At 44.7% G+C, this 57671-nt stretch carries 47 protein-coding genes, 4 tRNA genes, 1 pseudogene and 1 other annotated feature (2 of these 53 cut by a window edge); of the genes and pseudogenes, 25 read left to right on the top strand and 27 right to left on the bottom strand.

Going from position 1 to position 57671, the window contains the following annotated elements:
- The 3 genes from nrdA to yfaE form a co-directional block, all read left to right on the top strand.
- Positions 1–2272: the 3' portion of a class 1a ribonucleoside-diphosphate reductase subunit alpha gene (gene nrdA / locus L1D55_RS04500; RefSeq protein ID WP_239916649.1), read on the top strand. Its footprint begins 11 nt before the window's first position; the window shows 2272 of its 2283 coding nt (coding positions 12–2283); its start codon lies off the left edge, out of view; it ends in the stop codon at positions 2270–2272.
- 103 nt (positions 2273–2375) lie between these two features.
- Positions 2376–3509 (top strand): class Ia ribonucleoside-diphosphate reductase subunit beta, encoded by a 1134-nt coding sequence (gene nrdB, locus L1D55_RS04495; protein ID WP_239916648.1) that lies wholly within the window; start codon positions 2376–2378, stop codon positions 3507–3509.
- Complete coding sequence (gene yfaE, locus L1D55_RS04490; RefSeq protein WP_008222053.1) at positions 3509–3787, top strand: class I ribonucleotide reductase maintenance protein YfaE; 279 nt, start codon at positions 3509–3511, stop codon at positions 3785–3787. Before nrdB ends, yfaE begins: the two co-directional genes overlap by 1 nt.
- A gap of 205 nt (positions 3788–3992) precedes the next feature.
- Here yfaE and napF read toward each other — a convergent pair whose 3' ends face one another.
- A complete protein-coding gene (napF, locus tag L1D55_RS04485) occupies positions 3993–4505 on the bottom strand; it encodes a ferredoxin-type protein NapF (protein ID WP_239916647.1) in 513 nt (170 codons plus the stop codon).
- Entirely contained in the window at positions 4505–5071 is a 567-nt protein-coding gene (locus tag L1D55_RS04480; protein WP_239916646.1) for a molecular chaperone, read from the bottom strand. The genes napF and L1D55_RS04480 overlap by 1 nt, the downstream gene beginning before the upstream one ends.
- A gap of 199 nt (positions 5072–5270) precedes the next feature.
- On the opposite strand from L1D55_RS04480, the gene L1D55_RS04475 reads away from it, so the two are divergent.
- The 3 genes from L1D55_RS04475 to L1D55_RS04465 are packed head-to-tail and all read left to right on the top strand — an operon-like array spanning position 5271 to position 9188.
- Positions 5271–7709, top strand: a complete 2439-nt coding sequence (locus tag L1D55_RS04475; protein ID WP_239916645.1) for a DmsA/YnfE/YnfF family dimethyl sulfoxide reductase — start codon at positions 5271–5273, stop codon at positions 7707–7709.
- 11 nt (positions 7710–7720) lie between these two features.
- Positions 7721–8341, top strand: coding sequence for a DMSO/selenate family reductase complex B subunit (locus L1D55_RS04470; RefSeq protein WP_004733360.1), 621 nt, complete (start codon positions 7721–7723; stop codon positions 8339–8341).
- 1 nt (position 8342) lies between these two features.
- The gene (locus tag L1D55_RS04465; protein ID WP_239916644.1) at positions 8343–9188 is read left to right on the top strand and encodes a DmsC/YnfH family molybdoenzyme membrane anchor subunit; all 846 of its coding nucleotides are present in this window, start codon (positions 8343–8345) and stop codon (positions 9186–9188) included.
- Between the two features lie 147 nt (positions 9189–9335).
- On the opposite strand, the gene L1D55_RS04460 is transcribed toward L1D55_RS04465, so the two are convergent.
- Positions 9336–10574, bottom strand: coding sequence for a CinA family nicotinamide mononucleotide deamidase-related protein (locus tag L1D55_RS04460; RefSeq protein ID WP_239916643.1), 1239 nt, complete (start codon positions 10572–10574; stop codon positions 9336–9338).
- Between the two features lie 210 nt (positions 10575–10784).
- On the opposite strand from L1D55_RS04460, the gene L1D55_RS04455 reads away from it, so the two are divergent.
- Together L1D55_RS04455 and L1D55_RS04450 are read left to right on the top strand one after the other, a co-directional pair.
- Complete coding sequence (locus tag L1D55_RS04455) at positions 10785–11693, top strand: DUF3943 domain-containing protein (RefSeq protein ID WP_128160093.1); 909 nt, start codon at positions 10785–10787, stop codon at positions 11691–11693.
- Between the two features lie 234 nt (positions 11694–11927).
- Positions 11928–12440 (top strand): ACT domain-containing protein, encoded by a 513-nt coding sequence (locus tag L1D55_RS04450; RefSeq protein ID WP_239916642.1) that lies wholly within the window; start codon positions 11928–11930, stop codon positions 12438–12440.
- Between the two features lie 96 nt (positions 12441–12536).
- Here L1D55_RS04450 and nspC read toward each other — a convergent pair whose 3' ends face one another.
- The 11 genes from nspC to uvrY form a co-directional block, all read right to left on the bottom strand.
- Positions 12537–13670 (bottom strand): carboxynorspermidine decarboxylase, encoded by a 1134-nt coding sequence (gene nspC, locus L1D55_RS04445; protein WP_239916641.1) that lies wholly within the window; start codon positions 13668–13670, stop codon positions 12537–12539.
- A gap of 210 nt (positions 13671–13880) precedes the next feature.
- Entirely contained in the window at positions 13881–15131 is a 1251-nt protein-coding gene (locus L1D55_RS04440; RefSeq protein ID WP_239916640.1) for a carboxynorspermidine synthase, read from the bottom strand.
- Between the two features lie 8 nt (positions 15132–15139).
- Positions 15140–18091: a pyridoxal phosphate-dependent class III aminotransferase gene (locus tag L1D55_RS04435; RefSeq protein WP_239916639.1), complete on the bottom strand. Its 2952-nt coding sequence runs from the start codon at positions 18089–18091 to the stop codon at positions 15140–15142.
- Between the two features lie 669 nt (positions 18092–18760).
- Complete coding sequence (locus L1D55_RS27560; RefSeq protein ID WP_275665243.1) at positions 18761–18895, bottom strand: hypothetical protein; 135 nt, start codon at positions 18893–18895, stop codon at positions 18761–18763.
- A 902-nt stretch (positions 18896–19797) separates the two neighbouring features.
- Positions 19798–19873, bottom strand: a tRNA-Gly gene (locus L1D55_RS04430).
- A 30-nt stretch (positions 19874–19903) separates the two neighbouring features.
- Positions 19904–19990: transfer RNA gene (locus tag L1D55_RS04425), tRNA-Leu, on the bottom strand.
- 78 nt (positions 19991–20068) lie between these two features.
- Positions 20069–20144, bottom strand: a tRNA-Gly gene (locus L1D55_RS04420).
- Positions 20145–20178: 34 nt separating this feature from the next.
- Positions 20179–20252 (bottom strand) — tRNA-Cys (locus L1D55_RS04415).
- A 266-nt stretch (positions 20253–20518) separates the two neighbouring features.
- The gene (pgsA, locus tag L1D55_RS04410; protein WP_004741263.1) at positions 20519–21076 is read right to left on the bottom strand and encodes a CDP-diacylglycerol--glycerol-3-phosphate 3-phosphatidyltransferase; all 558 of its coding nucleotides are present in this window, start codon (positions 21074–21076) and stop codon (positions 20519–20521) included.
- A gap of 46 nt (positions 21077–21122) precedes the next feature.
- Entirely contained in the window at positions 21123–22955 is a 1833-nt protein-coding gene (uvrC, locus tag L1D55_RS04405) for an excinuclease ABC subunit UvrC (protein ID WP_345772775.1), read from the bottom strand.
- 15 nt (positions 22956–22970) lie between these two features.
- Complete coding sequence (gene uvrY, locus L1D55_RS04400; protein WP_004729778.1) at positions 22971–23615, bottom strand: UvrY/SirA/GacA family response regulator transcription factor; 645 nt, start codon at positions 23613–23615, stop codon at positions 22971–22973.
- Positions 23616–24041: 426 nt separating this feature from the next.
- Between uvrY and L1D55_RS04395 the strand changes: the two genes are divergently transcribed.
- Entirely contained in the window at positions 24042–26405 is a 2364-nt protein-coding gene (locus L1D55_RS04395; RefSeq protein WP_239916638.1) for a DNA polymerase II, read from the top strand.
- Positions 26406–26490: 85 nt separating this feature from the next.
- Here the strand turns inward: L1D55_RS04395 and L1D55_RS04390 are convergent, their stop codons facing one another.
- Positions 26491–27258 carry a nucleotidyltransferase domain-containing protein gene (locus L1D55_RS04390; RefSeq protein ID WP_239916637.1) on the bottom strand — a complete coding sequence of 256 codons (768 nt, stop codon included), beginning with the start codon at positions 27256–27258 and terminating at the stop codon, positions 26491–26493.
- Between the two features lie 137 nt (positions 27259–27395).
- On the opposite strand from L1D55_RS04390, the gene yeiP reads away from it, so the two are divergent.
- The 3 genes from yeiP (at position 27396) to L1D55_RS04375 (ending at position 28935) form a co-directional block, all read left to right on the top strand.
- Positions 27396–27965: an elongation factor P-like protein YeiP gene (gene yeiP / locus L1D55_RS04385; protein ID WP_004741259.1), complete on the top strand. Its 570-nt coding sequence runs from the start codon at positions 27396–27398 to the stop codon at positions 27963–27965.
- A gap of 10 nt (positions 27966–27975) precedes the next feature.
- A complete protein-coding gene (locus L1D55_RS04380; RefSeq protein WP_004741258.1) occupies positions 27976–28305 on the top strand; it encodes an HI1450 family dsDNA-mimic protein in 330 nt (109 codons plus the stop codon).
- Positions 28306–28452: 147 nt separating this feature from the next.
- The gene (locus tag L1D55_RS04375; RefSeq protein ID WP_004741257.1) at positions 28453–28935 is read left to right on the top strand and encodes an RNA methyltransferase; all 483 of its coding nucleotides are present in this window, start codon (positions 28453–28455) and stop codon (positions 28933–28935) included.
- 227 nt (positions 28936–29162) lie between these two features.
- Here the strand turns inward: L1D55_RS04375 and rluB are convergent, their stop codons facing one another.
- From rluB to L1D55_RS04360, 3 genes are all read right to left on the bottom strand, one after another.
- Positions 29163–30194: a 23S rRNA pseudouridine(2605) synthase RluB gene (rluB, locus tag L1D55_RS04370; protein WP_239916636.1), complete on the bottom strand. Its 1032-nt coding sequence runs from the start codon at positions 30192–30194 to the stop codon at positions 29163–29165.
- Positions 30195–30354: 160 nt separating this feature from the next.
- Positions 30355–30975 carry an L-threonylcarbamoyladenylate synthase gene (locus tag L1D55_RS04365; RefSeq protein ID WP_004741255.1) on the bottom strand — a complete coding sequence of 207 codons (621 nt, stop codon included), beginning with the start codon at positions 30973–30975 and terminating at the stop codon, positions 30355–30357.
- Between the two features lie 55 nt (positions 30976–31030).
- Positions 31031–31900, bottom strand: a complete 870-nt coding sequence (locus L1D55_RS04360) for a PHP domain-containing protein (RefSeq protein WP_239916635.1) — start codon at positions 31898–31900, stop codon at positions 31031–31033.
- 120 nt (positions 31901–32020) lie between these two features.
- Here L1D55_RS04360 and L1D55_RS04355 point away from each other — a divergent pair, with 120 nt between their 5' ends.
- From L1D55_RS04355 to trpA, 7 genes are all read left to right on the top strand, one after another.
- On the top strand, positions 32021–32146 hold the full coding sequence (locus L1D55_RS04355; RefSeq protein WP_004741253.1) for a hypothetical protein: 126 nt from the start codon (positions 32021–32023) through the stop codon (positions 32144–32146).
- Positions 32093–32207 (top strand) — a sequence feature (Trp leader region). (Overlaps the previous gene by 54 nt.)
- A 125-nt stretch (positions 32208–32332) precedes the next feature.
- Positions 32333–33922: an anthranilate synthase component 1 gene (locus L1D55_RS04350; RefSeq protein WP_239916634.1), complete on the top strand. Its 1590-nt coding sequence runs from the start codon at positions 32333–32335 to the stop codon at positions 33920–33922.
- 2 nt (positions 33923–33924) lie between these two features.
- The gene (locus L1D55_RS04345; RefSeq protein ID WP_102424840.1) at positions 33925–34551 is read left to right on the top strand and encodes an aminodeoxychorismate/anthranilate synthase component II; all 627 of its coding nucleotides are present in this window, start codon (positions 33925–33927) and stop codon (positions 34549–34551) included.
- A 9-nt stretch (positions 34552–34560) separates the two neighbouring features.
- Complete coding sequence (trpD, locus tag L1D55_RS04340) at positions 34561–35556, top strand: anthranilate phosphoribosyltransferase (RefSeq protein ID WP_239916633.1); 996 nt, start codon at positions 34561–34563, stop codon at positions 35554–35556.
- Positions 35557–35581: 25 nt separating this feature from the next.
- The gene (trpCF, locus tag L1D55_RS04335) at positions 35582–37021 is read left to right on the top strand and encodes a bifunctional indole-3-glycerol-phosphate synthase TrpC/phosphoribosylanthranilate isomerase TrpF (RefSeq protein WP_239916632.1); all 1440 of its coding nucleotides are present in this window, start codon (positions 35582–35584) and stop codon (positions 37019–37021) included.
- 136 nt (positions 37022–37157) lie between these two features.
- On the top strand, positions 37158–38348 hold the full coding sequence (gene trpB, locus L1D55_RS04330; protein WP_008224417.1) for a tryptophan synthase subunit beta: 1191 nt from the start codon (positions 37158–37160) through the stop codon (positions 38346–38348).
- Positions 38348–39154, top strand: coding sequence for a tryptophan synthase subunit alpha (trpA, locus tag L1D55_RS04325; protein ID WP_239916631.1), 807 nt, complete (start codon positions 38348–38350; stop codon positions 39152–39154). The genes trpB and trpA overlap by 1 nt, the downstream gene beginning before the upstream one ends.
- Positions 39155–39237: 83 nt before the next feature.
- On the opposite strand, the gene L1D55_RS04320 is transcribed toward trpA, so the two are convergent.
- Both L1D55_RS04320 and L1D55_RS04315 read right to left on the bottom strand, forming a co-directional pair.
- Positions 39238–40035 carry a slipin family protein gene (locus tag L1D55_RS04320; protein ID WP_239916630.1) on the bottom strand — a complete coding sequence of 266 codons (798 nt, stop codon included), beginning with the start codon at positions 40033–40035 and terminating at the stop codon, positions 39238–39240.
- A 69-nt stretch (positions 40036–40104) separates the two neighbouring features.
- Positions 40105–41511, bottom strand: a pseudogene (locus L1D55_RS04315) (nodulation protein NfeD).
- 409 nt (positions 41512–41920) lie between these two features.
- Between L1D55_RS04315 and L1D55_RS04310 the strand changes: the two are divergent.
- Positions 41921–43240 (top strand): dicarboxylate/amino acid:cation symporter, encoded by a 1320-nt coding sequence (locus tag L1D55_RS04310; protein ID WP_345772774.1) that lies wholly within the window; start codon positions 41921–41923, stop codon positions 43238–43240.
- Positions 43241–43359: 119 nt separating this feature from the next.
- Here the strand turns inward: L1D55_RS04310 and L1D55_RS04305 are convergent, their stop codons facing one another.
- The 6 genes from L1D55_RS04305 to L1D55_RS04280 form a co-directional block, all read right to left on the bottom strand.
- Positions 43360–43941, bottom strand: coding sequence for a TetR/AcrR family transcriptional regulator (locus L1D55_RS04305; RefSeq protein ID WP_004741243.1), 582 nt, complete (start codon positions 43939–43941; stop codon positions 43360–43362).
- Positions 43942–44248: 307 nt separating this feature from the next.
- Complete coding sequence (locus L1D55_RS04300; protein ID WP_004741242.1) at positions 44249–44644, bottom strand: hypothetical protein; 396 nt, start codon at positions 44642–44644, stop codon at positions 44249–44251.
- A gap of 11 nt (positions 44645–44655) precedes the next feature.
- Positions 44656–45906 carry a hypothetical protein gene (locus L1D55_RS04295; RefSeq protein ID WP_239916629.1) on the bottom strand — a complete coding sequence of 417 codons (1251 nt, stop codon included), beginning with the start codon at positions 45904–45906 and terminating at the stop codon, positions 44656–44658.
- 12 nt (positions 45907–45918) lie between these two features.
- Positions 45919–47538: a methyl-accepting chemotaxis protein gene (locus L1D55_RS04290; protein WP_239916628.1), complete on the bottom strand. Its 1620-nt coding sequence runs from the start codon at positions 47536–47538 to the stop codon at positions 45919–45921.
- 116 nt (positions 47539–47654) lie between these two features.
- Entirely contained in the window at positions 47655–48851 is a 1197-nt protein-coding gene (locus L1D55_RS04285; RefSeq protein WP_239916627.1) for an EAL domain-containing response regulator, read from the bottom strand.
- 14 nt (positions 48852–48865) lie between these two features.
- Positions 48866–53140, bottom strand: coding sequence for a transporter substrate-binding domain-containing protein (locus tag L1D55_RS04280; protein ID WP_239916626.1), 4275 nt, complete (start codon positions 53138–53140; stop codon positions 48866–48868).
- Positions 53141–53685: 545 nt separating this feature from the next.
- Between L1D55_RS04280 and L1D55_RS04275 the strand changes: the two genes are divergently transcribed.
- The 5 genes from L1D55_RS04275 to gspS2 all read left to right on the top strand — a co-directional run bounded on the left by L1D55_RS04275 (position 53686) and on the right by gspS2 (position 56161).
- Complete coding sequence (locus tag L1D55_RS04275; protein ID WP_105025240.1) at positions 53686–53934, top strand: hypothetical protein; 249 nt, start codon at positions 53686–53688, stop codon at positions 53932–53934.
- Between the two features lie 109 nt (positions 53935–54043).
- Entirely contained in the window at positions 54044–54622 is a 579-nt protein-coding gene (locus tag L1D55_RS04270) for a septation protein A (RefSeq protein WP_239916625.1), read from the top strand.
- A gap of 260 nt (positions 54623–54882) precedes the next feature.
- On the top strand, positions 54883–55281 hold the full coding sequence (yciA, locus tag L1D55_RS04265; protein WP_004741235.1) for an acyl-CoA thioester hydrolase YciA: 399 nt from the start codon (positions 54883–54885) through the stop codon (positions 55279–55281).
- 186 nt (positions 55282–55467) lie between these two features.
- Positions 55468–55764, top strand: coding sequence for a YciI family protein (locus L1D55_RS04260; protein WP_239916624.1), 297 nt, complete (start codon positions 55468–55470; stop codon positions 55762–55764).
- A gap of 1 nt (position 55765) precedes the next feature.
- On the top strand, positions 55766–56161 hold the full coding sequence (gene gspS2, locus L1D55_RS04255; protein ID WP_239916623.1) for a GspS/AspS pilotin family protein: 396 nt from the start codon (positions 55766–55768) through the stop codon (positions 56159–56161).
- Between the two features lie 86 nt (positions 56162–56247).
- On the opposite strand, the gene metE is transcribed toward gspS2, so the two are convergent.
- Positions 56248–57671, bottom strand: partial view of a 5-methyltetrahydropteroyltriglutamate--homocysteine S-methyltransferase gene (gene metE, locus L1D55_RS04250; protein WP_239916622.1) — the 3' portion only. The gene runs 922 nt beyond the window's last position; 1424 of the gene's 2346 nt are visible here — the last part of the coding sequence; the start codon falls outside the window, past its right edge; the stop codon is at positions 56248–56250.

The raw sequence follows: 57671 nt of genomic DNA, 5'->3' as shown, positions 1-57671 counted from the left end.
ACTTACTGTTACTAAGCGTAACGGGCGCAAAGAAACGATCGATTTAGAAAAAATCCATCGCGTGATCACATGGGCAGCTGAAGGCTTGCACAATGTTTCTGTATCACAAGTAGAATTGAAAGCTCACATTCAGTTTTACGATGGCATTACCACTACTGATATCCATGAGACAATCATCAAGTCAGCAGCGGATCTAATCTCTGAAGAGACTCCAGATTACCAATATCTTGCAGCACGTCTTGCAGTATTCCACCTACGTAAGAAAGCGTACGGCGAATACGAGCCACCTGCTCTTTACGACCACGTTGCAAAACTGGTTGATATGGGTAAATACGATAGCCACCTAATGGAAGACTACACGAAGGCTGAGTTCGATGAACTTGACTCGTACATCGACCACAAACGTGACTTAGATTTTTCTTACGCAGCGGTTAAACAGCTTGAAGGTAAATACTTCGTGCAAAACCGTGTAACGAAAGAAATCTACGAGAGTGCTCAGTTCCTTTACATTCTAGTTGCTGCGTGTCTATTCGCTAAATACCCGAAATCGACTCGTCTTGACTACATCAAACGTTTTTACGACGCATCATCTACGTTTAAGATTTCTCTACCTACACCGATCATGTCTGGTGTACGTACGCCTACTCGTCAATTCAGTTCTTGTGTACTGATCGAGTGTGGTGACAGCCTTGATTCTATCAACGCAACTGCAAGCTCAATTGTTCGTTACGTATCTCAACGTGCTGGTATCGGTATCAACGCAGGTCGTATCCGTGCACTTGGTTCTGAGATTCGCGGTGGTGAAGCGTTCCACACAGGCTGTATCCCTTTCTACAAATACTTCCAAACAGCAGTAAAATGTTGTTCTCAAGGTGGTGTTCGTGGTGGTGCGGCAACGGTATTCTACCCACTATGGCACGGTGAAGTTCAGTCTCTATTAGTACTGAAGAACAACCGTGGTGTTGAAGAGAACCGTGTTCGTCACATGGATTACGGCGTACAGCTGAACAAGCTTATGTACTCTCGCCTAGTTCAAGGTGGCAACATCAGCCTGTTCTCACCATCTGACGTACCTGGCCTATACGACGCGTTCTTCGAAAACCAAGAGCGTTTTGAAGAGCTGTACGTTAAGTACGAAAACGATCCGTCAATCAAGCGTGAAACAGTAAAAGCAGTAGAGCTATTCTCTCTATTAATGCAAGAGCGTGCTTCTACTGGTCGTATCTACATTCAGAACGTTGACCACTGTAATACACACAGCCCGTTTGATTCTGAAGTTGCACCTGTTCGTCAATCTAACCTATGTCTAGAAATCGCGCTGCCAACTAAGCCGCTTTCTAACGTAGAAGATGACGAAGGCGAAATTGCACTATGTACGCTTTCAGCATTTAACCTTGGCGCAATCAACGAACTGGATGACCTAGCAGAGCTTTCTGAGCTGGTTGTTCGTGCTCTAGACGCACTTCTTGATTACCAAGATTACCCGCTTCCAGCAGCATACAAGTCGACAATGAACCGTCGTACTCTAGGTGTAGGTGTTATCAACTACGCATACTACCTAGCGAAGAATGGTGTTAAGTACTCTGACGGCAGTGCAAATGGCCTGACTCACCGTACTTTTGAAGCGATTCAATACCACCTACTAAAAGCGTCTGTTGAACTAGCGAAAGAGCAAGGCCGTTGCCCATCTTTCCACGAGACTAACTACGCGAAAGGCCTACTGCCAATCGATACTTACAAGAAAGATATCGACTTAGTATGTGATGAGCCTCTGCACTACGATTGGGATGCGCTACGTGAAGAGATCATGGAGCACGGTCTGCGTAACTCTACGCTAACTGCGCTTATGCCTTCAGAGACTTCGTCTCAAATCTCGAACGCGACTAACGGTATCGAGCCACCACGTGGTTACGTATCAGTGAAAGCATCGAAAGACGGCATCCTGAAGCAAGTGGTTCCAGATTTCCTAAATCTTAAAGAGAACTACGAGCTACTTTGGAACATTGGTTCTAACGACGGTTACCTGCACCTAGTGGGTATCATGCAAAAATTCGTTGACCAAGCTATCTCTGCAAACACTAACTATGATCCAAGTGTTTACGATAGCGGTAAAGTACCAATGAAGAAGCTGCTTCAAGACCTACTGACTGCATACAAGTTTGGTGTTAAGACGCTTTACTACCATAACACTCGTGATGGTGCTAAAGACGACCAAGGCGACGCAGTAACAGTGCCGGAAGAAGGTTGTGAAGGCGGCGGTTGTAAGATCTAAACCGCAGTAAAAATATTAAGACCCCAGAGAAGTTATCTTCTCTGGGTTTAAAGCATTAACAGGGTTCGTTTTATAACGAGTCTTTAAAGGATTTGAGGCATTTATGGCTTACAGTACTTTTTCTCAGAATAAAAATGACCAACTAAAAGAACCAATGTTCTTAGGTCAGTCGGTTAACGTTGCACGTTACGACCAACAAAAATTCGAAATCTTCGAGAAGCTTATCGAGAAGCAGCTTTCTTTCTTCTGGCGTCCAGAAGAAGTAGACGTGTCTAGCGACCGTATCGACTACAACAAGCTTCCTGAGCATGAAAAGCACATCTTCATCTCTAACTTGAAGTACCAAACACTGCTTGATTCTATCCAAGGCCGTAGCCCGAACGTTGCCCTACTTCCATTGGTATCACTACCAGAAGTTGAAACTTGGATTGAGACTTGGTCTTTCTCTGAAACGATTCACTCTCGCTCTTACACGCACATCATCCGTAACATTGTGAATGATCCAGGCCTAGTATTCGACGACATCGTTGAAAACGAAGAGATCCTAAAGCGCGCTAAAGACATCGCGTTTTACTACGACGACCTTATCCAGCTAACTGCGGATTACCACCGCTACGGTGAAGGCAACCACAACATCAACGACGAAGACGTTAAAATTTCACTTCACGACCTGAAGAAGAAGCTTTACCTATGTCTAATGTCGGTAAACGCACTAGAAGCAATTCGTTTCTACGTAAGTTTTGCATGTTCATTTGCATTCGCTGAGCGTGAGCTTATGGAAGGTAACGCGAAAATCATCAAGCTAATCGCTCGTGATGAAGCACTTCACCTGACTGGTACTCAGCACATGATCAACTTGCTACGTAACGGTCAAGATGACTTCACATTCATGCAAATCGCAGAAGAGTGTAAGCAAGAGTGTTTCGACCTATTCAAACAAGCGGCTGAACAAGAAAAAGAGTGGGCAGAATACCTATTCAAAGATGGTTCTATGATTGGTCTAAACAAAGATATTCTTTGCCAATACGTTGAGTACATCACTAACATCCGTATGCAAGCTGTTGGTCTTGGTACTGCTTACCCAGAAGCAACATCGAACCCAATTCCATGGATCAACGCTTGGTTATCTTCTGATAACGTACAAGTTGCTCCACAAGAAGCTGAAATCAGTTCTTACCTAGTTGGTCAGATCGACAACGAAGTGAAAGCTGACGACTTTGAAGGATTTGAGCTGTAATGCCAACAATCAAAATCAACAAGCTAACTTCAATTGAATCTAACCCTTCAAATACGCTATTGGAAACAATGGAACAGGCAGGGTTAGAGCCAGAATACAACTGCCGTGATGGCCACTGTGGTGCTTGTCGCTGTACATTGGATTCTGGTGAGGTTGAGTACGTTGGTTTTGCAATGGCTTACACACAAGGCAACGAGATTTTGCCTTGTATCTGCAAAGCGAAATCCGATCTGTCGTTGAGTAACGTGATTCATCGAAACAAGCAAAAACGCGCTTAATTCGTTCGACTTGTTTCGAATCGCATGAATTACACGGCAATTCGAAAGCTTGAAGAAGTACAGCGAAATAGGGTTCGCCTCCTCTGGGAGTACGGACCCTTTTTTATTTTAATACATTGCTATTTGAATACCTTGCTTTCTCAATACTCACTCTACCGCTGATTACTAAGACTTCCTGTCGGCTGCGACAACACTCCGGCCTTTCTTAATGAGTGAGGCTCAACGTCACTGAACCGATGTAACAAGCGCTTCTACACTCCCCACAGCCATTACACCTATCTAAAGCGACGCTAGGCAGTTCACCAGCTTCAATCTTTATGGCGCCCGCTGAACAAGCAGTCTGACAGGCATGACAATCCATTTGCATGTAGTTATTGCAGCTATCAGCAAAGTTAGGTTTCAAATCAATGTAAGGCGCTACCGTAGGGTGAAGTGCACCAGTCGGACACGCTTCACTGCATTTGTTGCACATTGAACAGCTGTTGTAATCCAAATTGAGCAGCGCACTGCCCTCTTGTATCTCAATGACACTATTTGGGCACGCTTGCTCACACAAGCCACAGCCGTCACACAGACGCTCAAACAGCACCTCATCAACGGCTCGTGGTGGCCTAGAATGTAAGCGCTGTGATTTCTCTTCATAACTGGCTGCGGCTTTAACAGGTTTAGACAACCGAGTTAAAAAACCACGCCTATTTGAATTTATTTGCTCAGACATTAATCAATATATAACTTTTCATTAGAAACGATTAATTTATATTCAGATGTTAGGTAATTAAGCCAATCAATTACACTAACTGATAGCTTCTTATAAAAAGATAGTTCTGAGTTTTTATTTAGAAGTTCTAGATATACAAAAGACCAAGTTAATAAATGAGATTCAAGCAATTCACGAGCTGAATTTATATTATTATTTTCTAACAAATAGGCGTGAGCGAATAACATTAAACCAAACTGATCTTCGGGCTCTCTTAAGCCGGTATCTAATTCAATTTGATTTAATTCTAAAAACTGTCGGTACGCGACCGTTGACTCGCCAAACACAACGCGGTCTTTATCGAGGTAAACCGAGCCCCAAGGTGGTGCTGGCATCTCTCCAACCCCTTCAAACAGGCGACTAAACTCGGCTGTTAACTCATCCTCCTGTTCATTTTGAAGTGCTAATAAACAATCTTCTGATAATACTTGGTTCTCAACGAGAGCTTGAACAATCTCTATTAACTGCTCTTTACTTTTTGCTTGATAGAATATTGAACCAAGTAATTTATTCGTATCGATAATCATTATTATTTACATCGTGATAGGTTTTAAAACTAATTATATAAATTAAAACTTTTCATTCTTTGATCTAATTTATACATTCAATTCATAAACTTTAAATTTCATACTTATTTGACGCTTATCAACCAACATTTAAATATTAAAAGACAAAAATAAAACTACCTATAAAGTGCTACCCATCAATAACAATAGGCATCTTAGAATGACGAATAAGAAAGAATCTGGGGTAATGAATCTTACTCGAAGAGGCTTCATGAAAGCTTCTTCTGCGGTAGGTAGTGCAGCAGCACTTGCGGGCGGTATCGCTTTGCCTTTCAAATCCAAACCAGTAGCTGCTGCAGTTGCTGAAAATGTGGATGAGAAAATCGTATGGAGTGCATGTACAGTAAACTGTGGCTCACGCTGCCCGTTACGTATGCATGTACAAAACGGTGAAATCAAATACGTAGAAACAGACAACACGGGTACTGACGAATACGGTCATCACCAAGTACGTGCATGTCTACGTGGTCGCTCTATGCGTCGCCGTGTTTACAACCCAGATCGCCTTAAGTATCCAATGAAACGTGTCGGTAAACGTGGTGAAGGTAAGTTTAAGCGCATCACTTGGGAAGAGGCTTTTGATGAAGTCGCAGGCACCATGCAACGCCTTATTAAAGACTACGGTAACGACACCATCTATCTAAACTACGGTACAGGCACACTCGGTGGCACGGTCACTAAATCTTGGCCACCAGCACAAACGCTGATTGCTCGCCTTATGAACCTAAGTGGTGGTTACCTAAACCATTACGGTGACTACTCAACAGCGCAAATCGCGAAAGGCTTGAGTTACACCTACGGTGGTTGGGCAAACAACAACTCTTTCTCTGACTTAGAGAACACTAAGCTTAACATCCAATTTGGTAACAACCCTGCTGAGACTCGTATGTCTGGCGGCGGTCTGATCCACCACTACGTAGAAAGCAAAAACAAATCAAACGCAAGAACGATCATCATCGATCCACGTTACACCGATACTGCCGGTGGCCGTGAAGATCAGTGGATCCCAATTCGCCCATCTACCGATGCTGCATTGGTAGCGGGTCTTGCACACGTGATGATCACGGAAGACTTAGTCGACCAAGCGTTCCTAGACAAATACTGTGTCGGTTACGATGATAAGACTCTCCCTGCTTCAGCACCTAAAAACAGCGACTACAAATCTTACATCCTAGGTTTAGGTGAAGATGGCGTAGAAAAAACACCTGAATGGGCTTCTAAAATCACGGGTATCCCTGTCGATACCATCGTTAAATTTGCTCGTGAGATGGGTACAGCGAAACCGTGTGCTATCCACCAAGGTTGGGGCCTGCAACGTACTGCGAACGGTGAGTTAGCTTGTCGTGCAATCGCAATGCTATCACTACTAACCGGTTCTGTGGGTGTATCAGGCGGCTCTACAGGTGCTCGTGAAAGTGACATCAACATTCCGTTTGTGCGCTTCCCTACCGTACCAAACCCAATTGAAACCTCCATTTCAATGTTCATGTGGACAGACGCGATTCACCGTCACCACGAGATGACCGACATCACTGACGGTGTTCGTGGTGCAGAGCGCCTGAAAAACCCAATCAAGATGATCTGGAACTATGCTGGTAACTGCATCATCAACCAACACTCAGACATCAACAAGACACACGCGATTCTTCAAGACGAAGATGCCTGTGAAATGATTGTTGTTATTGATAACCACATGACCTCTTCAGCGAAGTACGCTGACATCATCCTGCCTGACTTAACCACATCAGAGCAAGACGACTGGTGTATGGATGGCAAAGCATCGAACATGCCTTACTTCATCTACGCACAGAAAGCGATTGAACCTCAGTTCGAAGCGAAATCGATCTACGAGATGTGTACTGAGCTTGCTAAACGCATGGGCGTTGAAAAAGAGTTCACTGAAGGCCGTACTCAAGAGCAATGGATTGAGCACCTTTACGCAGAAACTCGCAAGAACGACCCAACACTACCAACCTTCGAAGAGATGCAAGAACTGGGTATCTACAAGCGTAGCTATGACCACCACTACATCGCTTACGAAGATTTCCGTAAAGATCCTGAAGCGAACCCACTAACCACACCAAGTGGCAAGATCGAGATCTACTCAGAGCAACTGGCTGAGATTGCGAAGACTTGGAAGCTAAAAAAAGACGAAGTGATTCACCCACTTCCAATTTACGCGGACTCTTTCGAAGGCCATAACGATCCACTAGTAGAGAAGTACCCACTGCAACTAACGGGCTTCCACTACAAAGCTCGTACCCATTCCACTTACGGTAACGTTGCAGAGATCAAAGCTGCTGCACCACAAGAGTTGTGGATCAACCCAATCGATGCAAAAGAGCGCGGTATTGAAAACGGCGACATGGTCAGCATTTTTAACGACCGTGGTGAAGTTCATATTCCAGCGAAAGTGACACCAAGGATTCTTCCTCGAGTTGTCGCGCTAGGTGAAGGTGCATGGTATGCACCCGATGGTCAGAAGGTCGACCATGCTGGCTCTATCAACGTGCTGACTACTCAGCGCCCGAGCCCACTTGCTAAGGGTAACCCTCAGCATACAAACCTAGTTCAAATCAAAGCGCTAAAGAAAGCATAAGGTAGGTTGGAATGAAACAATACGGCTTTTACATTGATTCAAGTAAATGCACGGGTTGTAAAACCTGTCAGCTTGCTTGTAAAGATTATAACGATCTCGACATCAAAACGAACTACCGTCGCGTCTATGAATACGCGGGCGGTGGCTTCACTCAAGATGGCGACACCTGGGTTCAGAAAGATGTCTTTTCTTACTACCTGTCTATCGCTTGTAACCACTGTACTAACCCTGCGTGTGTGAAAGTGTGCCCTTCAGGCGCAATGCATAAGCGCGATGAAGACGGTTTGGTTGTGGTTGATGAAAGTGTGTGTATCGGTTGTCAGCACTGTAGCAATGCGTGCCCTTACGGCGCGCCACAATACAATGCTAAGAAAGGTCACATGACCAAATGCGATGGCTGCTACCAACGTGTTTCTGAAGGCAAACAACCTATCTGTGTTGAGTCTTGCCCACTTCGTGCATTGGAGTTTGGCGAAATCAATACACTTCGCGAGAAATACGGTTCTGGTGCTGATGTTGCGCCGCTTCCATCTTCTACCGAAACTTTACCAAACATCGTGATCAAGCTGAACAAAAACGCGAAGCCGACTGGCGATACCAGTGGTCACCTAGCAAACCCTAAGGAGGTGTAAGATGATTTTTCATGAGTGGTCTTTGATCTTCTTTACGGTATTAGCTCAAACGGCTGTCGGTGGCTACCTGCTTATTGGCGCCCGTGCACTGGTACTTGGCCATGACGAAGAGAAACTAAACAGCTACAAGGTTCCAATGTTCATTCTATGGGCATTAATGGGGCTTGGTTTCATGTTCTCGACAACGCACCTGGGTTCTCCACTGCGCGCGTTTAATGCCTTTAACCAACTAGGTTCGGCTTGGTTGTCTAACGAAGTGTTCTTCGGTGCGGCATTCTTCGCCGTAGGCGGCCTACAGTGGCTACTGTCTGTTGTTAAGAAAGGTGGCCTTGCTATCCAAAAAGCACTGATGGTTGGCGCTATGGTGCTGGGTGTCATCTTTATGTACGCGATGATCAACGTTTATATGATCAACACAGTACCTACATGGGACAACATCTACACACCACTGAGCTTCATCATGACCATGGTTGTGGGTGGCTTACTGCTGTCTCAATTCGTGATCGTATTTGCTAACGATAGTCGCTTTACGGTTGACCGTAACATCACGATGCTGGCTGTAATTGCGGTTGCGATCAGCTTGCTTGTGACAGTCGGAAAACTGAACTTAATCGGTGACATCCAAACTTCTGTAGAAAAAGCTTCAGAGTTGGTTGATGGTCTAGGCAGCTATGTGATTCTTCAAGTTGCATTGCTAATGGCAAGCTTACTGATTTGGATTCTACCTATGCTCAACAAAGCAAAAGTGAATCCAGTAAATCTAGGACTAGCATTAGTGCTGTTCTTAGCGTCAGAGTTAATCGGCCGTGGTTTGTTCTACAGCCTACATATGACAAGCGGTTTGTAATCACAGACTCGTTATTTGGTTATCTAGAAGGCTAGATAAACTAAAGGCCCAATACCTATTTAGATGTTGGGCCTTTTTATTTGCTCTGTCTTAACCATAGTTCAACAGGTCTTGGCTCAAGAGAACTTGGTTAACGACAAAAGCGGCTTACTTGATGATCGCTGAAGGGATAAACATATCCTTCACGCGTTTTACTGACGAGTAATCACCAAACATAGGTTTATTGTCTAGATGTCTTCTTAGCATGTCTGCAGCGACCGTTTTAATGATAGTGCGTGCATCTTCGCGCTTGTATTGGCGGTAAAACTCCAGCACTTGTCCCCACTCACCCGCTTCGCTCGATAAAGCAACACTAAAGGTATTGCCCTCTAACTTACCCGTGACTAAGGCTAATTCGGTGCCGCACTTTTCTCTTGTCGCGCCAGCCAGAGCAAACGTTGCTGCTAATGGGTCGCTCTTTTCAAGCTCGCTCTCTTTTGGCTCTGCCATTACCCAAGAGTGACCGAAGCAATCTTCAACTTGTTCATTCGATTGTAGCCAAGCCGAAAGTGCACCTTTGGTTGATACTTCCGATACCGACAAGGTTTTCTTTCTTTCCGCCATAATATGACCGATATGGTCGATCATAGGCTCATCAACACTGACAACGTTACTCTCTAACAGCTTGTACACCATTTGTAGTAGCTTAACGCGAGTTTCTAGGTCCGACTTAGGCCCAAACAGTTTCACTTCAATAAATGGTAGGTAAGAACGATAGCCCAGTTCATAACCTTCAGGCAGTTTCAATTGGTCCAAAACATCAGAAATACCAGACTCAGATAAACCAAAGGTAAACAAACGGCTGCATTCAGACGCGACTACTTGAGGGTAAGTGCGAGCAAGATCTGGGATGATTTCAAAGCTCACCATGCGCTTAAACTCACTCGGTACGCCCGGCGTGAAGTAGAAAGTCGCATCGTTAATCTTCAGCTTAAAGCCACATGCAGTGCCGACCGGATTATCGACGATTTCTGAGCTCGCTGGCAGCAAAGCTTGCTTTAGGTTGCTGTCTGGCATCGGCATGCCACGTCCAGAAAACATCTCATCCATACGCTTTAGCCATTCAGGAAACATGACTAGTTTCTGCTCTGACGCCGCCGCTGCAGCAGCCGCGCTCATATCATCGGTAGTCGGGCCTAATCCACCATTCACGATAACCACATCGTAGTTAAAGCTCAGCATCAACAACTCTTCGACTAAGGCATTCATTTGGTCACCAACCGTGGAGCGTTTAGCCAAAGCAAAACCATGTTGGTAAAACTCAGCTGACATCCAAGCCGCGTTCGTGTCTACAATGTCTCCGTGAAGAACTTCTTCACCTGTGCTTAACATTGCGATTTTCGTCATGTTTCTATCCCTTGTAGTCATAAAAAGACGCTGCATTATCTACAAACTGGTCTATGTTTGAGTTTGAGCTATTTTGCTTTTTAACAAATATTAATAATGTTAAATCTAAGGTTTTCTTAGGAAAAGCGATAAATTATTAGTTCCCTAAATCAGGCATTTAATGGATAATTGTGACCCTGATCAATTCTAAACTTTCTCATGGAGACCCTTGTGGCCAAATCACCGTTACTAGCAAAGGTTACTGCTGCATTTTCAATGCTAATGTCAGTTAACTCGGTTGCAAGCCAATACGACTTCGACCAGCCAATCAACCTTTCTTATTCGGATGAATGTGCTCAAGATTACTGTGTAAATGATAGCTTGTACACCTACAAGCCTAGTACCAATTACGCACTGAGCGAATCTAGCGAAGAGTATGATTTCTCAATCCAACAACCAAAGCACCTTTTGGTAAGTGAAGAGAAAGATTGGGATTACCTAATGGGTCAAACCTACACCATTCTTGGCTTAAGTGTGGCGACCGTTGGTTTAATGACCTTCTTACCTGAAAGTATCACTAAATGGGACGATGACCAACGTGACTTGAGTAAGCTAGGTCAAAAGTGGAAAGATAACGTATCTGAAGGCCCAGTGTGGGACCGTGACGAACACTTCCTAAACTATGTGATGCACCCGTATTTTGGTGGTGTTTACTACACAGCTGCACGTCACGCAGGTTACAACGAGTTTGAATCTTTCATGTACTCTTGGACGATGTCGACATTCTTCTGGGAATACGGTGTAGAAGCATTTGCTGAAGTACCTTCATGGCAAGACCTTTTCATCACACCTTTCTTCGGTGCGGTTGTGGGTGAAATAATGCTAGAAACCGAGCAAGACATCATTGCTTCAGGTGGTGAAGTGATGGGTTCTCAAACCATGGGTGACGTTTCTCTATTCTTCCTAAACCCTGTTGGTCATATCCACTACTGGGTTAGCGATGCATGGGGTGGTGACGCAGAAGTTAACCTGAACACTAACCCTTGGTGGGATAACCAAGATGCCGCGAAATTCGCTTACGATGCTGGCGCACCATACGATTCTCAGTTTGTTGGTATGAACTTTAAAGTAACCTTCTAATACAACGACCTGATTACTTTCGGTAATAACTAAAACTTTTCTAAAAAGCGGCTCTTAAGCCGCTTTTTTTGTGCCCTACTCTTCATTCTCTTTTTTTGCGACGCAGCTTAGTTTCAAAAATTGACGCAGGTCAAACATTGTTCGATGTAAACTTCTACACTGAAATTAAAGAACTTTATCGCTTAATATCAAACATTTAATTAGCAATGATTAATTGAGACTTTGGGGGCTGATATGAACACTACATTTATCGTAAACTTTATCGGAAAAGCATCACCTGCGACGATCAAGCAACTCGCTGCGGTGACTCATGAAAACGACGGCAAGTGGCTCATCAGTAAAGTGAATTTTATTGAAGACCAAGTAGCAGGTGTGCTCAAGGTTCAGCTTCCAGCTATCAATGAATCGATTGTTAAAGAGGCATTCAGTGCTAACCCAGACCTGATTGTTCAATTCGTTGATTCAGACCATGCACATAATGTTCAAGATACCATTCACCATCTGAGACTCGATTCTAACGATCGCGCCGGTATCGTTAATGAAGTCACTCATGTACTCGATAGACAAGGTATCAATATTCTCGATATGGATTGCCAACGTGTATTTATTGCCGGTGGTGGCGGTGTCAGTTCAAGTCTGTTTACTTCTAAGATCGCGGTGAAGCTACCAATTGAAGTGCAAATCGATGACGTGGTCAATGAGCTCGAAACTCTCAGTGAAGATACTCGAGTAATGGTTGAGAGCTAATCAATAGCAGTGAGTGGTTACTATTACTATTCATGACTCCCTAACAATAAAAAGAGCAGCACCTGGCTGCTCTTTTTTTCTAAACCTGCGACTCAATTACTTAACTGACCACTGTGATAATGAACGCTTAAAGTCTTGATAGCCAAACTCATTAAGCTTTTGTACTTCACCATTGCTGCGCTCGCAGTAGATTGAAGGCATTTTTAAGCCATTGAACCAGTTCAGTTTCACCATGGTGTAACCTGCGCTGTCCAACAAGTGAAGCTTTTGACCAATCTGCAGTGGCTCATCAAAGCTCGCCTCGCAGAACTGATCGCCCGCCAAGCATGAACATGATCCAATCACATAATCATGACTGCCGTTTTCAGAGGCTTCTAATACCGATGCAGGCTCATTGTAGATAAGCGTATCAAGGCGGTGTGCTTCGGTTGCCGAATCCACAATCGCCGTTTTCTTCACGTTCTCAACAATATCAACAACTGTCACAACCAAGTCTGTTGTTTTGGTGATGATGGCTTCACCCGGCTCGAGGTACATTTGCACGCCGTGTTTTTTAGAGAAGGCTTTTAGCGCAAGGCCCAGTTTCTCGATGTCATAACCCGGCCAAGTGAAGAATACGCCACCGCCCATGCTCACCCAATCTAACTTATCTAGGTGCTCACCAAATTGCTCAGAAATTGAATCAAGCAGACCGATGAAGGCATCAACGTCTTTATTCTCACAGTTCATGTGGAACATAACACCGTCAATATCTTCAAAAACCTCAGGCTTGATATGATCCGCTTGAACACCTAAACGAGAAAACTGACGCGCTGGGTTTGCCAGATCTTGCCCTGCATAGCTCACACCAGGGTTAAGGCGTAAGCCCAATGACGCCTTGCCTTCAACGATATGACGATAAGCGGCCAATTGGCTTTGTGAGTTGAAGATCATCTTGTCACAAATGTCAGCCACTTCTCTCACGTCTTCTTCGCTGTAACCCACACTGTATGCGTGCGTTTCACCACCAAAGGTTTCGTGACCAAGCTTTACTTCGTATGGTCCAGAGCTCGTCGTGCCGTCCAAATAAGGCTTGATGATGTCAAATACCCCCCATGTAGAGAAGCACTTGAGTGCCAGTACCAACTTCACACCTGAAATCTCTTTCAGCTGCTTAGCTTTCTCTAAGTTCGCAATCAACTTATCTTCGTTGATCATGAAGTAAGGCGTTTTTAGTTCGTTGTTTTGCATGTTAATACCTTGCGGCCCTCGAGTTCACGAAGGCACATGATAATCGAACAAAGCCGACGCAACAGCATCGGCTTGTAATTATACGTTCTCGTCAATCATATGACTTTGAATGGAATTCGCAGAACTTTGCCCTTGTAGCTAGGACATCGCGCGGAGTTTACGAATGTAAATGAGCACGATGGACAACGCAACGAGGGCAAAGAGCAAGAATTACTTCAAAGTATGGATTAGAGGTAGACCTTGCCCAGGCTCTAGCTCTTGAACGTGCCAATCTAGACCAATTTCTGGCATGGTTGCTAGGAACGGGTCTGGGTTCAGCTGTTCCATGTTGAATACACCTTTATCAGCCCATTCGCCACGGAAGAACTGAAGTGCAGCGGTAATTGCAGGAACACCTGTAGTGTAAGAAATCGCTTGGTGTTCTACGTCTGCGTAAGCCACTTCGTGGTCGGCATTATTGTAGATAAACACACTGCGCTCTTTACCATCTTTCTTACCTTGCACCCAAGTACCGATACACGTTAAACCAGTGTAACCCGGAGCAAGAGACGTTGGATCTGGCAGTAGCGCTTTAAGAACGTGCAGAGGCTGAACCACAGTACCGTCGTGCAACGTTAGCGGATCTGGGCTCAGTAGACCGATATCACGCATGCAGTTGAAGTAGTTTAGGTACTTATCACCAAATCCCATCCAGAACTCGATACGCTTAGCTGGGATGAACTCTTTCATTGAACGAACTTCATCGTGCGCCATTGAGTACACTTTGTGAGTGCCACAGTTAGGGAAATCAAACTCAAGCATACGAGAGTGACAAGGTACTTGCTTCCACTCTTCATTTTCCCAGTAGAAAGAGTCACCTTGGATCTCAAGCATGTTGGTTTCTGGGTCAAAGTTTGTCGCAAACTTCTTACCGTGGTCACCTGCGTTTACATCCATTACGTCGATCGTGTCGATCTCATCGAATAGGTGCTTAACCGCGTGCGCTGCAAATACTGAAACCACACCTGGATCGAAGCCCGCACCAAGAATGCCTGTGATGCCCGCTTCAGCGAACTTCTCACGGTAACCCCACTGCCAATCGTAAGCTTGTGGTACTTGTTGGCCTTCAGAACATAGGTCAACCGCTACCGATGTATCTAGGTAAGAGACTTTTGCTTGGTAACACGCTTCCATGATCGCCATGTTTACCCAGGGAGGACCTGCGTTGATGACTAGATCTGGTTTCACTTCGTTAATCAAAGCAACAAGTGCATCAACATCATCAGCGTCTACTGCGCGAGCTTCTAGCTTCTTAGTTGAATCTTTAAGGTTGTTCTTACCTTTTATTGATTCGATGATTTTTTCACACTTCGCAATAGTACGAGAAGCGATTGTGATATCACCCAATACTTCGTTATTTTGTGCTGCTTTGTGTGCAACAACCCAACCAACGCCGCCTGCACCAATTTGTAGAATAGCCATAGTATTAATTATCCTTGTTGTTCTGCTAGCTCTGTCGCTAGAGTTTGAATTTTGTTAATTAGAGATTGGAAATCTGAAGTCTTTAAGCACGGATTCAAGATGGTGAATTTAAGCGCGCTTTTACCATCCACTACCGTTTCACCAAGTACCGCAACGCCACGAGTCAGCGCTTCTAGTCTTAGTGTCTGATTGAGCTTATCTAAATCTAAATCACCGTTTGCTGACAGCTTGCTATTTGGAGTAGATCGGAACAGCACTGTTGATAATGACGGCTCCGCGAGCAGGTCCAAGTCAGCTTGGTTTTGAATAAGGTCAGCCACTTCTAGCGTTTGCTCAAGAAGATGATCGTACATGTCGCCTAATTGCTTTGGCCCCACGCTCTGCATTGTCATGAAGACTTTCAATGCATCAAAACGCTTAGTTGTCGCGATAGATTTATCGACAAGGTTCGGCAGCTCATCGTGTTCACGGTTTAGGTAGTCTGCGTGATGCAGTAGGTACTTAAAGTTCGTTTTGTCTTTCAACAACACGGCGCCGCAGCTGATTGTTTGATAGAAAAGCTTGTGGAAATCGACGCTCACTGAATCTGCTTTTTCAATGCCTTGTAAGCGAGCCTTGTGGCTACTCAAGATAAGCGCGCCACCGTAAGCACTGTCGACATGGAACCAAAGACCTTGTTGGCTCGCGATGTCTGCAATTGCATCAAGGTCGTCGATAGCACCGTGGTCGGTTGTACCTGCCGTGCCAACTACCGCAAAAGGAATCAGCCCTTGCGCTTTTAGCGCTTTCACTTCTGCATCTAATAAATCTGGTTTGATGGTGCCGTTTGCGTTTGTCTCAACACAGCACACCGCACTCTCGCCTAAGCCAAGTAGTGACGCAGACTTTTGAACCGTGAAGTGAGATTTGTTTGAACACAAGATACGAAGCTTGCTCGCATACTCCGGCAGACCTAACTTTTGAATTGAGTGACCATTGTGCTTATCAGCAACCCAGTCTCTCGCGAGCAACAAGCCCATTAGGTTACTTTGCGTGCCACCACTGGTGAAAACGCCGTCCGCTTGTTCACCTAATTGGTACTTATCACACATCCAATCGACCACGCGCTGTTCAACATACGTTGCAGCCGATGCTTGGTCCCATGAGTCCATTGATTGATTCAGAGCAGCGATGATCGATTCCGCTGCTACTGATGCCATGAGAGGAGGCGTATGAAGGTGTGCGATACAGTCAGGGTGTTGCACAAAGATAGAGTTAGCCGCAACTAGGTCAGCAGTGCTGTCAACAACATCAGCCAAAGCGTGCTGGTGGTTATCGAGATCAACAGCATTGATAGCCGCTTCTAGTACTTTTGGATCAAGTCCTGAATAAGGGGTTTCAACCTGCTCAAAAACCGCTTTCATCACGTGAGTAGTTTGGTTCATCACGTTGGCAAACTCGTCACTACCACGAGGGCCAGTGTGAATGAAATGCTTATTCCATTCTTGGTTTGGTTGTTCACCAGAAGCTTGCTGTTCTTGAACACCGCCACCAGCCGCAATGATGGCTTCTTCCATCACGCGCAGTGCAAAATCAATCTGTTCGAAAGAGATAATCATCGGTGGCAGAAAGCGAATCACTGAGCCGTCACGACCGCCTTTCTCAACCATTAAACCGCGCTCCAGAGCTGCACGTTGGATCGCCAGCGTCAGTTCGCCATCCGATTTGGGCTCACCAAATTTATTAAGTTCGCCGCTTGGTTGCTTGATCTCAGCGCCAAGCATCAGACCTTTACCACGAACTTCAGCAATACAGTTCACGCGAGATTGGATTTTTTCTAGACCTTGACGTAGATATTGGCCGGCAATCTTTGCATGCTCAACCAAGCTATCACGCTCAATGATTTCCAACGCTTTCGCACCAGATACCATTGCTAGTTGATTACCACGGAAAGTACCCGTGTGCTCGCCCGCTTTCCAAGTGTCGATACTCTTATCAAACACAAGCAGTGACATCGGGAGTCCACCACCGATCGCTTTAGACAGACACAAGATATCAGGGTTAACGCCCGACTCTTCAAACGCGAATCGATGACCTGTTTTACCGACACCACACTGAATTTCATCAAAAATCAGTAAGATACCGTGCTCGTCACAGATACGGCGCAAGCCTTGTAGCCAAGACGCAGGAGCTGGAATCACACCGCCCTCACCCTGTACGGGCTCAACGATCATTGCAGCTGGCTTCATGATACCAGACTCATCATCGTTCAACATGCGTTCGATGTAACGAATACTTGCGTTAGCCCCTGCTTCTCCGCCAATGCCAAACGGGCAACGTAGGTTGTATGGGAAAGGCATAAAGTGCACGTCAGACATCAAACCGCTGCGACGCTCTTTTGTACCTAGGTTACCCATCATGCCCATGGTGCCGTTGGTCATGCCATGGTAAGCACCACGGAAAGCAAACATGGTATTGCGACCTGTGGTTTGTTTGGCTAGCTTGATCGCTGCTTCAACAGCATCTGCACCGGATGGACCACAGAATTGAATCACTGAGTTGTTTGAAAACTCTTGGGGAAGAAAGGCTTTCACTCGCTTGATAAACGTCTCTTTTGCTTGAGTCGTGATATCAAGAGTTTGGTATGGCAAACCAGAATCGAGTTGGTCTTTGAGTGCTTGGTTAATCTCTGGGTGGTTATAACCCAAAGAAAGTGTACCCGCACCGGCTAAGCAATCTAAAAATAGTTGTCCACGAGTATCTTCAACCAAGGCACCGCATGCTCGCTTGATAGCAATTGGTAGACGTCTTGGGTATGAGCGAACATCTGATTCGTGCTGCTCTTGCTCAAGCAAAATAGCATCAGGTGTTAGGTCATAGGTACCCTCTACGATAGGAACCATAGTTGAAAATGAATTTGCGATAGTGTTGATATCGACTTCAAAGGCGGTAGTCATAAAAATTCCCTTGAATATGTTCATACTCACCTCCAGCAAACGCAAATACACACCAGCCCTCTCGATTAACAAGAGTTCTTAATGAAATACGCATATTGTCTAGAAATGAGATATAGCTGTACGCCCGCATAAGTCAAACGACGAATACGAAATTAAGCTGCCTTAAGACAGTGACAAATTGTTAGCGCGAGCTCAAGGTTCAGTAATGCTACTGTTTTGAAGAATTGGACATTTTTGCAGGATCGGGCAGCTATGAGGAGCTGGTCCCTTTGGAAATGCAGAGCTGATTAGCAATGTTGTAGTTAGTATGTTCAATGTTGGGTTTCCCATTAGCATGGCGAACTGCGCCATAAGTATCCCGTCTATCAGCTAAAGGACTAGCCGATACCTACCCTACGTAATGTCCCAATCAGCAAGAATGGTCATTACGCGTATCCCCCAGAAAGCAATCGCGGCTCTTTTTGAACATCGGCCGTTCCGAGATTGCGCGGGAAAGTAACATAAAGTGAAACGAACTATCAATAGTTTTTAATAATTGCTTAATTAATACACGCAGCGAGTTAGGGGTTGCTCTAAATATCACCAATATAGAGCATAAGAGCGAGATCCCCGGTTCGTTCGTCCCTCACGCCCGAGGATGACGGTGTGGGTATACAAATGTTACTAGTGGGAGTTCAAAGCTTAATGCTTGCATCATTCCTTAGAGCTGGAGGCGACCTCATAACGAACCTTACACTGCAACCAGAAAAGTTCAGTACACGATAAGGGAGTGAAAAGTGCATCACCTGCACGCATCACGTCATTCTCTAGTACGAGGAACGAGTTCATAGGGAATCTCTTCAAGCGAGTTTTTACATAGTTAGACTCAAACAACGATTTTCTTATAAGCCTACGATAAATAGCTCCAGAGCCATTCGTTCCTCACACGGATGTCAGCGAATGTAACACGCTCTGATAAAAGACTTTGAAGCTGCAACCTCCTTCGTCATTCCCTAGCGCGAGGGACGAGCTCATAGGGAATCTCGCTTTTAAAGGCTAAGTGATAGAAATGAAGTTTGATTACGGGTTCGAACAAGAAGAATGCTGATATGGATAAGCTGACGACAGAAACCAAAAAGCCCAAACATTTCGATTCGGGTTTCTCACTTTGGATCGACGCGGCTTGCTAGGTACACGGGGTCAACTCGTGACCTGATGTCTCAAATAGCTTTAGTGTGTTTCAGATGCGAAAAAGGCTCATCATTTCTGATGAGCATTTTTCAAATTGGAACGACGCGGCCGGCTAGGTACACGGGGTCAACTCGTGACCTAGAATCAGATTGGAACAAAACCGTAAAGCAGAAATAGAAAAAGCCCGAACATTCTGTTCGGGCTTTTCAATTTGGAGCGACGCGGCCGGCTAGGACACGGGGTCACTCGTGACCTGATGTCTCAAATAGCATTAGTGTGTTTCAGATGCGAAAAAGGCTCATCATTTCTGATGAGCCTTTTTCAAATTGGAACGACGCGGCCGGCTAGGACATGGGGTCAACTCGTGACCTGATGTCTCAAATTACTTTAGTATGTTTCAAAAGCAAAAAAGGCCCGTCATTTCTGACGAGCCTTTTTCAAATTGGAACGACGCGGCCGGCTAGGACACGGGGTCAACTCGTGACCTAGAATCAGATTGGAACAAAACCGTAAAGCAGAAATAGAAAAAGCCCGAACATTTCTGTTCGGGCTTTTCAAATTGGAGCGACACACGAGGTTCGAACTCGTGACCTCAACCTTGGCAAGGTTGCGCTCTACCAGCTGAGCTAGTGTCGCATTTGCTTTATCGAGATAAAGACTTGTAGATGGTGCCCCGGGCCGGACTTGAACCGGCACAACGCGAACGTCGAGGGATTTTAAATCCCTTGTGTCTACCAATTCCACCACCAGGGCACGCAATTCTTTATTGCGATGCCGATTACTGAAAAGTAAAACACCATCTTATGTTGACGCCAATCAACATACAAAATTTGGAGCGACACACGAGGTTCGAACTCGTGACCTCAACCTTGGCAAGGTTGCGCTCTACCAGCTGAGCTAGTGTCGCATTTCATTATTCTTCTCTTAAACAAGAGAGATAATGGAGGCGCCTCCCGGAGTCGAACCGAGGTCCACGGATTTGCAATCCGCTGCATAGCCACTCTGCCAAGGCGCCTTAGTAACTCCAATCGAATCGCTCATTGCCATCCTCTTGGGTACGGGATGCATTCTACGGATTCGAGCGGATGAGTCAATAATATTTTTGTATTTTTAATTCGTTTGAATAGATTTCATACTAAACGGGCTAAATAGCTGACTTTATGTGCAAAACACACCGTGTATCGGCTATTCAAAAGAGATCTATATCACATTAGATATCCAGTATTGATTATTTGACCTTAGGTTAAAGATCAAAAAAGCGAGCCTTAGCTCGCTTCTTCATCAATGGTGTTTTTCGTCTAACAAATCGTCTTTGGCAGCCATTAAGTATTGTGCCATCGACCAGTAGGTTAGAATCGTTGCAACGTAGAGAGCAATGTAGCCAACCCAAATCATCCAATCGTCATAGCGCCAGATAAGCACCCACAACGCAAACATCTGAGAAACCGTCTTAACTTTACCGACCCAAGAAACCGCTACGCTTGCACGTTTACCGATTTCAGCCATCCATTCACGAAGTGCAGAGATGATGATCTCGCGAGCTATCATGGTCACAGCTGGGATAGTGACCCAAATTGAGTGGTAATGCTCGGTAATTAAAATAAGAGCCGTCGCAACCAGTACTTTGTCTGCGACTGGGTCAATAAAGGCACCAAAACGAGATGTTTGCCCTAGCTTACGAGCAAGCATGCCATCTAACCAATCAGTAAAACCCGCTACCCAAAAAACCATCGCAGCAGCAAAAGGAGCCCATTGGTAAGGTAGGTAAAAAACAACAACGAATACTGGGATCAAAAATAGTCTCAGTAAGGACAAAATGTTAGGTATATTCAAACGCATATTATTGGGCTCTTATTAATTGCGCTTTAATGGTGCGGGATTTTTACTATTGTTTCAATGCTTGATAAATGTTTTCTGCCAAAGAATGACTAATGCCCGGCACTTTGGCTATTTCTTCAACAGTTGCACGCTTGAGTTCTTGTAAGCCACCCATGTATTTCAGCAAAGCTTGGCGACGCTTGGGTCCTATCCCTTCAATTCCTTCCAAGGCACTGGTTCGACGCGTTTTACCGCGCTTCGCTCTATGCCCTGCAATCGCATGATTATGGCTCTCATCACGAATATGCTGAATAAGGTGCAAGGCTGGTGCATCACTTGGCAAATTAAACTCTTCACCTTCAAGGGTAATGAGAGTTTCTAAACCAGGTTTACGCGTCACGCCTTTGGCGATACCCATCATTCTCGGTCTGAACGGCCAATCTCCCCAATATTGAGAGATAATCTCATGAGCGCGGTTGAGTTGACCTTTACCACCATCGATAAAGATAATGTCAGGGATCTTATCAACATCAAGCTGCTTCGAATAACGCCTCTCAAGCGCCTGAGCCATTGCTGCATAGTCATCACCACCGGTAATGCCTGTGATGTTGTAACGACGATACTCGGGCTTAACAGGGCCTTCTTGGTTGAACACCACACAAGATGCGATGGTGCTTTCACCCATGGTATGACTGATATCGAAACATTCCATGCGCTTAATCGCATCCATCGACAGCACTTCTTGAAGCTCTTTGAAACGCTGATTAATCGTCATCTTGTGGTTAATCTTGGTAGTAATCGCCGTTAACGCATTGGTATTCGATAGCTTAAGGTAGCGACCACGAACGCCAGAAGGATTAGTATTAAAATGGATCTTACGACCCGCCACTTCACATAAAGCTTCCTGAATAGGAGTGACGTCTTCCATCAAATCCGCATTCAGAATCAAACGAGTTGGAATGGTTCTAGCCTCATTATGGGCTAAGTAATACTGGCTTAAGAAGCTAGAGAAAACCTCTTCACGCACTGTATTGTTTGGGATCTTTGGAAAATGACTTCGGCTGCCCAAGACTTTACCTTGGCGAATCATCAAGATATGAATACACGCCACACCATTTTCTTGTGCAAAGCCAAGCACATCCATATCTTCCATGGAATCGTCAGATACATATTGCTGCTCTTGTACTCGTCGAATCGCTTGGATCTGATCTCGGAAAGTCGCAGCTTGCTCAAAGCGGAGCTCACGGCTTGCTGTGTCCATCTTCTCGATAAGCGTTTCAAGCACTAACTTATCTTTTCCTTGCAGGAACAAACGAACATAGTCGACCAGTTCGCTATACTCTTCATCAGAAATGATTGAGCTGACACATGGCGCAGCGCAACGACCAATCTGATACATCAAGCAAGGGCGAGTTCTGTTGGCATAAACCGTGTCTTCACATTGGCGAGCGGGGAAGATTTTTTGGATTAGGTGTAGCGTCTCACGCACAGCGCCGGAGTCAGGGTAAGGACCAAAGTATTCACCTTTTTTCTTTTTAGCTCCACGATGCATCGATAAACGAGGATGCTTGTGACCACTAATAAAAATATAAGGGTACGACTTATCATCACGCAGGAGCACGTTGTATTTTGGCAGGTACTGCTTGATGTAGTTATGCTCAAGGATAAGAGCTTCGGTTTCCGTGTGCGTTACAGTGACATCGATCTTGTCGATGTTGCTGACTAAAGCGCGTGTTTTTTCACTGTCGACTTTTTTACGGAAATAACTAGAAAGGCGTTTTTTGAGGTTCTTTGCTTTACCGACGTAAATAACGACAGCCTCAGCGTTATACATTCTATAAACGCCGGGCTGCGCGGTTACTGTCTTGAGGAATGAGACTGAGTCAAACAAGTTGGTCACTATACGATCTCAGTGTTAAAGGGTCTCAGTATCTAACATTCCATGTCTAATCGCTAAGTGCGTTAGCTCTACATCGCCACTGATATCCAGTTTGCTGAACAAACGGTAGCGGTAACTATTCACTGTCTTAGGACTTAGATTGAGTTGTTCTGAAATATCCGTCACTTTCTGACCTTTGGTAATCATCATCATGATTTGAAGTTCACGTTCAGATAAGTCTGCGAATGGATTTTCAGACGCAGGCGAGAATTGGCTCAAAGCCATCTGCTGCGCAATTTCTGGTGAAATGTATCGTTGGCCGCTGTTGACCACACGAATTGCATTGACCATTTCATCCGGACCTGCACCTTTAGTAAGGTAACCAGCAGCTCCGGCTTGCATCACTTTAGTTGGAAACGGATTTTCCGTATGAACAGTTAAAACGATGATTTTAACATCAGGGTTGAAACGCAAGATCTTCTTGGTTGCTTCTAAGCCACCAATACCAGGCATATTCATATCCATCAAAATAACGTCAGTATTGTTAGTACGACACCATTTTGCAGCATCTTCACCGCTTTCAGCTTCCCCTGCTACGTTCATTCCACGGACGTCTTCAATAATACGTCGTATCCCTGTGCGAACCAGCTCGTGATCATCTACAAGGAAAACATTTATCAAACTTGTATCTCCACACTATTAATTGGCTCTGCAACCACTGTGTCGTTTCATCTGTTTGAAACAATCGGACAAAGGAACAGTGGATCGCAGCATTGAGTACATCTTAACTTAATTACTAAAGAAAAGCTCTGTTGAATATGTGCTGAAACACTAACTTTAGCAAGTACTTATTTATAAAAAGGTACGCTAAAAACACAAGCTTTCACTAAAAATCAACTAGTTAAAACAACACCCAATAAAATTACATAAGATAAAGATATTTTCAATACCATTAAATGGCCATTCTCGACAATTTCACTTTTTTGCTTACAGAGTCCCGTTATTTACTGCTACTAACGAGTATTTAATGACTATCTTTGCAGCCTATTGTGCGTAATCTGGCGCTAGATGGTAGTATTCACTCCCCCGTATCAATAGGTTATTACATTGGATATTCAGCAAGGCTTTGTACTTACAAGACAGGCGAGAGATTTTTCAGGGCGCACACAAATCGACTTGTGGTTAAACACACCGGAAGGCCCTACTCTTCTGACTATTCAAAACGAAAAGCCAGTGTTTTTTGTTGCTCAATCTGATGTAGCCGCATGCGAGTCGATTGCAGCCAAAGAGTCCATTGAGTGCCAGTTTAAACCTCTTGAGCTCGCAACTTTCGAGCAAACCCCTCTCGCGGCTTGTTATACAACACTATCGAGAAGCAGCTTTGGGTTAGCACAAGCCTTTAACAACGAAGAAATCCAGACTTTTGAGAGCGATATTCGCCTTGCGGATCGATTCCTAATGGAACGTTTTATCAAGGGAAGTATCGAGTTTACTGGCACGGCTGTGCAAAAGAATCAGCATCGTCGAGTCTCCAATGCCAAGTGCAGAGCGGGCAATTACTTACCAACATTATCGATGGTTTCTCTGGATATTGAATGTTCAGAGAAAGGCGTGCTCTACTCCATTGGCTTAGACAGTCCAATGGATAGCCGAGTGATTATGATTGGCGAGCCTCAACAAGCTGAAACCAATATCCAATGGGTTTCGAATGAAAAAGCGCTGCTTGAAGCGATGATTTCGTGGTTCTCTGAATTTGACCCAGACATCATCATTGGCTGGAACGTCATTGACTTCGATTTTAGGCTACTACACAAGCGTGCAGAATGGAACGAGGTGAAGCTCAGCATTGGTCGGGATAACCAACCTAGCTTCTTCCGCAGCTCAGCACAAAACCAACAAGGCTTCATAACCATTCCTGGACGTGTCGTTTTGGATGGCATCGACATGTTGAAAACGGCCACCTATCACTTTCGCTCCTGGTCGCTTGAGTCTGTCTCTCGCGAACTGCTTGGTGAAGGGAAAGATATCCATAACGTTCATGACCGCATGGATGAGATTAATCGAATGTTCAAGTTCGATAAGCCCTCATTGGCTAAGTACAATCTGCAAGACTGTGTGTTGGTAAATCGAATCTTCGAACGCACTCACCTACTCGATTTTGTTATTGAGCGCTCTCGCTTGACCGGAGTTGAGCTAGACCGTGTTGGCGGCTCTGTTGCAGCCTTTACCAATTTATACTTACCTCAGATTCACAGAGCAGGTTATGTTGCCCCTAACCTGGAGCCTGAGAACTGGATTGCGAGCCCCGGTGGCTACGTGATGGACTCCATACCTAATCTTTATGACTCGGTACTAGTGCTCGACTTCAAGAGCCTGTACCCGTCCATCATTCGCTCGTTTTTGATTGACCCTATGGGGCTAATCGAAGGGTTGAAGTTGGAAATCGGCCCAGCAGAAGACCAAGCCGTTGATGGTTTTCGCGGTGGACAATTTCACCGTACCAAACACTTCTTGCCAGAGATGATCGAAAACCTTTGGGCTGCACGTGACGTTGCAAAGAAGAACAACGAGAAAGCATTCTCTCAAGCCATTAAGATCATCATGAACTCTTTCTATGGCGTGTTAGGTTCATCTGGTTGCCGCTTCTTTGATACAAGGTTGGCGTCATCAATCACGATGCGTGGCCATGAGATCATGAAGCAAACCAAAGTTCTGATCGAAGACAAGGGCTACCAAGTGATTTATGGGGATACCGACTCGACTTTCGTTTCCCTCAATGGCAGTTATGACCAAGAACAAGCCGACGAGATCGGCCATCAACTAGTGGCCTATATCAACAACTGGTGGACTAATCACCTTAAAGATGCCTATAACCTGACTTCAATTCTTGAATTAGAATACGAGACCCACTATCGCAAATTCCTGATGCCAACCATTCGTGGTTCGGAAACCGGTTCGAAGAAGCGCTACGCAGGCTTAATCAATCATGGTGACCAAGAGAAGATCATTTTCAAAGGGCTTGAAAGTGCACGAACAGACTGGACACCGCTAGCACAGCAGTTCCAACAAACCTTGTATGAGATGGTCTTTCACGACCAAGATCCGACCGACTACGTCAGACAGTTTGTTGATGAAACTTCAGCAGGTAAACATGACGATTTACTGGTTTACCAGAAGCGTTTGCGCCGCAAGCTGCATGAGTATCAAAAGAACATTCCACCACAAGTTCGAGCAGCCAGAATGGCAGATGAGGTCAATGCAAAACTAGGACGCCCACTTCAATACCAAAACAAAGGACGTATTGAATACTTGATTACCTTGAATGGCCCAGAGCCTAAAGAGTATTTGAAGAGTGGTATCGATTATCAGCATTACATCGATAAACAGATTAAGCCGGTAGCTGAAGCGATTTTGCCTTTTATTGGATTAGATTTTGAGAGAGTTAGCGGGCAGCAATTAGGTTTATTCTAAGATTTTTGTCTGAGTTTAATCAGAACAAAAAAGCAGAGGAATGTTCAATTCGCTCTGCTTTTTTATATCTGTAGAGTATGAAGCTTTACCCTATTCGAAATTCAGTTTTCTGATACTGCTTAACCAGCCATTCCCCAAACCCATCTAGAATGCCGATCACTGAACGTTTCGGAATCGGTCGACCTGAAAGTAAAATACCCAGTCTTTGAATTTCAACTTCTCTATCTGGATGATATTTCAGGAACTGCTGACCACACTCGACAGGATTATCGAACCAAGACTTGTCACGGTACATCACCAAAGAGTAACTCGCTCGTAGCAGTTTCTTAGCGATGATCACTTGCGCTGCAACTTGCTGCTCAGGCGTTGCTGCTCGCGCAATTTTGTTTCGATATACCGCTAACCAGTTCTCGACGTCCATATTCCAATGCTTGGCAATTTCCCAACTGGTTTCAAAATCACCATAACAGTCTGATAGATCTTCACCGTATACACACACCGACAGGTGCTTGAGCATAAAGCCCCATGTGAAGATGTTATCGAAATCGACAACGTCACTCACCAAAGTGGTCTTTATTGCCACCTGAGTGACTTGAGGAAAGCTCTTTTGAAAACGCCATTTAATAGTGTTTAACAGCGTAGTTCGCTGTTCAGGGAACGGACGGTGTGTCACCACAACCACATCAAGATTTGAGCGACCAGCTACGGCTTGCTTACGAGCAACACTGCCATAAATATAGACACTGTGAAGATTAGAACCTAGCCCACCTTTTAAGAAGGTAATCAGATCGTTAACCACAGGTTGGAATTCAGGTTGAAAAGGCTGTGTAGGGTCAATAACAGGTAACTGCATAGGTCGTTTCGGCAAATAAAATCATGATTTAACTGTGACTCTATGATCGCTTAGGTGACTTTATGATTCAAGCTATTCCTATTTATAGCATCTCCGAGATATAATCAGCGAATAGACCCACTAAGGACAAACACAAAATGCCTAGAGCAAGTGAAATTAAAAAAGGTTTTGCTATCACTGTAGAAAGCAAAACAGTCATTGTTAAAGATATCGAAGTAACAACACCAGGTGGCCGCGGCGGTCAAAAGATTTACCGTTTCCGTGGTAACGACGTAGCAACTGGCGTAAAAACTGAAGTTCGCCACAAGGCTGACGAAATCGTTGAAACTATCGACGTAACTAAGCGTGCAGTAATGTTCTCTTACGTTGATGGCAACGAGTACATCTTCATGGACAACGAAGATTACACACAATTCATCTTCAACGGTGAAACTATCGAAGACGAACTACTGTTCATCAACGAAGACACTCAAGGCATGTACGCTATCCTTATCGACGGCAACGCTGCAACACTTGAGCTACCAACATCTGTTGAGCTAGTTATCGAAGAGACTGACCCTTCAATCAAAGGTGCATCAGCGTCTGCTCGTACTAAGCCTGCTCGTCTTTCTACAGGTCTTACTATCCAAGTACCTGAATACATCGCGACTGGCGACAAAGTAGTAGTAAACACTGCTGAACGTAAATACATGAACCGCGCAAGCTAAGATACTTATTATGACCGAAGCTAACGACCTAATGTCTTATGACGACGCAATTGATACTGCATACGACATCTTCCTAGAGATGGCACCCGATAACCTTGAACCTGCAGATGTGATTCTATTCACGGCTCAGTTTGAAGACCGTGGCGCTGCAGAGCTTGTTGAAACAGGTGATGATTGGGTTGAACATGTTGGCTTTGAAGTCGACAAAGAAATCTACGCAGAAGTGCGCATTGGTCTTGTGAATGAAGCTGATGACGTTCTAGACGACGTATTTGCTCGCATGCTAATCAGCCGTGACCCAGAGCATAAGTTCTGTCACATGCTGTGGAAGCGCGACTAGTTCGACCGCTGACGCTCAACTTCATGAGTAAACAAGCACTCATGTAAACGAGTTAAAAATCTAGCCGAGCCACTTGCTCGGCTATTTTTATCACGCTACGTACCTGCATGAGCACTCTCTTTCATTATCAACTTTATATTCATTGATATGACCAAAGCAAAAACAGACACACAATCTAAAGGCTATGCCTGCATTGGCCTAGTTAACCCAAAGACGCCTGAAAACGTAGGCTCTGTAATGCGAGCGGCTGGCTGCTACGGCGCTAACTCTGTGTTCTATACAGGCACACGCTACGATCATGCGCGAAAATTCCACACCGACACCAAAGAGAAGCACTTAGAACTGCCACTGATCGGTGTTGAAGAGCTGAAAGACATTATTCCAGTAGGCTGCGTGCCTGTGGCCGTTGATCTGATTGAAGGTGCGAAACCTCTACCGGATTACAAACACCCACCACGCGCGTTTTATATTTTTGGTCCTGAAGATGGTACCTTGAAGAAAGAGATCACTGACTTCTGCCGAGACACGATTTACGTACCAACCAATGGCTGCATGAACCTCGCAGCATCTGTGAACGTGGTGCTTTATGACCGCTTGGCGAAGGGTGACAACTTTTCGAATCATAAGTAGAAGAGATACGAGATACGAGATACGAGATACGAGATACGATCGGATTATAAGTGCGCGTACACGAAAGGCACGCATACTGTCGTTTATGGCAGCATATTTTCGCTACTCGATTACTCGCATCCCCCATCTTCTATTTCTTCAGACGTAAAAAAACCTGCTCAATGAGCAGGTTTTTTAGTATTCAGTGCTTTAAGACAATAAAGCTTTAAGCTTGAGAACTTACATCATTACTGACGAGTTCTTGGCTTAGCTGGTTTAGCCGGACGACCGTTGTTTGTCTTTGGCTTGCTTTTGTTCGCTTGAGGCTTGCCTTTTGCTGCTGGAGCGCTGCGACCTGTATCAGGTGTTGTAGTACCACGAGTAGCTGGCTTCTTACGTTTAGCTTGATTGCTACGGCCTTTTGGTGCATTTGCGCGCTCTTCGTGACGCTTAACAGCGCGACGAATTTTCTGGCTACGAGAACGCTCACGCTTACGAGAAGTGTTTGAAGGATCAAGGTCCAACAGTGTCTCTTTCTCAGGCTTAAGTTCTACAAGCTCACGCAGGTAGTTTACTTCTTGAAGATCTAGCTCTTTCCAACCACCACGAGGCAGTTTCTTATCAAGGTAGATATCACCGTAACGTACACGTTTCAGGCGGCTTACTGTTGTTTCTTGTGATTCCCAAAGACGACGAACCTCACGGTTACGACCTTCGTTAATCGCTACGTAGAAAGTATGGTTCATACCTTCACCACCAGCGTAAACCACATCTTCGAAACGAGCCATGCCGTCTTCTAGTTCAACACCGCGCACAAGGTTCTTAACCTTCTGCTCAGTAACTTCACCAAATACACGTACTAGGTATTCACGCTCAACCTGACGGCTTGGGTGCATTAGACGGTTTGCAAGTTCACCATCAGTAGTGAAAAGCAAAAGACCAGACGTGTTCGCATCAAGACGACCAACCGAAATCCAACGAGAACCACGGATCTTAGGTAGACGATCGAAAACTGTGCGGCGACCTTCAGGATCATGACGAGTACATAGCTCACCTTCAGGCTTGTAGTAAGCAAGTACACGACAAACCACTTCTTCAGACGCTTTGCCTGAAACAGTATGGCCATCGATACGGATCACTGAGTTTTCGTCTTCAAGACGTTCGCCCAGTTTCGCAACTTGCCCGTTAACACTTACACGGCCAGATTTGATTAAACCTTCTAGTTCACGACGAGAACCGTGACCAGCTCGCGCTAAAACCTTCTGTAATTTTTCGCTCATTTACTCTTTTCTACCTAATTGTCGTCTTCACAGACGTCGAATGAATTTTTCGCGACCAAATCGCGGTCGCGTATTATCGCAAATTACCTACCAAAAAGCACTTGTTATTTACTTATGGTAGGCGCTCTGTATCGTTACAGACTGTTAACCAGTAATGCGATTATTCAAACGGCGCTGGATCACCGGCACCACGGCGTAGAATGACAGCATCATCGTCGCTGAAGTCAATCACTGTGGTCGGTTGTTCACCTAAGTAGCCACCATTCAAAATAACATCAACAGCGTGTTCTAGACTGTCGCGAATTTCTTCTGGATCCGACTCTGTTGTCTCATTACCCGGTAAAATAAGAGACGTAGACATCAATGGCTCACCCATCGCTTCTAACAGGTCTAGAGCGATCTTGTTGTCTGGTACACGAATACCAATGGTTTTACGTTTCGCGTTCATCAAACGCTTTGGCACTTCTTTGGTCGCTTTAAAAATAAACGTGTAAGCACCTGGCGTATGAGCCTTCAGCAGACGAAAAGCAACGTTGTCTACTCGGGCATACAGTGACAGTTCAGACAAGTCACGACATAACAGAGTGAAGTTATGCTTGTCGTCGATACGACGAATCTTACAAATACGTTCTAGTGCTTGTTTGTTCTCAAGCTGACAACCCAGCGCATAGCCTGAGTCGGTTGGATAAACCACTACACCGCCGTTACGAACAATCGCAACCGCTTGGTTGATTAAACGTGCTTGTGGGTTATCTGGGTGTACATAAAAAAACTGGCTCATTATTGATCCTCGTTATCGAATCTCTCGACTCTATCATCAGAAGGAGCTGCTTCACCTAGATACTGTCATCGTTATCTGATGGTGAAACTGTTTGAAACTCCCAATCTTTCCATACTTCTTCGACCCCAGAAGGTAGCCAGAGATTACGTCCAAGTTCCATCCAAGGAGATGGATAATGGAAGTCACTGCCTTGGGAGGCTAATAGTTTGTATTGTATAGCATAATCGGCAAGAGTGCGTCGTTCTTGTTGTGCTTGCTGCGGTTGCGCCACTTCCATCGCGTCACCTTTTGCTTCAACAAACGCAGTCAATAGACGCTTAACCCACTTAGCGGTAAAGCCATATCGCCCTGGGTGCGCTAATACCGCTTGCCCACCAGCGGCGTGAATGGCTGTGACAGCATCACTCATTGAACACCAAGTTGGCGGCACATAACCTGGGTTATTACGTGTTAGGAACTTCTTGAATACTTGCTGCATGGTTTTCGCGTAGCCGTTATCAACCAACCATTTAGCAAAGTGAGCGCGGGTGATCGGTGCATCGCCAGCAATCAACTTCACCTCTTCTAGCACCCCTTCACGGGTTGCTTTTTCAAGGCGCCGAGCAATCAGTTCTGCACGGCCAATACGGTGCTGCTTCTGTTGTTCAATGAGAGCTTTCAGCTCTGGGGACTCAGGGTCAACGTTTAAACCAACAATATGGATATCTTTGTTTTGCCATACGGTGGAAATTTCGATGCCGTTGATCAGCTGAATTGGAAGATTGTTATCCGCAATATAGTTGCGCGCTTCAGCAAGCCCATCAGTCGTATCATGATCTGTAATCGCTAGCGCTTCGATGTTAAAGCTCAGCGCTCGGTCAATTAGCTCAGGTGGAGTAAGTCGGCCATCTGAGGCTGTTGTATGACTATGTAGATCAATTCTCATATATTCTTTTTCATTGTTTTCAATTTTTATCGTTATATTTGTGTCAACACACTTGACCCGCAAGCAGAAAACTAGTTAACTAGTACACAAATACGAAGTATCACATTTGATAGGTTCACCATGTTACAAGAATTTAACCAAGACCATAAAGATAAAGTTTTAGAACTTTCTTCAGTAGAAGCAAGTTCAGAGCTTAATTGGTGGCGCACTTGGACAAGTTCTTGGTGGGCTAACGTATACTTCTAATTAAACAGTTTGTTTATAAAAAAGTTATCACTAAGCCCGCTTCCATAGCGGGCTTTTTAATTTGTCGAACATCTCACATTCAACTGACTAACAAATCATCGAATTGACCATATTCTAGATTGGGTGAAAGGTATCTTTATGCGACTATGTACGGCAGGAAATTTAAAGAATCATAAAGGAGGTCTTGTGAACAAGGCCATTGAAATCAAAAAGCTGGGAACTATTGAGGTCATCAATACTTCAGTTCCTTACTCGCAAGATCCAACCAGTGTTTTCCATACCTTGTGTGAAAACAAAACGGACAGTTTGCTGTTGGAATCTGCTGAGATTGAATCTAAACAGAACCTGACAAGCCTACTCCTTATCGACTCTGCTGTTCGCATCGTATGCCGCGAACATGAAGTAACCTTTCAAGCCCTGACTAAAAACGGTCAAGCGCTTATCGAACACCTAACTCAAAACGTAAAAGCAGAGATCAAATCTGACCTTACTGATAACGTTTTGACGCTCATTTTTGTTGAGCCTAGTAACGAACTGGACGAAGACTCCCGCTTAAGAGAAGCCTCTTCTTTCGATGCACTGCGTTTGGTTCAGCACAGCTTTGAGCAAGACGCTGGTAACAAACATGCATTGTTTATGGCTGGTCTATTCGCTTACGACATCGTAGCGAACTTTGAACCACTAGGTGATGCTGAGGCAACCAATAACTGCCCTGACTTTGTTTTCTACGTCGCTGAAACCCTGCTTCGTTTCGACCACCAGGAAAACCAAGGCCTACTTCACGCAAGCTTATTCGCTCAAGACGACAGCATCAAAGCACAATTAACCGAGCGTTTAGCTGAGATTCAAACGCAATGTCAGTCACTGAAAGCAATCACGGAAGTTACACCATTAGACAACGTGGAAGCAGTACCAAGCGTATCAGACGAAGACTTCTGTCAAACCGTTCGTGACTTAAAAGAGTACGTAGTAAAAGGCGATGTGTTCCAAGTCGTACCATCACGCCGCTTCACGCTTCCTTGCCCAGCTCCACTGGCAGCTTACAAAGAACTTAAACAAAGTAACCCAAGCCCTTACATGTTCTACATGCAAGATGAGCTGTTTACTCTGTTCGGCGCTTCTCCAGAAAGTGCGCTGAAATACGAAACTGAAACCAACCAAATTGAGATCTACCCAATTGCTGGTACTCGTCGTCGTGGTAAGCGTCCTGATGGCCAAATCGATTTCGACCTAGACAGCCGTATTGAGCTTGAACTGCGTACCGACAAGAAAGAGAACGCAGAACACATGATGCTTGTCGACCTAGCGCGTAACGACGTTGCACGCATTGCCGAAGCAGGCACTCGCCACGTAGCAGATTTACTGAAAGTTGACCGCTACAGCCATGTGATGCACTTGGTTTCTCGTGTTGTTGGTCAGCTACGTGAAGATTTAGATGCCCTACACGCTTACCAAGCTTGTATGAACATGGGCACGCTAACAGGCGCACCAAAAATCCGTGCAATGCAGCTTATCCGTGATGTAGAAAAAACACGTCGTGGTAGCTACGGTGGCGCGGTGGGTTACCTAACAGGTGAAGGCACGTTAGATACTTGTATCGTAATTCGCTCTGCGTACGTTGAAGATGGTGTAGCACAAGTACAAGCTGGCGCTGGCGTGGTGTTCGATTCAGACCCACAAGCTGAAGCGGATGAGACTCGCGGCAAAGCTCAAGCGGTTATCTCAGCAATTCAAGCAGCACACACTAAAAACATCTCTAACAAGAAGGAGTCGTAATCATGGCTGATATTGTATTCATCGATAACTTCGACTCGTTCACTTACAACCTTGTCGACCAATTCCGCTCATTGGGTCACAACGTAAAGATTTACCGTAACAACATCTCTGCAAAGGTTGTGGAAGCGGCAATCAACGAACTAGACAACCCTGTTGCCCTACTTTCACCAGGTCCTGGCGCTCCAGCAGACGCGGGCTGCATGCCTGAACTAATTCAGTTGCTAAAAGGTAAAGTGCCAATGATTGGTATCTGTTTAGGTCACCAAGCTATCGTTGAAGCTTATGGCGGCACCGTTGCAGGCGCAGGCGAAATCATTCATGGTAAGGTATCGATGATGGAACATCAAAATCATGCGACTTACCAAGGCTTACCTTCTCCACTGGCTATTGCTCGCTACCACTCTCTGGTTGCTACGCATGTATCTGATAGCCTAACGGTAACGGCTGAAGTCGATGGTTTGGTCATGTCTGTGGTTCAAGAACAAGACAAAGTATGTGGATTCCAATTCCACCCAGAATCAATTATGACAACCTACGGTGCAACGCTTCTAGCGAACGCTATCGAATGGGCACTTGAGAAACCTCTCTGCCTTGAGAAGAAGGCCACTCTTGATAAAAAGACTAACTAGGAAACGATCATGGAACAGATTAATAAACTTTACGAACAGCAGTCTCTTACTCAAGAAGAAAGCCAACAGTTATTCGACGTTATCATCAAGGGTGAACTAGACCCAATCCTGATGGCTTCTGCACTAACTGCTCTGAAAATCAAAGGCGAGACGCCTGAAGAAATCGCTGGTGCGGCAAAAGCACTGCTTGCCAATGCAAACCCGTTCCCACGCCCTGATTACGATTTTGCAGACATCGTTGGTACCGGTGGCGATGGTCACAACACCATTAATATTTCGACGACTTCAGCATTTGTTGCCGCTGCTTGTGGTTTAAAAGTTGCAAAACACGGTAACCGCAGTGTATCGAGCAAATCAGGCTCTTCTGACCTACTGGATTCGTTTGGCATCAACCTAGCAATGACAGCAGAAGACACTCGTACAGCTGTCGATGAATTAGGTGTAGCGTTCCTATTTGCTCCTCAATACCACGGTGGTGTACGTCACGCGATGCCTGTTCGTCAAACCATGAAAACGCGCACCATCTTCAACATCCTTGGCCCACTGATTAACCCTGCTCGCCCTAACATCGAGCTAATGGGTGTTTACAGCAAAGAGCTAGTGCGCCCTATCGCGGAAACCATGTTGCAAATGGGTATGAAGCGCGCAGCAGTTGTTCACGGTAGCGGCCTTGATGAAGTGGCTATCCACGGCGAAACCATGGTTGCAGAAATCAAAGACGGTGCGATTCACGAATACACTGTGACACCGGCAGACTTTGGTTTGAACACTCACCCTCTTGAAGCTATCAAGGGTGGCGAGCCAAAAGAAAACAAAGCCATCACAACCAATATCCTGACGGGCAAAGGCACTGAAGCCCAAGTTGGCGCAGTAGCCGTGAACGTTGCTCTGCTAATGCGTCTATTTGGTCACGAAGACCTAAAAGCTAACGCACAACAAGCCATTGATGCGATGAATTCTGGCAAAGCGTACGAGCTTGTACAAAAGCTTGCAGCGCACGCCTAACGAACGACGAATTGAGACAAAGAACATGACACAGACTACCGATAAACTGTCGACCCACGTTTCAGTTAAAGAAGCTGAAATGGCGGAAGTATTAGCAAAAATCGTTCGTGATAAATACCAGTGGGTTGAAGCGCGTAAGCAAGCTCAGCCTCTTGACGAGTTCAAAGCCGCTTTAACCAACTCAGACCGCAGTTTTTACGAGGCACTGAGTGGCGAACAAACGGTTTTCATTACTGAATGTAAAAAGGCATCACCGTCGAAAGGTTTGATCCGTGACGACTTTGACTTGGACTACATTGCATCGGTTTATAACAACCACGCTAACGCAATCTCAGTGCTGACCGACGAAAAGTACTTCCAAGGTGACTTTGAGTTTTTACCAAAGGTTCGCAGCATCGCTAAGCAGCCGATCCTGTGTAAAGACTTCATGGTTGATACCTACCAAGTTTATCTCGCTCGTCACTACTCAGCAGATGCGATCTTGTTGATGCTATCGGTGTTGAATGACGAAGAGTACCAAGCACTTGCTGAGGTTGCTCATTCACTGAACATGGGTGTGCTTACAGAAGTCAGCAATGAAGAAGAGCTGCACCGCGCAGTGGCTTTAAACGCTAAGGTGATCGGCATTAACAACCGTAACCTGCGTGACCTGTCGACGGATTTGAATCGTACAAAAGAACTAGCCCCACTACTTCGTGAGCTAGCACCTAATGCAATCGTAATTTCAGAGTCTGGCATCTACACACACCAGCAAGTACGTGACCTTTCAACATTTGCCGATGGCTTCCTAATTGGCAGCTCTCTTATGGCAGAAAAGAACCTTGAACTGGCCGTTCGTAAAGTAACGCTTGGTGAAAACAAGGTCTGTGGTTTAACCCACTCCGATGATGCAGCAAAAGCGTACCAAGCAGGCGCGGTATTCGGTGGTCTGATTTTCGTTGAAGCGTCTAAACGTCATGTGGATATTGAAGCGGCTCGTTTGACGATGAGCGGTGCACCTTTGAACTACGTCGGCGTGTTCCAAAATCACAGCGTTGCGGACGTAGCTCATACCGTTTCAGAGCTCGGTTTGTTCGCTATACAACTGCACGGCGATGAGTCTCAAACGTACGTTGATGAGCTAAAACAATCTCTGCCTGAAAGCGTTGAAATTTGGAAAGCTTATGGTGTTTCTTGCGATGCTGAGAGCGCGTTACCGGAATTACTGGAAAGCAACGTGACTCGTCATCTGCTAGATACTAAAGTGGGCTCTCAAACAGGCGGTACTGGCCAAGCATTCGATTGGAGCCTGATCAACAACCAAAGTGCGATCATGTTGGCAGGCGGTCTAAACCCAGAAAATGCTAACCAAGCGGCTAAGTTGGGCTGCTTAGGATTAGATCTAAACTCTGGTGTTGAATCGGCTCCAGGTAAAAAAGACGCAGGCAAACTGCGACGAGCTTTTGCGGCGATTCGTAATTACTAGTCTGGCTTCTAAAAGCGAAAACTAGAGCTAGAAAGCGGAAACTAAAACCTATTTGTGAGCTTTGCCTTTGCGAAGCTCAAACAAGACTAAATGACTTGGGGTGAAGACACTCCAATAGAATTGAAGGAATAACATAATGGCTAAACTCGATGCCTACTTCGGTGAATACGGTGGTCAATACGTACCGCAGATCCTAGTGCCAGCACTAGACCAACTTGAACAAGCATTTATCGATGCACAAGCCGATCCTGAATTCCGCAGTGAATTCATGACGCTACTTCAAGAGTACGCAGGTCGTCCAACAGCGCTAACGCTGACTCGCAACCTAACTAAAGGTACAAAGACCAAACTTTACCTAAAACGTGAAGACCTACTTCACGGTGGCGCACACAAAACTAACCAGGTACTTGGCCAGGCTCTACTTGCTAAGCGCATGGGCAAAAATGAGATCATCGCTGAAACAGGTGCGGGCCAACACGGTGTAGCGACGGCTCTTGCTTGTGCTCTATTGGGCCTTAAGTGTCGTGTTTACATGGGTGCAAAAGACGTTGAGCGTCAAAGCCCGAATGTATTCCGTATGAAGCTAATGGGCGCAGAGGTTATCCCGGTTCATTCTGGTTCAGCAACACTGAAAGATGCGTGTAACGAAGCTCTACGTGACTGGTCTGCAACTTATGAAGATGCGCACTACCTGCTAGGTACGGCTGCGGGTCCTCACCCATTCCCAACCATCGTTCGTGACTTCCAACGTATGATTGGTGAAGAAACCAAGAACCAGATTCTTGCACGTGAAGGTCGCCTTCCAGATGCAGTTATCGCTTGTGTGGGTGGCGGCTCTAACGCTATCGGCATGTTCGCTGATTTCATCGAAGAAGAAAGCGTTCGCCTAATTGGTGTTGAACCAGCAGGTAAAGGTATTGATACTGACCAACACGGCGCGCCACTAAAACACGGCAAGACTGGCATCTTCTTTGGTATGAAAGCGCCACTAATGCAAGATGAGAATGGTCAAGTAGAAGAATCTTACTCTGTGTCTGCAGGTCTAGACTTCCCTTCAGTTGGCCCACAGCACGCTCACCTAAATGCAATTGGCCGTGCAGAATACGACAACGTAACCGATGATGAAGCACTAGAAGCGTTCCAAGCAATTGCTCGCAACGAAGGTATTATCCCTGCTCTAGAATCATCTCACGCCGTTGCACACGCGTTGAAAATGGCTCAAGCGGAACCTGAGAAAGAGCAACTGCTGGTGGTTAACCTATCTGGCCGTGGTGATAAAGACATCTTCACTGTACATGACATTCTTGAAGCGAAAGGAGCACTATAATGGATCGCTATCAATCACTCTTCACTCGCTTAGCTGAAAAGAATCAGGGCGCATTTGTACCATTCGTAACGGTTGGCGATCCTAACGCTGAACAGTCTCTTAAGATCATGGAAACTTTGGTTGAAGCAGGTGCTGACGCCCTTGAACTTGGTATCCCATTCTCAGATCCACTGGCTGATGGCCCAACAATCCAAGGTGCGAACATTCGTGCGTTAGATTCTAAAGTAACGCCTGATGTGTGTTTTGATCTTATTGGTCAAATCCGCGCGAAATACCCAGAGCTACCAATCGGCCTACTGATGTACGCAAACTTGGTTTACGCACGTGGTATTGAGAACTTCTACGAGCGTTGTGCCAATGCAGGTATTGACTCGGTACTAATTGCAGACGTACCAACCAACGAAAGTGGTGAGTTTGTTGCGGCCGCGAAGAAGTTTGGCGTTCACCCTATCTTCATTGCACCACCAACAGCAAGCGACGAAACGCTTAAATCTGTGTCAGAACTTGGTGGCGGCTACACTTACCTACTTTCTCGTGCAGGCGTAACTGGCGCTGAAACTAAAGCAAACATGCCAGTAACCGCACTGCTTGACCGTTTGAACAAGTTCGACGCGCCACCAGCACTACTAGGTTTCGGTATCTCAGCTCCAGAGCAAGTAAAAGAAGCTATTCAAGCAGGCGCTGCCGGTGCTATCTCTGGCTCAGCCGTTGTAAAAATCATTGAAAACAACGTTGAACAACCAGAAGAAATGCTTAAAACACTGGCCCAGTTCGTTGCGCCGATGAAAGCGGCAACACAGAAGTAATGGTTAGCATCTGCTAAACACGACGTTAAATTCAAAAGGCACCACAGATGTGGCGCCTTTTTTATTGCAGCTAGAAACCCTGGCTAATCATCGGATTTCATCGCTTTCTTAATCGCAGCCTCATTTAGCGTCGCTTTTATTGGATCAGTGATTTTCTCCACTAAATCGACAGGCATAGGAAATACGATGGTGGTGGTACGCTCATTCGCCACTTCGGTCAATGTCTGCATATAACGCAATTGGATAGCGTTAGGTGCTTTGTTTAGCACATCTGCGGCTTCCCGCAGCTTGGTCGATGCTTCAAGCTCACCGGTCGCATGAATCACCTTAGCTCGGCGAGAACGCTCGGCTTCCGCCTGTTTAGCGAGAGCGCGCACCATACTGTCATCAAGATCGACATGCTTGATCTCAACATTAGCGATCTTGATCCCCCAGTTATCGGTGTGTTGATCAAGAATCGATTGGAGATCTCTGTTGAGCTCTTCACGTTCAGACAACAGTTCATCTAACTCATGCTGACCTAAAACTGATCTCAGTGTGGTTTGGGAGAGCTGACTGGTCGCCTCGAGATAGTTCTCAACATTATTGATTGCCATCTTAGGATCCAACACTCTGAAGTAAACCACAGCGTTAACCTTCACTGATACGTTATCTCTGGTGATCAAATCTTGTGTGGGAACATCTAATACAATGGTTCGTAGATCGACTCGCACCATCTGTTGAATGAAAGGAATGATGATAATTAACCCCGGCCCTTTCACGTCATAAAAGCGCCCAAGGAAGAATACCACTGCACGCTCGTACTCGCGTAGTACTCTGAACATACTGGCGATCAGCAAGACAACCACCACGATGACAATACCTATAGTGTGTATAAACATAACCGCCCCCTAATGGTAACGATGACTCAACAATGAATAATTCGTTCGAGTTAACCCTCTCATCAAGCACTAACCAATTTTCGATGATGTCTCATCAGAAAGAGCTTCAACATCTAAAGAAAGTCCTGTTAGCTTGGTGACTCTGATACTCTGCCCGGCTTGCAGCTCACTAGTGCATTGGGCTTGCCAAATTTCGCCAGCAACAAGCACTCGACCTGCGCCAGGAAAACCACTGACCACCTTACCTGTCTCACCGACCACCGCTTCCATCCCAGTGGTCACAGGCTTGCTTCTTACTCGAGCTAACATAGAGAGTGTTACGACGATAAAAGCAACGGAGAACAAACTTATCCCGATAATTAGCGGTAATGCGATTTGGTAGCCAGGTACTTCAGTGTCCATCAACATGATGGAACCGAGTGAAAACGCAGCAACGCCCCCCAAGCCGAAAATCCCAAAACTCGGACTAAAGGCTTCGGCGACCATCAAGGCAATACCGAGTAAAATGAGGGCGAGACCTGCATAGCTCACAGGCAACATTTGTAAGGAATACATAGCCAACACCAAACAGATGCCACCAAGTACTCCTGGCAAGCCGACACCTGGGTTATAAAACTCAAGCAGCAGACCATAAATACCAATCAGCATTAAGATGTATGCAACGTTCGGATTCGTGATTACCGAGAGCAAACTAAAGCGCCAATCTTGTTCTCTCTCGACAAAGGCCACGTCATTAAGTTCTATGTCCTGATTGATGCCATTAATCATGATGGTGCGGCCGTTACTCATTTCGACCAACTGTTGGAGGTCGCTGGCTATGAAATCAATCACATTCAGCTCAAGGGCATTCTCGGAATCCAAACTCGCTGCTTCTCTTACCGCTTTTTCTGCCCATTCTTCATTTCGATTGTGTAGTTTAGCCAAGCCAACAATGTAAGCCGCAGCATCATTAATGACCTTCTTCTCCATCACGGTAGTGGCTTTTACTTGCTCGGAGTTCTCTTCTTTAGATGAACTTTGCTCATTGGTTGTGGCGTTGTCGTCTTTATTGGCCTCTTCTTGTGGGGATAACGGGTTAGAAGGGCCTTTACCTCCGCCAAGAGACACTGGAGTCGCGGCGCCTAAGTTGGTTCCGGGAGCCATCGAAGCGATGTGGCTGGCAAGTAGAATATACGTCCCTGCACTTGCTGCGCGTGAACCCGCTGGTCCAACCCAAGTGGCTACCGGAATCGGTGACGTGGTGATGGATCGAATAATGTCGCGCATCGACGTATCTAACCCGCCGGGCGTGTTCATCTTTACTATGATGAGCTTGGCTTGCTCATCGGTGGCTTGCTCTATCTATCTTGCTAGGTAATCACTGGTTGCAGGACCGATACCTCCATTCACCTCAATCACCCAAACATCATCGGCTTGAACATTTACCGAACTGAACAACAGAAGAAATGCGAACAGGTACTTTAAAATAAAAGTCATGTCTCTCTCCTTACAACTGAGATGCTAGATAGACGTTTTATTTAAAGCGCAGAGGTAACATCTTGGTAATAAATCGATACCTTAAGCATAGTTCAGGCTAAATTTCATACAACACTTCCATTTAGAATCACTAAGAACATAGCGAGCAAAAAAAGCGCACAAATGAAAACCAAATGTTAATAATACAACCTCAATACTTAAGGATGAAAAACATTCACAAAGCACGATGCATGCTCACATTTATAAACTTGGCAAATATCAGCACAAGAAAAAACAAAAGCAATCGTTTGCCTTGGTATAAAAAAACACCAAACAACGGTAGGCCTACAATTTTTGGCGTAGTTTCATCTCAGCTCATATTGATAAATGTAAAGGATACGTGTAAAACTCTTCGCGAAATATTTATCCAATGGTACATCGTACATTGGTGAGTAGTTCTGGGAATTTTATATTTAGTAGCACAGAGGTTATGGAAGTGTTAAAAGAAAAGAGTTTACTAAGCAACATTGGCGTTCAAGTCGTTATTGCAATGTTCATCGGTACCCTAGTTGGTGCGATGATGGGTGACAGCGCAACAATGTTCGCTCCACTGGGTGCTATCTTCATCAACTTGATCAAGATGCTGGTTATCCCTCTAGTTGCGGTTGCCCTAATTTCAGGTGCAGCAGGTCTAGGTAATAGCTCATCTGCTGGTAAGGTTGGTATCACAACCCTTGGTTACTTCGCACTAACGTCTGCACTTGCTGTAGCGCTAGCGCTTGTAATGGGTGAAGTATTCGAACCAGGTCGTGGTATCGATGTTTCGGGCGTAGAAGGCATGTTCTCTTCTGAGTACGCTGCGAAAGGCGAACTGCCAACATTCTGGGCAACTATCACCGGCATGATCCCTACCAACGTTTTCCAATCATTGAACGAAGCAAACATTCTGCAAATCCTAGTTTTCTGCTTGTTCTTTGGTATTGCACTTTCTAAGCAAGCGAAAGAAAAACGTGAGCCTATCATCAATGGCGTAAATGCGATTGTTGACGCGATGGTTTGGATGATCAACAAGGTAATGATCATCGCTCCACTTGGTGTATTTGGCCTAATGGCTGAAGCAGTAGGTACATTCGGTTTTGGCGCACTAATGGTCGTGTTCAAGCTGTTTGTTGTTTACATCGCCGCTATCCTGATCTTCGGCTTTGTTGCTTACCCGCTAATGATTCAAATCTTCACTAAGACTTCAGCCAAAAAGTTCCTAGTTGCAATGAAGAAGCCTCAAGCGGTTGCTCTTTCAACGGCATCTTCAATGGCTACCCTGCCTGTTACCATGGACACTGTAGAAAACGAGCTTGGTGTACGCAACTCTACGGCTTCGTTCGTTCTACCTCTAGGTGCAACGATCAACATGTCTGGTAACGCGATTTACTACGGCCTAGTGGCCATCTTCTTCGCACAGCTGTTCAACATCGACCTATCTATGGGTGCTTACGTTGCTATCATCGTAACATCAACACTAGGCGCTGTTGGCCAAGCAGGTGTTCCTGGTCCTTCTTTCCTAGTTGTTGCTGTTCTTCTGGCGGCTGGTATCCCTATCGAAGGTCTACCTCTGTTGTTCGCTCTAGACCGTATCTTCGACATGATTCGTACAGCACTGAACATCACTGGTGATGCAGCATGTGCAGTTATCGTTGACTCTCTAATTGAAGACGAAGCGAAAGAAGCAGAGCTACAAAAGCAACAAGCATAAATTTCGATTACATCGGAAAACAAAAAGCCACTCTATGAGTGGCTTTTTTACGTTTTAAGATAAGGTTACTGCTGAGCTAAATTCTTAGACTTCAGTCTTTTTGATGCTCTACATATCGCTCAGTATGCGTAGCTATTTTCTTTCTTAAACAAGCTCGCGATAACTTCTTGATAGTGCATCAAGTTAAATGTCGAACTCTCAGAGTTGTACTTTTGCTGTCTTGTTTCTAAATAAGGTTGAGAAACCAGTGAACTTACCAGCATCTGATAATAATGAAAGTTGGATTCGTTACAGCCATCTACTAAATAAAGGAGGTTTTCAAGAGTCTTGTGATAGATGAAACCGAACTTAGATTCTTTTAACCTTTGCACATTGTCGTGATTAAAAGAGTTACCACCAAGGGTGAATAATAAAAATATATTTGGCGCACTTTCCCAAAACTCAATAAGCTCTGAGATTAACTGTTGTAGCTGCACCCCTTCCACTCTTTGATATTTTGAAAACTGTTCCTTAAATCGATTTGTATGCTCTTCAATGAGCTGGTCAAAAAGCTGTTCTTTATTGTTGAAGTAATAAAGAATTAAAGCAGGACTTACCCCTGCAGATTTGGCAATAGAGCGAATTGATACTTTATTATAAGGCTGAGAAATAAATAACTTTTCTGCTGCACTTAATATTTCTTCTCTTTTTTCTTTTGGCATCAGATTGTATCCCACCCGCTTGTTTACATTTACCACACATTTTATAACTCTAAGAAACAATCTCAATATGAAAAAACACACATTAAGTACACCGTTAGATAATCAAAACTTAGAAATCTAAATTTAATGTGTGTTTTAAGTAATGTAATTAAAATCAAACTGAATAATTGTTCTAAGAAACAATAACATATAGCTAAGCAATATCATGTAAGGGTTAAGTAAGGCTAGCTATCTTAAATGTAAGGACGATCAGCTTAAACGTAAGCCAATGTAAGAGTGGCGCTCATATTGAGCGCCACATATAAAATTAAAGTTTTAAAATCACTTTAACTGAACTATCGACTAAAGATTCATCGATATAAGCAATCGTATTTGTCGAGCTAGCAACCATGTCTTTTGCTAGGCTCTCCTGACCAACAGCCTTAGGTGGTTGACCTTTACCCGTGAATACGCGTTTTGCCCAATATGCTTGCAACTGCGCTTCGGTTTTTTGAGTGATAGCTTGGTGAAATTCACCTTTCTTTGGGTGTCCGTCTTCCAAATCAACCGCTTCAATTTGTAGTGACTTCGCTTTGCCTAAGTACAACTTCTTAACCGTTGAAGCATCAAGCTCAGACATAGCAGGGTTGCCAACTACAACTAGGCCAGCGAATGCGTTCATGCTGCTAAGAAGAGCAGCGGCTACTAATGTTTTTTTCAACATGATTCTCTTCCTTAAAATACCGCATCAACTTTTACAGTGTACAAAATGTTATCGTCGTCCTTATATTGCGACGCTACACCACCATTCGTTGAACCAAAGCCAGTTAGGTAACTAATATCACCTTTTAGCGCAATATTCGGTAGGAAGTCCCAACGAGCACCAATGCTGTATGTTGTGCGCTGTGTGTTTAGCTTATCAGCCAATGCTTTTGCTGAACCGTATGCGTATTTCGCAGACGCACTGGTTGGATTTTGAAGTACATTTGCAAGCTGACGGTTTGCTTCTGCATTTCGCTCGTCATCGTCCTGCGTTTCCATGTATGACACGGTAATGTAAGGCGTTACTTCATCTAGACGGTATGCTGCTGTTAGGTATGCTGCATCCACATCGTAGTAGAACCCTTCAACGGTTGTGCGTGTCACTTCTGAAACCAGCATTAGGTTGCCGTTTTCGTATCGACCACCAACACCGTAAAACTTCGCTTTCTCGTCATCAAACGTTGAATTCAATACAGGCTTGCTGTTTACATTCCAGTTAGTTGAAGAGCTGATCACAGACTGTGCGTAAACAGCACGTAGTGTCCAAGTATCGTCAGTCCAGTTAACTACACCACCAGCAATGTCATCAAACTGTGTATCAGCGTTGTAGCTATGCTTTGATGCTGACAGCTTCTGTGAACCGGCAAAGCCTTGGAATGAAAGAGTGCTGTCATCTAGCTCCACATCATAAATGAAGTCACCACCCGTTAGAGAGGTAAGCACGACTGAACCGTACACTTCATTAGGTACTCGTACACCAACTTGTGCGTAACCCACTTCTAGATAATCAGAGTACATAAACAGTGGTAAACGTAATTTACCACCACGTACCGTTAAGTTCGGCGTCACTTTGTGGCTTAAGAATGCCCACTCAATACCAGGAGACCAGTTCTCTTTTTTATTACCACGAGCAACCATCTGAACAACGGCTGAAGTTGATTCATTAACTTCGAACTCACCTTGTAAACCAAACAAAGAACCTTCATCAAAACGTACTTTATTCTCCGACTTCATGAAGCCGTGGTTTTGATTACCTAGTTGCATGTTCAAAGATGCAAAACCATTGAAACTAAATTTATCAGCAATTGAGTTTTGCTCTTTCGCTTCAAGGATAGCGACCTTTTTCTCTAGCTCAGCCAATTTTTGCTCATCTGAAGCATGTGCAGCAAAAGATGCCGCAAGCGCCACTGCTACAGGCAATAAGCGAAATGGGGAGTTAGTCATTATTGTTCTCCGTTATACTTTGAATTGTGATGTTGATTTACTCAGCTCTGTCACGATGCCACTCAACTGGTGGCTCAGAGCTTCTAGTTGATCGGTAGACTGAGACACTTGGTGAGAGCACTGTCTAAAATCATCCATATGGGTATGAATTTGTTTTGAAGCGCGAGCTTGATGCTCTGTCGTACTCGCTATCTGACGGTTCAGCTCAGTAATTTCTTCGACCTGTCCGCTAATTTCTAATAAGTAATCACCGGCGTTTTGTGCATCCCCAACCGCTTGAGAAGAGCTGGCGAGACCTTGGTCCATTGCACCTACCGCCGCATTCGAACCCGACTTAAGCTCACCGAGTAAGGCATTGATCTCAGTGGCTGATTGTTGAGTATTATTGGCGAGCACACGTACCTCATCAGAAACGACCGCAAAGCCGCGCCCATGCTCTCCAGCGCGAGCTGCTTCAATCGCCGCGTTTAGGGCCAGAAGATTGGTTTGCTCGGCAACGCTTTGAATCGTGCTTAAAATTGAGCCAACGTTGCTCGCATTCTTGTCCAGCTCTTTCAATTTGGTTGCGGTATCACGAATATTGCTCGCCAGTTCTTCTATCTCTTGGCTTGTTTTCAGCACCACTTGGGTACCCGTTTGAGCACTGGTATTCGCCTTTTGAGCTTGGGAGTCTGCATGTGATGCAAAGCCAACGACTTGTTCAATGAGAGCAATGATGTTGTTGACGGCGTCAGTCACTTCTTCGATGTGATCACGCTGGGTGCTGTTCAACGCTAAGGTTTGATTGGACTCAGTACGGATTTTGTCACTTACAACCTCAAGCTCTTGCCCAATGCTCAACGTACTTGCAATGATCCCTTGAAGCTTCTCAATGAACTGATTAACGCTTTGTACTAAGGTGGCTATTTCATCTTTGCCGGAATAATCGATGCGAACAGTTAAATCACCATCTCCCGTTGCGATCGCTTGCATCTTCTCAGTAACAAGCAGGATTGAACTGATAACAGATTTGAAAATCGCATAGCCCACGATAAAGACAGACAAGACAAAGAAAACGCCAAGCCAGATTGACTGCTGAGCAGCATCGTTTGCGGCATTCTCTGAGTGCAATATGGTGTTGACTACATTTTGACTCGCTGATGAGCGAAGCGTTTCACTTGCCGCAAGTAATGAATCATATTCAGCAGTGAGCGTATTCGATCTTGCTGTCAGATTCTCGAAGGAGTCATTCAGGTTAATAAAATCTAGACTTAACGCGTACGCGGAATCCGTGTACTTTTTTAGCGAGCTCGACAGTTTGTTGAATACTTGCGCCTGTGAGGGTAAAACATTGGCACCTTTACTCGCTTCAACTTGAAGTTCAGAGGATATTTGGCGCGCATAGTCGAGAGCCTGCTCATCTTCCATGATCACAGCAGCTTCGAACTGCTGTTGAACATTTGGCAGCAGCGAGTGAATTTTAGTGGCGTGCTCTAATGCAGGGTAATAACTTAATTCTAACTGAGTTAGTCGTTGGCTATTATCGCGGTGAATAAAAACATTGATGGTTATTATCGCCGCTAAACTGAGCGAGATAATAGATAAAAGAACGACGAATTGTACTTTTATATTGATATAACGAGACAGTAGCATAAGGTTCTATTGAATTAGCGCAAATTGATAATTATGTTACCGCCAGTTCACTTTTATCGGTGAACACATTCACTAAACAAATATCACTTTATGTTTAAATGACTCCCCTATTCCCCCTACGCCAATAAATTGAACTCAGTTATTTTCTTTTCCCAGCTACTTTTCCACTCAGGCAATTGATCAGCTGGCATCGGACGTGCAATAAAATACCCTTGAGCCAGTGTGTCTTTATTACTCATTGAACGTATATCTTTCCAAATTGATATATCTTCAATGCCCTCTGCGACAGTCGTTAAATCCAATAATTTAGCGAGGTAAAGTGAAGCTCTCACAATTGCTCGACTAGAGCGGCTTTGCTGGATGTTTTTAACGAAGTCGATATCCAGTTTCAATGCAGAAAATGGCAGGTCCTCAAGTTGTTTCAGTGAGGAGTAACCCGTTCCGAAATCGTCTATCGCGAGCGGAATACCACGCATACATATTCTTGTTGTAGACGCTAAAGCCAACGCAACACTTTCAACTAGGTCGGACTCCGTTAACTCCAGCTTGATCTGCTCAACATCTAACCTACCGTTATCGATAAGCTTAAAGATATGATCGACAATTTCACCGTCAATCATATCTTTCGCTGTTAAGTTCAAAACAAACCTGCGGCTGCATAGGAAGCGTTGATCGTTAATCGCTTGCTCAAGTAACTGCTTCAATACATTCAGCATTAACCCTGAATCAATGAGACGCGTCAAAAAGAAAAATGGACTAAGGACACCATAGTGGGGATGCTGCCAACGAATTAAAGATTCACTCTCCTTCCATTCTCCCGTGTGAATACAGACGATGGGTTGATAATGCAAAACCATCTCATGGTTCTCGACAGCCTTGACGATGTCCTCATCAGTGATCACGATATCTCGATTTGAACTTGAAGCCGACTCTGGTTTTTTAGTATCCCTACTTACCAACTCTAGTAGCCGCGCACGATCAATCGGCTTTTCCAACACACCCAATAAATTGAGATTAAATGCCTTACACATTTTACTAGCGGCATCGAGCACGGTTTGGTTTTCAGCACTCGTTATGATGATATTGCCCTTGAAGTTCAAATTAGCTAACCGTTTTAGCAATTCGATCCCATCTATCATTGGCATATTGAGGTCACACAATATTAGGTCGACCGGAGACTGTTCAATGTGGTCTAACGCTTTACACCCACACTCGAAAGAATGAACCTTACCGACACTCAAGCTGTTCAATACCATGGTCATGACATTCAACTGAAAGGGGTGGTCTTCGATTACAACAATATTTTGATCCATAGTGTTCCCTCAGCCTATTGAGCATACGTGGAGTACAAGTTTTGTAACTTCTGCGTTAGTCGCTCCACTTCATGGAAATACTCTAAGTACCCACCTCTTTGGTTTGCAGAGGCGTCTTCTAGCTGTTGCAGTTGGTCAGCCATCTCAGTACTGCCAACCATCTTCGCTGCACCTTTCATTTTATGGGCAACTTGTTTGATCTCATCGAGGCTCTCGCTCTCACAGGCAGCGAGTAACAAAGGCAAGTCTGAGCAGTGACTCTGAATAAAATCCTTGATGATCTGATCGATAAGGTCCTGATCCCCAAATAACTCCATTAGGTTTTGAATATCAATAGGCGCAAGGCTAGGTTCAACGCTCACATCGTTGACGGCTAACTGGCTAACAGCCGGTGTGCCTTTCATAAGATGCTTATTGATCGTGTCACCAATCACTTTGAGCTTGGTAGGTTTAGACAAAAAGTCATCCATACCAATCTCAAAACATTTGTCGTTTTCACCCTTAACGGCGTTTGCTGTCAGTGCAATGATAGGCAATCGAGGTATATTCTGACTTTGCTCTTTCGAACGAATCTGTTTCGTTAGCTCATAGCCATCCACCTCAGGCATATGACAGTCTGTGATAAGTAAGCCATAGTCCTGCTTATCGAGCGCTGCTAGCGCTTCTCTACCGTTGTCCACCATATCGGCATGAAAACCTAGTTGCTCGATCTGCTTAATAATGATCTGTTGGTTGATTGGGTGATCTTCCGCAATCAGTATCAGCCTATTATTTTCCATCGCCGATTCGCGTGATTCGGAGCTTAATCGTAAGTTGTTTTCTTCCTTTACGACTTCTTCGATAAAGGTTGGATTATTGCTTAAGCAGTGTCTCAGCTGTGAAGGCAGTAATGGGTTCGCCGATAAATTCCAACCTAACTTACAAGGTGCAGGTGAAAGCATGCCATGTTCGCTTAGACAGATAAAATTCACGCTCTCTTCAGGAGAATCAATACTCTGAGCAAGCTCATGAGGGACGAACACAAAGCCAGGCTCAATGGTCTCTACCCAATGTGCTAACTCTTTTGTGGTTTGCACGCTCTTTGTAATCACCTTGATACCCCAAGATGTCAGATAGCTCTCCAACTCTTGATGCTGCATGAAGGTTTTGGTGAGCAAAGCGACTTTACCTGTCATATCTTGATACTGGTTATCATCAAGTGATGTCAGAGGTACCGAGATAGTAAATGTTGAGCCTAAGTTCACCTTACTTGTCACGTTCAGCGTCCCGCCCATTTGCTCTATCAATTGCTTTGAGATAGTCAACCCAAGACCCGAGCCACCATACTTTCTCGTGGTGCCTTCATCGGCCTGCACGAACGGTCTAAATAGATTTCGAATATGCTCTTCGCTAATGCCGATTCCGCTATCGAAAACTTCAAAACAGACTTGTTGCTGGCCATCGTTTTGACTGACTAACTTCGTCGTTAAACCAACAGTTCCATGCTCAGTAAATTTAATCGCATTACTCAACAGGTTGTTCAGTACTTGCCCGAGGCGGATGTCGTCCATCAATACCGAGTCTTTTAATTCAGGGTCTAGCCAGAACTTGAACTGCAGCCCTTTGGCATGTGCCTGCCTTGCTTGCAGTTGAGTGACTCTAAGAGTCAAGGTATCCAAACTTGCAGGCTGGTAATCCAAAGTCAGTTTACCTGCCTCAATTTTAGAGAAATCAAGAATGTCGTTAACGATGTGCAATAAGTTATTAGCAGACTGGCTTAGCGTTGTATGAATCTTTTGTACTTCATGACCCACTTCATACTGCTCAGAAAGCTCTAACAAACTCACAATGCCACCAAGAGGCGTTCGGATCTCATGACTCATGTTAGCTAGAAATCTCGATTTCGCTTCGGTAGCAGCAATCGCACTCTGCCTTGCCTGAGTGAGCTCTTCTTGCTGCTGCTTTAGCTCGGTAATATCCGTCAGGACAGAGTCCCACTCGTAGTAATCACCGCGATCGGATATTTTGCTTTGTAGGTTAAGCCAGCGATTCTGGTTTTCTATATTGACGCCAATATCCAGACTCAACTTTCCATCTTTGTTGCCACAACGTATTTTTCGAATAAGAGTACGGCGATCTTTCGCATTTAACGGCGCAAAGAAGCTCGTTGGAGATCGGCGTAGTTGAGATGGCGTCAGCCCAAGAAGTTCTTCGATCCCATTACTGATAAACACGAATTCGATATCATGTAAGCTTCGCTTAGGCTGGATATGTTGTATCACCGCACCGTGCAAATTGTTCGCGAGTTTTTGGACGCGGTCATCCGCACTTTTAGCGATTTTTTTCGCTTCATACAATTCAGTCAAATCATCGAGAATCGTTACTGAACCTTCGATACTTCCATTGGAAATATACGGGCACTTCCAGTATGCGTAATGCTTACTGCCAAATGGCGAGACCACCTCTTTTTCCAAACGAGGCAAAACATTCCCTTTGTGGATCATGGCGTCTTCGTCTGGATTATTAATGATTGCTTCTTCTATTAAGTCAAAATCCTTAAGCGCCCTAGCCACACTGTTGAAACTCACCAGTTGGTTATCTAGATCACGTACCACAATTGGAAACGGCATTGCGTTAAGTAGTGAACGCTCGAACTCGACTTGATGCTTCAACGCAGACTCAGCACGCTTGCGGTCCTCAACCTCACGGCTTAATTTCCAGCTCCATGCCATTATCGCCATGATAAGAACGGATGCGACAGAAATAAGAATGGCAGCACCCAGAATCACATCTTTAGTGTCGACCCCAGATTCGTAAGAAACATCTAACCAATTCTTTTTAATTTGCTGAAATTTATGATGTGGAATCGCAAAAAGCGCTTTATTGATGATGTTTCCTAATATCTCTTGATCAGCTTCCACGCTGTAAGCAACAGGAACATCATTATCTTTTGACAACAGGCTAATTACTCGCAAGTAGCCTGAATACTGTCCTTGGAGCAGTGGAGACGCGAGATATAAAGAGAGCATTGCAGAGTCAACTTGCCCTTTATCAACCGCCTCTAATACTTGCTCAACCGAGTCATACTTTTTTATTGGGCAAGCTTCGCAATAACGCTTGGCCAATTGGGCGCCAACGCTATCGTCAGTAGTACCGATAATCGCGTTCTGGGAAAGCTCACCAAACACATCGACTTTGTTACTGTCGCTTTTACCAATCAGCGCCCACGGCTCAACCATAAAAGGTTTCGAGTAAAGGTGACGATCGTCCACACCTGCAAAGGGAGTCGCTTTAGTATGGATCAGGGGTAGAGAAACCGTATGTAAGTCGTTTCCTTCAATACCGAAGTCATTTTCAAAAATGAAATTTAGACCAGTAAGTCGAGAGATCTCATTCAAGATATCAATAGAGATACCATCAGGCTGCCCTTCACTGTTCACAAATGAAATAGGCTTGGAGTCTCGAATGTACGACACATAGATATTGGGGTTCAGTGTTAGGTATTGCTGCTCCTTTTCCGTCAATAACAACTTATTTTTACTAACAACCAGTAATAGACGCCTTTGTATTTCATTTAACCATTTCTTATGAATACTAACGATTTGATTAGGCTTATCTTGGTTAATTGAAGTATTGATGATGTTCAATAGCTTCCTGTTTTCAGGAGTATCAAGTAGAGCAATAACGTAGTTATTCAGAGGCAAGCCATCATGTAAATTCACAGACAGCGATGCGTCATAGGGGCTATTCATCAGCTTACTGTGTAACAGCACGCCGTCATCCACAATTGCGAGCACTTTCTCACGTGCAACAGCGGCTATCGCATCCTGATATGATGAGTATGATTCAAATGAAGAAAACGGAAGTAAGGACTTCACAGACGATGCATTGCTTGAGTTTTCAAAGTAAGCAAGCTTGCGCCCTTTCATGAGCAAATGACTCTCAATAGGTTCACTGCTCAAACTGATCATTCGGCTCGACAAGATCGGTTTCGAGTAGATAACGCCACCACTTGAAACATTTTGCTCTGCAGTAATGATGGCGTCCACGTCACCCGTTTTTAGCATATTGTTGAGTTCAGACGGTGACTGGTAACCAACAAACTCTACACCATCGAGTCCATCTTTCACGTAGAAATCAACTAAGTCCGGCAATAAACCCGAAACCTCTCCTTGTTGTGATTGAGCATAAGGAGCAAAATCTGAGATTTGAATTCCTAGTTGAATTGATTCATCAGCTTGTGCTTTTTGTGATGCGAAAAACACCAATGTAATCAAAGAAAATAACTGAAAGAAAAAGATACGGTACATGATAAACCTGACGTTATAGCAGCAGCGTACTTTATAGCGTCAACTTAACAGCCATTCAGCAAGTAGCGTTAAACAAAATATGGATACTGTTTAATAAGCCAACCATTCATTTAGGAAGTAAGAGTTGTCGCATACCGATATAAAAAGCTCGTCTACCTTCATTAGTTTCTCAAATTGAAACTCTTCAGCTTGCGCATGAGTCAAATCTCAATTGTCTAATCACCCAGCCTAATACCCATAAACAAAAGCTTTTCGATATGGGAACGAATCAGTTTGACTCAACAACAGCACATTAATTCTCAAATTGAAGGCGAAAATTGCCTCTCAAAATAAAACTATTACTCAGCAGCTACGTATTGTCCCTGTGAGAACAGAGAACGCAGACATTTAACTAATTGAAAAAGTGATTATTTCAATTTGGCACGGGAAATGTTCCGGAAAACTAGACAAAATGGCATTTGATTTGCTTTGTCATAGATAACCCAACCAATATACAGCAGGTTGCATTAATTATTATCACTGCAACTTGTCACGGAGGATAGGCTATGACCTTACAAAGACATACGTATTACGGCTTAATTCACCATGGAATTAAAACCCTATTAATGGACAGAGTTGGCCACTTTACTGAGCGCGAATATCATGAGTACCTTGACCTTACGACAGGAAAATCAACCTGTTTCGCGATGAGTGAACAAGAATTAGAAAACACCTTAGATAACCTTAAAAGTGAAGGCTATCTAGAAGACATCAAAAAGCTAATTCCTCGATATCAAACAACGCCATCCCGTTGAATTGCGGCTAAACAACGTCAGTAAAGTACCTAATTGTCTCGAGCTATTTAGCATCGAGGCAATTTTGGTTAGACTGTCGGTAACTCAACTAACTGGATAGTCAGTCCACATGAAACAGATTCTTGATTTCATCCCTCTCATCATTTTCTTCGCGCTCTACAAGATGTACGACATCTATACTGCTACCGGGGCATTAATTGTCGCTTCTGCACTTCAAATCGTTTTGACGTACTTCATCTACAAAAAAGTAGAAAAAATGCAGGTGATAACGTTTCTGATGGTCGCGGTATTTGGTGGAATGACCATATTCTTGCACGACGACAACTTCATTAAATGGAAAGTCACTATCGTTTATGCCTTATTTGCTATTGGCCTAACCGCAAGCCATCTAATGGGGAAACCTGCGATTAAGGGCATGTTGGGCAAAGAGATTACGCTTCCGGATGCGGTATGGGGCAAGATCAACTGGGCATGGACATTCTTCTTCATTATTTGCGCAATCATCAACGTGTATGTAGCTTTTAACCTACCATTGGATGTGTGGGTTAACTTCAAGGTGTTTGGCCTGCTAATAGCAACATTACTATTTACGCTGCTTACTGGCGTCTACATCTATAAGCATTTACCAAAAGAACAACTTCAAAAAGAGCAGCAAGAACTAACTGATAAAAATACTGACGAGAAGTAACCCCAAGGGGTGAGTCCTCATTCCGTTTTTGTTACAATTCTTGTCAATATGCTATACCTAGCGGCCAATGATACTCGTGATCATTGGCCGTTGGCTTTTTTGTGTTGCGGAAACTGGTCAAAATAAAGCCTATTATTTAATGTAAATCGCACTAAATCTTTGGCTATCTGATCCCTGTTGTTCATTGCGCTCGTTTGCCAATGCGCTTCACCAACACTTCTGTTTTTATTTAGATAATCAATACCACCAAGAGTACAACAATGACGATTCAATCAACTTTGAACCCAATTGGTTCCCTACTTCTTCGCACATTAGCGATGCCTTCTGATACCAATGCAGCAGGTCAAATCTTCGGTGGTTGGATAATGTCTCAGCTCGACCTAGCGGGCGGCATCTTGGCGAAAGAAATCTCTAACGGCAAGATAGTGACTGTTTCAGTATCGAGCATTGAATTCAAGCAACCCGTATCCGTTGGTGACGTGGTATGTGTTTATGGCGATTGCACAAAGATTGGTCGTAGCTCGATGAATATCGACTTGGAGGTTTGGGTGAAGCCGGTACTGGATCACGGCATTGGCGACCGCTACAAGGTATGTGGTGCAACATTCAACTACGTAGCCGTAGATGAAAGTGGCAAGCCTCGAACCATTAAGAAATAACCTTTTAACTACGGCAATGGTCTTTAGTTTTAATCAATGGAATTACTAAAGACCATACAAGTCTCTCGCACCAATTCACAATTTCTTATCATTAGCTCTTCCAATACCAATTAGTTCGCGTAAATTAGCAAGATAGCTATTTTATAATCTCCCCAATTCAGTGAAGTAAAATAAGGATATGCCAATATGTGGTACGTGATTTTCTCTCAAGATGTCGAAAATTCATTAGAAAAACGCCTCAGTGTTCGCCCACAACACCTAGAACGCCTACAAACACTTCACGATGAAGGCCGACTATTAACAGCGGGCCCAATGCCAGCGATTGATTTAGATAACCCAGGCGAAGCTGGTTTCACAGGTTCAACAGTAATCGCTGAGTTTAACTCTTTAGAAGACGCACAGGCGTGGGCAGACGCAGACCCGTACATTGATGCTGGCGTCTACCAAAATGTCATCGTAAAACCATTCAAGAAAGTATTTTAACGTGAAAAAATGGATTATTAGCTCACTGGCGGCAGTTCTGCTTGCAGGCTGTGCTTCAAGTGAGCAAGACCAACAAAGACAACTCGAGATGATGGCGCAGCACCGTGCTGGCGTGTTATCTGCAGGCCTGCCAATTGAGTATGGCCCACTGTCTGTTATGCGAGTGCTGGCAAAAAACACCGTGATCGAAATCATGATGATTTACAACCAAGATGCTAAAGGTGCTAAGCCTTTGAACCACGTTGTCGATATGAGTGTGAATAGCTACTGCACCAACTCAGAGGTAAGAGCAAACCTAGATATGGGATTGGCTTACAACATCAAGATTCGTAACACACGCGGACAACTGATGGTCGAGAAGCTTATCAGCAAAGATACGTGTCAAACCGACAGCTAGATTCGAGATTCGAACAAACATAAAACTAGAAGGCCTCGTATTTGCGAGGCCTTTATTTTATTGAACAATCAAAATCCTAGGCTGAGCTATGCCTCAACAGATTCCCACTCTTTGCGTAGTGTTTTGGTTGCTGAGACAAGATTAGTCAATGCCGCTTCCGTCTCCGCCCAGTTACGAGTTTTAAGACCACAATCTGGGTTTGCCCATAAGCGTTCGGCAGGTATTTTTTCCGCCGCTTTCTTAAGCATGCTAATAATCCACTCTTGTGATGGGATGTTTGGTGAATGAATATCATAAACACCAGGGCCAATCGCATTCGGGTAGTTAAACTCTTCAAACGCTTTAAGCAGTTCCATATTCGAACGAGACGTCTCAATAGTAATCACATCAGCGTCTAATGCGGCAACTGAGTCGATAATTTCATTGAACTCGCTATAACACATATGAGTGTGAATCTGAGTCTCTGGCTTAGCACTAGCCGCGGAAATCTTAAAGGCATCAACCGCCCATTCTAAATATTCTGCATGGTCGCGTTTTTTCAGAGGCAGACCTTCACGAATAGCAGGTTCATCAATTTGAATAATGTTGATCCCTGCATCTTGCAAATCAGACACTTCATCACGCAGCGCAAATGCCAACTGATTAGTGATCTCTTTACGCGAGATATCCTCACGCGGGAACGTCCAACACAAAATAGTGACCGGGCCCGTTAACATGCCTTTCATCTGTTTAGATGTCAGTGATTGCGCATAAGTCGACCACTCAACCGTTATCGGTTTTTCGCGCTCAATATCCGCTACCACAATCGCAGGTTTCACGCAGCGAGAGCCGTAGCTTTGTACCCAGCCAAACTTTGTTGTTTGAAAGCCAGCTAAGTTCTCTGCAAAGTACTCCACCATGTCGTTGCGTTCCGCTTCACCGTGTACCAACACATCCAAATCGAGTGCTTCTTGGCGCTTCACCGCATCCGCGATATGACCTTTTAGTGCAGTCGTGTATTCCGCTTCGCTCAACTTCCCAGTGCGATAAGCGCTACGTTGAACACGGATCTCGCCGGTCTGTGGGAACGAACCTATCGTTGTAGTTGGTAACAACGGTAAACCTAAAACTTCCGACTGATGTGCAGCTCGCTCTGGGTAAGGAGCGCTGCGGTCAGCTAGTGCTTTTGTAATCGTGTTGAGGCGAGCCTGTACCTGTGGCTTATTAACATGGGTTGCACTCTTGCGAGCCACAATCGGCTGGCTATAAGTCTCGCACGCTAAAATGGCATTTTGATCGCCGTCTAGCGCCGCACCCAACAAGCTAACCTCTGTGACTTTCTGTTTAGCGAAAGCAAACCAGCTCTTCACTTCTTCACTGAGTGAATCTTCTAGCTCTAAATCAACGGGGCTATGAAGCAGCGAACATGAACTTGCCACCCACAGCTTATCGCCTAGCCTCTCTTTTATTGGTCGCAGTAACTCAAGCTGAGTAGCCAAGTCCGCTCGCCAGACATTGCGTCCGTTAATGA

Origin of the sequence: Vibrio sp. Isolate22 (genome assembly GCF_022398115.1) — a bacterium.
Lineage (GTDB): Bacteria > Pseudomonadota > Gammaproteobacteria > Enterobacterales > Vibrionaceae > Vibrio.
This window is presented reverse-complemented; position numbering and strand designations above follow the sequence as displayed.

Excerpts from the sequence above, each read along its gene's own strand:
- L1D55_RS04360 (WP_239916635.1), bottom strand. The coding sequence starts at position 31,900 with ATGAGAATTGATCTACATAGTCATACAACAGCCTCAGATGGCCGACTT.
- trpD (WP_239916633.1), top strand. The coding sequence starts at position 34,561 with ATGGAACAGATTAATAAACTTTACGAACAGCAGTCTCTTACTCAAGAA.
- L1D55_RS04480 (WP_239916646.1), bottom strand. The coding sequence starts at position 5,071 with ATGATTATCGATACGAATAAATTACTTGGTTCAATATTCTATCAAGCA.
- L1D55_RS04280 (WP_239916626.1), bottom strand. The coding sequence starts at position 53,140 with ATGTACCGTATCTTTTTCTTTCAGTTATTTTCTTTGATTACATTGGTG.
- L1D55_RS04460 (WP_239916643.1), bottom strand. The coding sequence starts at position 10,574 with ATGACGAAAATCGCAATGTTAAGCACAGGTGAAGAAGTTCTTCACGGA.
- yfaE (WP_008222053.1), top strand. The coding sequence starts at position 3,509 with ATGCCAACAATCAAAATCAACAAGCTAACTTCAATTGAATCTAACCCT.
- L1D55_RS04435 (WP_239916639.1), bottom strand. The coding sequence starts at position 18,091 with ATGAACATATTCAAGGGAATTTTTATGACTACCGCCTTTGAAGTCGAT.
- L1D55_RS04295 (WP_239916629.1), bottom strand. The coding sequence starts at position 45,906 with ATGACTAACTCCCCATTTCGCTTATTGCCTGTAGCAGTGGCGCTTGCG.
- nrdB (WP_239916648.1), top strand. The coding sequence starts at position 2,376 with ATGGCTTACAGTACTTTTTCTCAGAATAAAAATGACCAACTAAAAGAA.
- L1D55_RS04320 (WP_239916630.1), bottom strand. The coding sequence starts at position 40,035 with ATGTTTATACACACTATAGGTATTGTCATCGTGGTGGTTGTCTTGCTG.
- L1D55_RS27560 (WP_275665243.1), bottom strand. The coding sequence starts at position 18,895 with ATGAACTCGTTCCTCGTACTAGAGAATGACGTGATGCGTGCAGGTGAT.
- L1D55_RS04275 (WP_105025240.1), top strand. The coding sequence starts at position 53,686 with ATGACCTTACAAAGACATACGTATTACGGCTTAATTCACCATGGAATT.
- yciA (WP_004741235.1), top strand. The coding sequence starts at position 54,883 with ATGACGATTCAATCAACTTTGAACCCAATTGGTTCCCTACTTCTTCGC.
- napF (WP_239916647.1), bottom strand. The coding sequence starts at position 4,505 with ATGTCTGAGCAAATAAATTCAAATAGGCGTGGTTTTTTAACTCGGTTG.
- L1D55_RS04270 (WP_239916625.1), top strand. The coding sequence starts at position 54,044 with ATGAAACAGATTCTTGATTTCATCCCTCTCATCATTTTCTTCGCGCTC.
- L1D55_RS04300 (WP_004741242.1), bottom strand. The coding sequence starts at position 44,644 with ATGTTGAAAAAAACATTAGTAGCCGCTGCTCTTCTTAGCAGCATGAAC.
- trpB (WP_008224417.1), top strand. The coding sequence starts at position 37,158 with ATGGCTAAACTCGATGCCTACTTCGGTGAATACGGTGGTCAATACGTA.
- L1D55_RS04290 (WP_239916628.1), bottom strand. The coding sequence starts at position 47,538 with ATGCTACTGTCTCGTTATATCAATATAAAAGTACAATTCGTCGTTCTT.
- L1D55_RS04345 (WP_102424840.1), top strand. The coding sequence starts at position 33,925 with ATGGCTGATATTGTATTCATCGATAACTTCGACTCGTTCACTTACAAC.
- L1D55_RS04475 (WP_239916645.1), top strand. The coding sequence starts at position 5,271 with ATGACGAATAAGAAAGAATCTGGGGTAATGAATCTTACTCGAAGAGGC.
- yeiP (WP_004741259.1), top strand. The coding sequence starts at position 27,396 with ATGCCTAGAGCAAGTGAAATTAAAAAAGGTTTTGCTATCACTGTAGAA.
- L1D55_RS04470 (WP_004733360.1), top strand. The coding sequence starts at position 7,721 with ATGAAACAATACGGCTTTTACATTGATTCAAGTAAATGCACGGGTTGT.
- L1D55_RS04305 (WP_004741243.1), bottom strand. The coding sequence starts at position 43,941 with ATGCCAAAAGAAAAAAGAGAAGAAATATTAAGTGCAGCAGAAAAGTTA.
- trpCF (WP_239916632.1), top strand. The coding sequence starts at position 35,582 with ATGACACAGACTACCGATAAACTGTCGACCCACGTTTCAGTTAAAGAA.
- L1D55_RS04450 (WP_239916642.1), top strand. The coding sequence starts at position 11,928 with ATGAACACTACATTTATCGTAAACTTTATCGGAAAAGCATCACCTGCG.
- pgsA (WP_004741263.1), bottom strand. The coding sequence starts at position 21,076 with ATGCGTTTGAATATACCTAACATTTTGTCCTTACTGAGACTATTTTTG.
- L1D55_RS04390 (WP_239916637.1), bottom strand. The coding sequence starts at position 27,258 with ATGCAGTTACCTGTTATTGACCCTACACAGCCTTTTCAACCTGAATTC.
- L1D55_RS04285 (WP_239916627.1), bottom strand. The coding sequence starts at position 48,851 with ATGGATCAAAATATTGTTGTAATCGAAGACCACCCCTTTCAGTTGAAT.
- trpA (WP_239916631.1), top strand. The coding sequence starts at position 38,348 with ATGGATCGCTATCAATCACTCTTCACTCGCTTAGCTGAAAAGAATCAG.
- L1D55_RS04310 (WP_345772774.1), top strand. The coding sequence starts at position 41,921 with ATGGTACATCGTACATTGGTGAGTAGTTCTGGGAATTTTATATTTAGT.
- nspC (WP_239916641.1), bottom strand. The coding sequence starts at position 13,670 with ATGCAAAACAACGAACTAAAAACGCCTTACTTCATGATCAACGAAGAT.
- rluB (WP_239916636.1), bottom strand. The coding sequence starts at position 30,194 with ATGAGCGAAAAATTACAGAAGGTTTTAGCGCGAGCTGGTCACGGTTCT.
- L1D55_RS04260 (WP_239916624.1), top strand. The coding sequence starts at position 55,468 with ATGTGGTACGTGATTTTCTCTCAAGATGTCGAAAATTCATTAGAAAAA.
- L1D55_RS04365 (WP_004741255.1), bottom strand. The coding sequence starts at position 30,975 with ATGAGCCAGTTTTTTTATGTACACCCAGATAACCCACAAGCACGTTTA.
- L1D55_RS04355 (WP_004741253.1), top strand. The coding sequence starts at position 32,021 with ATGTTACAAGAATTTAACCAAGACCATAAAGATAAAGTTTTAGAACTT.
- L1D55_RS04375 (WP_004741257.1), top strand. The coding sequence starts at position 28,453 with ATGACCAAAGCAAAAACAGACACACAATCTAAAGGCTATGCCTGCATT.
- L1D55_RS04465 (WP_239916644.1), top strand. The coding sequence starts at position 8,343 with ATGATTTTTCATGAGTGGTCTTTGATCTTCTTTACGGTATTAGCTCAA.
- L1D55_RS04440 (WP_239916640.1), bottom strand. The coding sequence starts at position 15,131 with ATGGCTATTCTACAAATTGGTGCAGGCGGCGTTGGTTGGGTTGTTGCA.
- L1D55_RS04380 (WP_004741258.1), top strand. The coding sequence starts at position 27,976 with ATGACCGAAGCTAACGACCTAATGTCTTATGACGACGCAATTGATACT.